We start from the raw sequence: 55,999 nt of genomic DNA on the forward strand, positions 1-55,999 counted from the left end.
AGATGGTCACCGCCGCGGGCTCAGCAGACCGCGCCGAAGAAGGTCACCGATTTGGCCGCCCCCGCGGCGAGCGGCTCGGCGAGCGTCCATTGGACATGGGTGACGTCCTCGCGCGTCGCTGGACGGGGTGCGGTGCCGGGGATCGTCACGCGAAGTTCGTCGAGCGCTCCGAAGCTGGTCCCGCCATCGACCGACACCGCGAAGCCGTCGAGATCGTCGGTGCCGACGAAGCGGATATCGCGCGGGATCGGGTTGACGAAGCTAAGGCTCGCTGCGGGCTCGGCGGTCCTGTTCTCCATCCGGAGGCTATAGCGCAGCCGGTCGCCGGGGATCACGACCTCGGGCTCGGCAAAACTGATATCGCGCTGGCCGCCGGCGCCGATCTCGACCTTTTCCAGATCGACTTTCTGCGAGAATTCCATGCGCTGAAAGGCCTGCGCCGGGCTGGCGAGCGCGAACATCGCCGCGACGCCGAGCCCGAAGCGGGGCAGGCTGAATTTCAGGCGCTTCATCGCTCCTCCCCCAAGGCGCCGGATCAGGCGCCCTGCGGGTTGGGGCCGCCGAAGGGACGCGGCTTGCGCTTGATCTGCGGCAGGCCGCCGGCGTGGCCAGACACGGGGGTGCCGCGCTTGCCGGCATCGTCCTCGCGGCCGATATCCTCGCCCTTGATCGCGCGCTTCGCTTCCTCGCCCGACAGCGTCTCATATTCGAGCAGCGCCGCGGCGAGCAGGTGGAGCTCGTCGAGATTGTCGGTGAGCACCTTGCGCGCGACCTTCTCGCCTTCCTCGACGAGGCGGCGGACTTCGGCGTCGATCAGCTTGGCGGTTTCCTCCGACATATTCTGCGCGCGCGACACGCTGTGGCCGAGGAAGACTTCGTCCTGATTGTCGCGGTAGCGCAGCCAGCCGAGCTTTTCGGACATGCCATATTCCATGACCATGGCGCGCGCCATGTCGGTCGCCTGCTGGATGTCGTTCGACGCGCCCGTGTTGAGCTCGTCCTTGCCATAGATCAACTGCTCGGCGATGCGGCCGCCGAAGCAGAGCGCGAGGCGCGCCTTCATCTGCTTCATATTCTGCGAATAGCGGTCGCGTTCGGGCAGGTTCCACGTCACGCCCAGCGCGCGGCCACGCGGGATGATCGTCACCTTGTGCAGCGGATCGTTATGCTCGACGTGGAGCGAGACGAGCGCATGACCGGCTTCGTGATAGGCGGTCGCCTTCTTCTCGTCCTCGGTCATCACCATTGAGCGGCGCTCGGCGCCCATCAGCACCTTGTCCTTGGCTTCCTCGAACTCGTTCGAGGCGATCAGGCGCTTGCCCTTGCGCGCGGCCAACAAGGCGGCCTCATTGGCGAGGTTCGCAAGGTCGGCGCCCGAGAAGCCCGGGGTGCCGCGCGCGATGCGGCGGAGGTCGACGTCGGGCGCCAGCGGCTTCTTGCGCGTGTGCACCTCGAGGATCTTCTGGCGGCCCTCGATGTCGGGGCGCGGCACGACGACCTGGCGGTCGAAGCGGCCGGGACGGAGCAGCGCGGGGTCGAGCACGTCGGGGCGGTTGGTCGCCGCGACGATGATGATGCCTTCATTGGCCTCGAAGCCGTCCATCTCGACGAGCAACTGGTTGAGCGTCTGTTCGCGCTCGTCGTTGCCGTTGCCGAGCCCGGCGCCGCGATGGCGGCCCACGGCGTCGATTTCGTCGATGAAGACGATGCACGGCGCGTTGCGCTTGGCCTGTTCGAACATGTCGCGGACGCGCGATGCGCCGACGCCGACGAACATCTCGACGAAGTCCGATCCGGAGATGGTGAAGAAGGGCACGCCCGCCTCACCCGCGATCGCGCGGGCGAGCAAGGTCTTGCCGGTGCCGGGCGAGCCGACGAGCAGGGCGCCCTTGGGGATCTGGCCGCCGAGCTTCGAGAATTTGGTCGGGTCCTTCAGGAACTCGACGATTTCCTCGAGTTCCTCGCGCGCCTCGTCGATGCCCGCGACGTCGTCGAAAGTCACGCGGCCCTGCTTTTCGGTGAGCATCTTCGCGCGCGATTTGCCGAAGCCCATCGCGCCCGAGCCATTGTTCTTCTGCACCTGGCGGAAGACGAAGAAGGCGATGCCAAGGATGAGCAGGAAAGGCAGCGACTGGATCAGCAGATAGACCCAGATATTGCCGGTTTCGGTGGGCTTGCCGTCATATTTGACGTTGTTGTCGTTGAGCAGCTTGAGCAGCTCGGGATCGCGGATCAGGTTGGCGCTGAAACGGTCGCCGTTCGACAGTGTGCCGGTTGCGCGTTCCTCGGTCAGCACGACGTCCTTGACGCTGCCGTCCTCGATCTTCTGGCGGAACTCCGAATAGGTGAGGGCATTGCCCGCAGGCTGCGATGCACCGCCGAACATCGAGGCGACGAGGAGCATGGCAAGCAGGATGCCGCTCCAGATCATCACGCTCTTCATCCAGGGGTTGCCCTGCGGTTCCTTGTCGTCCTGCATCGGAATCTTTCCAAAAGCCGCGCGCGTCGCGCTTGTATCCTGCCAAGATAGGATAATCGCGTTAAATGACAATGAGCCTTTCGGCCTTATTTGCGCGCTTTCCGGCGCGGCGCGGCGGAAATGCGCCAGATCGTGCCCTCGAGGCCCGGAACGGCGTCGATCAGCAGCGCGCCGACCATTGCGCGGCGCCCGTCCTTCATCGCCTTGACGACGCCGTCGAGCGAGGCGCCGCGGAGTGGCAGCCCGGCGGCGTTGGCGCGGAGGCGCTGGGTGACGACGCGGCGGAAAATCTCGGGCGGATAGCCTTCGTCGCGGATCACCGCGATGTCCGAGGCGTCGGGCCAGCCCGCGATCAGCCGCTCGACGGCCCAATCGATCGCCTCGTCGGCCTCGGCGAGCCAGTCGGCCGAGCGCGCCGCGGCCTCGACGTCGAGCACCGTCTGCGACGCCAGCGCATGGCGCAGCCGCGCGCGGTCGAAGCGACTGTCGGCGTTCGACGGATCGTCGACGAAGGGCAGATCTTCGTCGAGCGCGAGCCGAACGAGCTCGTCGCGGCGCCAGTGGAGCAGCGGGCGCAGGATGAAGCCGTTCTTCGCGCGGATCGCCGCGAGCCCGCCGACACCGCTGCTGCGATTGAGCCGCATGACGATCGTTTCGAGCTGGTCGTCGGCGTGGTGCGCGGTGAGGATATGTGCCAGCCCATGGTCCTGGCGCCACTCTTCGAGCAGGCGATAGCGCTCGGCACGCGCCGCGGCCTGTAGCGACCCCTTGATCGGCGTCGGCGGTCTTAGCGTCACGTGCGGGATGCGCTCGCGTGCGCAGAAACCCGCGACCATGCGTGCTTCCTCATCGGAACCCTGGCGCAGACCGTGATCGACCGTTGCGGCCTTGACCTGGCCGGGGAGCAGGGTCGCCATCAGCCAGAGCAGCGCCATGCTGTCGGGGCCACCCGACACCGCGACGCCATAGCTGCGTTGCTGCCAGCCCGGCCCGACTAGCACCTCGACCTGGCGCGCGAGCCGGTGCGGCGCGTCGGCCTCAGCAGCCGGCTTTTGTTTTTGCGGCTGCTGCATCGGTGCGGACATCCTGCGGCGCCTTGTCGCCATAGGTCTCTTCGAGTTCGGCGAAGGCCTTGCACGCGGCGTCCTTGCGGCCGAGCTTGTCGAGCGCGACGCCCATGTACATCAGGCTGTGCGGCGCGCGAGCTCCGCCGGGGTTCTGTTTGTAATTGTTATAGAAAGCCACCGCAGCGAGGCTGGGCTTGCCCTCGTCGAGATAGGCGCGGCCGAGCAGGTTCTGCGCGAAGCTGGCGAGCCGGTGGTTCGGCCATTTGGCGACGACGTCCTTCAGCTGCGTCTGCGCCTCGGGGTAGAGTTTCGCCTCCCACAGGCGGTAGCCATAATTATAGCCGTCATCGACCTCGTTTCCCGTGGCGGGAATCTCGACCTTCTTGACCAGCGCGAGCCGCGCGGCGCTGCTGCCCGATGCGGCGGGCGTCGCCGCGGGCTTTTTCGTGGGCGCGGCGGCGGGAGTCGTCGTCGCGGGCTTGGTCGTCGATGCCGTCGTGGTTGCGGGCGGCTTGGCGACGGGCGTCACCGGCAGGCTTGCCGGGGTCACCGTCTCGGTCACCGGCGGCGGGGCAGCGAGGCGCTTTTCCATCTCGGCCTTATAGGCGGTGAACTGCTTTTCGAGTTCGCGCAGCTGGAAAGCGTTCTGCTCGGTCTGGCCGGTCAGCGTCTGGAGCTGGCTTTCGAGCGCGTCGACGCGCGCGGTGAGGTCGATCACCGGCGCATTGGCGCCGGCTCGCGAGCGTTCGCCCGGCGTGTTGTCGGGCGCGATCTCGCCTTCGAAGAAGGTCGGGCTACCGCCCGGGAAGACCGAGCGCTGTACCGCGCGCATTTCCTTTTCGAGCCGGTCGACGCGCTTGCCGATCGTGTCGTCCTGCGCCGTCGCCGCGCCCGGGATCGAAACCGCGAGCGCCATCGCCGCGGTGCCCAGGAGTGTAAAGTGACGCATGTTCATCTGCCTTTCGGCCCCCACCCAGTTAACCATCGCGCGATCCATAACGCGCACGGGGGCATTTGCGCAAATCCAATCGGCGCGGCGACCTTTCGGTCCGTCGAGGGTATCTCCTCTCAGCGCTTGGTCGGAACGGGAGCCAGCGTCTGCGCCGCGCCCGCGCCGTCGGCGCGCGCGACCAAGTCGGCGGGCTTCAGCGAGATATTCTTGACCAAAGTATCGGCGGGGCCGATCGCGCCGATGTCGCGACCGCCGACCGTCACCTTCAGCGCCTGCGGGATGCTGGTGCGCAGCGTGAATTGCTGGACATATTCGGCGGGCACTTCGTAGGTCTCGCCCGCGTCGAGCGTCCGCCAATTCTCGGTCTTGCCCGTGGCATCGTCGAACCCGATCCAGACTTCGGACAGGCCAGTGAGGACCACAGGGGCATCGGCGGGAACCGCGCCAGCCTTCGTCGAGGTCTTGGTGGCGGGAGCGGCGGCCGTGGAGGGGGCTTCGGATTCCTCGGCGGCGCGATTCTGCGCAGCGATCAGCGCCTCGTCGGGCTCGACCGACAGGAAGCGCCACACGCCATAGGCCGACACCAGCACCAGCGCGACGATGACGAGGGTCCAGGTCAGCCGCGCCGTCGGCAGCCGCGCGGGGTCGGTGGGCTCATAGGCCTCGTACGACGGACGGCCATATTCCTCTTCCTCGAGCTCGCGGCGCACCGACGCGCCGATCTCGGCCTCGGGCAGGTCGACCGCCCGGGCATAGGCGCGCGCGAAACCGGTGACATAGGTGCGGCCGGGCAGGGCGGCGAAATCGGACTTCTCGATCGCTTCGAGATGGCGCTGGGTGATCCGCGTGCGCGTCGCGACGTCGGCGAGCGACAGCCCCGCCGCCTCGCGCGCCTGCCGCAGCCGGTCCCCCGTGCGCGTAATCGCCAGTTCGCCCTGTTCCGGGGCCTCCTCATCTGCCATTACTGTCTCCGTGCCGGCCGTTTGCAACCCGGTTCGACCGTGCGCGCCGTTCATCGCACCGTCGGCGCGGCAAAGTCAAATGAAGTTCGGTAAATGAACGGCTGAAAAGGGCCGGAATTAAGTCCGTTCGCGGGACGGCGCGCGGGCGTTGACGGTTAACCGCCGGCGGCCTAGCATCGCCATGGCCGTACAGGCGGCCTTCGGTCGGCGAACAGGGTTGAACCCACCTGCACCGCGTATCGCGCACAGCCCTTCTTTCTGCCCGAGGTCGCCGGCGCCGGGCCCTGGGAAAGAAGGTGTTTCATGTCGTCATCCCTGCCGCCGCGCGCCAGCCTTGCCTGGCTCCGCAAGACCGCCCGCCAAAGCCTGTCTGCGCTTCGCGCGACGAATCCAGGTGCCAAACTCGCCGACGCACAGCTGGCGCTCGCGCGCAGCCATGGTTTTGCGAGTTGGCGTGCGCTGAAGGCGCATGTCGAGGCCCCAGCAACCGAGATCCCGGAGGCCAAGGTCGCAGCTTTCCTGCTCGCGGTCGGCGACGGCGGGATCGAGGCGGTACGCACCGCGCTCGCGGCGAATCCGGAATTGGTCAATGCGATCGGCCCGCACCCCTTCTGGGGCGGGCGGCCACAGCCGCTGCACGTCGCGATCGAAACGAAGCGGCGCGACCTGTTCGACCTGCTGCTCGCCGCTGGCGCCGATGTCGACGGGCGCAACGACGGCTATGATCTCTGGTCGCCGCTGATGCTGACCTTTTCGCGCGACCGTGCCGATATGCGCGAAGCACTATTCGCGCGCGGCGCCAAGGTCGGGCTGGTCGAGGCGCTGCTGCTGCGCGACGATGCACTCGTGCTGAAGCTCTTGAAGCGCGGACTGCCCCGGATCGCGCCCAACCGCGGTTCGATTCTCGCCTTCGCCCGCACGCCCGCGGCAATCGACCGGCTGATCGAGCTCGGCGCCGACGCCGAAGCCAAGGATCGCTGGGGCACCACGCCGATCGAGGCGATGAGCCGCTCGGGCCCCGGAGGCGGCGAGCTGGTACGGCATATGATGCTGCGCGGACTGGCCCCGCAGCCGCAGGAATTTGCGCGGCTCGGCGACCGCGAGGCGCTGGCGATGCTGATCGCTGCCGATCCCGCCATCGCGAGGCGCGACGCCGTGCTGATGGGCGCGGTCGATTTCGGGCATCACGACCTCGCGCGCTGGCTGATCGGCGAGGGCGCCGATCCCAATACGCGCGCCGAAGCGGGCTCGCGCCACAGCGCGCTGCATTCGGCGGCGTGGAACGGCGATCTCGCGATGGTCGAGCTGCTCGTTCAGGCCGGCGCCGACATCGCGATGCGCGACGCTGAACATGATGCAACGCCGCAAGGCTGGGCCGAAACCTCGGTCACCGTCACCAACAACCCGCGCTGCGCCGACGTCGCCGCATGGCTCGCGGCGCGCGCGGGCGGCTAGTCAGAGCACATATTTGCTGAGGTCGGTGTCACCGACGATGTCCGACAGCTGGCGGTCGACGTATGCGGCATCGACGTCGAGCGTGGTGCCGCCGATCTCCTCGGCGGTGAAGCTGACCTCCTCGACCAGCCGCTCCATGATCGTCTGGAGCCGGCGGGCGCCGATATTCTCGACCTTCTCGTTGACCTCCGCGGCGAGCTTCGCGACGCGCGCGATCGCGTCGGGTCGGAAGTTCAGCGTGACGCCCTCGGTGCCGAGCAGCGCGGCATATTGTTCGGGCAGCCCCGCCTTGGTTTCGCTGAGAATCCGTATGAAATCGCCTTCGGTGAGCGCACCGAGCTCGACGCGGATCGGCAGGCGGCCCTGGAGCTCGGGCAGCAGGTCGCTGGGCTTCGCGACGTGGAAGGCGCCCGAGGCGATGAACAGGATATGGTCGGTCTTCATCGGACCATATTTGGTCGCGACGGTGGTGCCCTCGATCAGCGGCAGCAGGTCGCGCTGCACGCCTTCGCGGCTGACCGAGCCGCCGCGCACGTCGCTGACCGCGATCTTGTCGATCTCGTCGAGGAAAACGATGCCATTGGCCTCGGCGTCGGCGAGCGCGACGCGCGCTACATCGTCCTGATCGAGCCTTTTGTCCTGCTCCTCCTCGATCAGCCGCGTCGCGGCGTCGATGACCTTCATCTTGCGGCGCTTCTTGGGCAGCCCGCCCATCGCCTTGCCGAGCATGTCGGAGAGGTTGATCATGTTCATCTGCCCCGGCTGGCCGGGCAGGTCGAAAGGCATCGACGGCGCGTCGGACACCTCGATCTCGACCTCACTGTCGTCGAGATGGCCTTCGCGGATGCGCTGGCGGAAACTCTGGCGCGTCGCCTCGCTCGCGCCCTTGCCGGTGAGCGCGTCGAGCAGCCGCTCCATGGCGGCTTCCTCGGCAGCGGCGCGCACCGCGCCGCGGCGGCGTTCCTTCTCGAGGCGTACGGCTTCCTCGACCAGGTCGCGCGCGATCTGCTCGACGTCGCGGCCGACATAGCCGACCTCGGTGAATTTCGTGGCTTCGACCTTGATGAAGGGCGCGTCGGCGAGCTTGGCGAGGCGGCGGGAAATCTCGGTCTTGCCGCAGCCGGTGGGGCCGATCATCAGGATATTCTTGGGGCTGACCTCGTCGCGAAGCTCAGGCGCGAGCTGCTGGCGACGCCAGCGGTTGCGCAGCGCCACCGCGACCGCGCGCTTGGCGGCGTCCTGGCCGATGATGTGCGTGTCGAGCGCGGCGACGATCGCCTTCGGGGTCAAAGCTTCGTTCATATGGGGGAGGGTTCCGGACAGAAAATCATGAGAGCGCTAGATGGCGGTTCGTTGGCGCGTTTCAAGCGGGGCAGCGAAAGCCGGCGAACAGCGCCTGATGCGATGCGACGATGCGCGCGATGCGTTCGGGCTGGACCTCGGCTTCCCATTTGCCGCGTTCGTAGCTGCCGCCGAGGACGATGCCGTCGGGACGCGGGAACATATAGCCCGCCTCGCCGGTGAAGGCGTAATTTATCTCGGGCTGGGGGATCAGCATCGCGAGCTGGCCGCGGATCGGGGTGAGTTCGGCGTCGCCGAACAGGGTGTGCGAGCCGAGCCCGGTGCAGTTGAAGACCAGTGCCTCGGGCAGGTCGGCGATCTCGGCGGGCGCGGCGAAGCTGCGTATCGCGATGCGGCCGCCCGCGCCGGTGAAATCGCGCATCATCTGGCGGAGGTAGCGGCCCGTCTCGACATAGAGCGTATCGTAGCGCCACAGCCGCTCGACGGGGAAGGGATGTTCGTCCGGGCGAAGCTGGCGCGCGGCGGGCGGAAAATAAGGAAGCTTGGGCTCCTCCTGCGTCCCCTCGGTATAGGTGGTCAGCCAGCGGATGCCATAATCCTCGCCGACCATGATCTGGAACCGCCGCCAGCTGTAATCGAGCGCCTTCACGAACTGACGCTGCCATTCGGGCGTCACCATGTCCTTGCGGTAAAGGCTGAACGGGTGGAACTGCCCGCCGGCGATGTTCGACGTCGTCTCGGGTGGCAGCGCCTTGGCATAGATGGTGACGGCGAAGCCCGCTTCCTGCAGCAGCCGCGCGGTCGATAGCCCCATCACGCCCGCGCCGATCACTGCGGCGGGGCCGCTGTGCCCTGGTAGCCCCATTTCGACCGCGAGCTTCGAGGTGCCCCAGCTCATCGTGATACCGGCGCCGCCATGCCCGTAATTGTGGACAAGCCGCTTGGTACCGAGCGTATCGGCGCGTACGACGAAGCCGCTCGCGCGATAGGGGCGAAGGCCTGCCACGGTGCGGATGACGCGGTCGGGCGAGGCTTTGACCGGCGCGAGGCACGGCGTGGTGCTGATCGGCGTGCGCGCGGTGGTCATCGCGCAGCCGGGGAGGGCGAGCGCGGCCGAGGCGGCGACGAAATGGCGGCGGGGGAGCGTCAGGGTCACCCGCCGACCATAAATCATCAAGCCTTGCTGTCGATGACTTCCTGCGTGAACTGGTCGTTGGTGTAGACGCAGATGTCGGCTGCGACCTCCATCGCCTTGCGCGCGAGGATTTCGGGGTCCTTTTCATAGTCGACGAGCGCGCGCGCCGCCGACAGCGCGAAATTGCCGCCCGACCCGATCGCCGCGATGCCGCCCTTGGGTTCGAGCACGTCGCCGTTGCCGGTGATGACGAGCGTCACCTCCTTGTCGGCGACGATCATCATCGCCTCGAGATTGCGGAGATATTTGTCGGTGCGCCAGTCCTTGGCGAGTTCGACCGCGGCGCGTAGCAGCTGACCGTTGTGGCGTTCGAGCTTGGCTTCGAGGCGTTCGAACAGGGTGAAGGCGTCGGCGGTCGCGCCGGCAAAGCCGCCGATGACGCTGCCATCGTGGAGGCGGCGCACCTTGCGGGCGTTGGGCTTCATCACCGTCTGGCCCATCGACACCTGGCCGTCGCCGATGATGACGACCTTGTCGGGGCTGCGGGCGGAGAGGATGGTGGTTCCGTGCCAGGGCGAGGCACTATGCGCATGGGGATCGGTCATGCGGCGCGATATGGGCCATGGCCCATGCCGCTGCAAGGGGAGGGCGGTTTACGCCACCGCGCGCGGCGCGCTCGGTGCGGTCGGCCAGCCCTGGTCGGGCCACAGCCCGCGTGTGTCATAGACGATCTTGCCGCTGCGTTCCTCGAGCGGGACCGATTTGAACACGTCGTGATCGACGAGCACGATCATCACGTCGCACTCGGCGAGCGCATCGTCGAGCTCGACCAGCTCGGCGCCGCTGCCCGCGAATTCCATCGGCAGGCCGCGCGCGAAGGGTTCGACGATCCGGATGCGCTTGCCGAACTGGCGCGCGAGCGCGGCGGCGACCTCGACCGCCGGGCTTTCGCGGAAATCGTCGATATTGGGTTTGAAGGCGAGGCCGAGCACGCCGACCTTCGCCTGCGGATGGCTCGCGACGAGCGCGGCGGTCGCGACGATGACGTGCGACGTCTTGGCGAGGTTGACCTCGCGCGCGGTGCGGATCAGGCGGCTCTCGTCGGGCGCGCCATGGACAAGGAACCAGGGATCGACCGCGATGCAATGCCCGCCGACGCCGGGGCCCGGCTGCAGAATGTTGACGCGCGGGTGGAGGTTGGCGAGGCGGATTACGTCCCAGACGTCGACCCCCATCTTGTCGGCGATCATCGACAGTTCGTTGGCGAAGGCGATGTTGACGTCGCGGTAGCTGTTCTCGACCAGCTTCACCATTTCGGCGGCGCGCGCCGTGGTGGTGACGCAGGCGCCGCGCACGAACTGCCGGTAGAAGGTCATCGCGCGGCGCGCGCAGCGCGGGGTGATGCCGCCGATGCAGCGATCGTTGTCGACCAGCTCGACGAGGATGCGGCCCGGCAAAACGCGCTCGGGACAATAAGCCAGGAAGATGTCGGGGGTGCCCGCGCAACGGCCCGGGACCTTGAGGTCGGGGCGCTCGGCGGCGAGGAGTTCGGCGACCTTCTCGGTCGTGCCGACCGGCGAGGTCGATTCGAGTATCACGAGATTGCCCGGTTCGAGCACCTTGGCGATCGCGCGCGCAGCGTCGAGGACGTAGCTGATGTCGGGGCGATGCTCGTCGTCGTGCGGGGTCGGCACCGCGATCACGAATGTGTCGGCGGCCACCATCGTCGTCGAAGCAACGAGCGCACCGCGCGATACGACACCCTGGACGAGGCCGTCGAGGTCGACTTCCTCGATATGCACCTTGCCGCTGTTGACGGTCTCGACCACCTTTGCGCTGACGTCGATCCCGGTGACCTTGCAGCCCGAGCGCGCGATCAGTGCGGCGGTCGGCAGGCCGATATAGCCGAGGCCGACGACGGTGACTTTCTGTTCGATATCAACGGGCACGCGCGACAATCTCCGCAATCTGGGTGCCAGCCGTGCCGTCGCCGAACGGATTGTGGGCGCGCGCCATGGCGGCATAAGCCTCTTCATCGTCCAAAAGGCTGAAAATTTCGGAAACGATGCGGTCCCTGTTCGTCCCTACCAGCCGCGCGGTGCCCGCTTCGATGCCTTCGGGGCGCTCGGTCGTCTCGCGCATCACCAGCACCGGCTTGCCGAGCGAGGGCGCTTCCTCCTGCACCCCGCCGCTGTCGGTCAGCACCAGTTCGCTCGACGCGAGCAGGCGTACGAAATGCGGATAGTCGAGCGGGTCGATCAGCGCGACGTTGCCAAGCGATCCGAGGATCGGCTCCATCGCGGCGCGGACATGCGGGTTGGGGTGCACCGGGAAGATCACCGCGACGTCGGGGCGCGCGGCGATCGCGGCAATCGCGTCGGCGATCGCCTTCATGCCGTCGCCGAAATTCTCGCGGCGGTGCGAGGTGACCGCGACGATGCGCTGGCCCGCGAAGCGCTCCACCAGCGGGTCGAGCCCCGCGGCGAGCGACGGTTCCTCGTCGATGCGCGCCTTGGTCGCGAGCAGCGCGTCGATCACGGTGTTCCCGGTGATGTGGATGCGGTCGGCAGGAACATTCTCGGCGCGCAAGGCCGCGGCGGCCGTTTCGGTCGGGGCGAAATGCAGGTCGGCGACCGCGCCGGTGACCTTGCGGTTCACCTCCTCGGGCCAGGGGTGATAGATATTGCCGCTGCGCAGCCCCGCCTCGACATGGCCGACCGGGATCTTGCGGAAATAGGCCGACAGCGTCGCCGCCATCGTGGTCAGCGTGTCGCCATGGACGAGAATGCGGTCGGGTTTTTCGGCGTCGAAGGTCTCGCCCAGCCCGGTGACGAGCCGCGCGAGCAGCCCGTCGAGCGTCTGGTTCGCCTGCATGACGTCAAGGTCGATATCGGGCGTGATGCGCGCGATTTCGAGCACCTGGTCGAGCATCTCGCGGTGCTGCGCGGTGACGCAGACGCGGACGTCGAGCCCGGGTTGCGCCCGCAAGGCGTGCACGACGGGAAACATCTTGATCGCTTCGGGACGCGTCCCGAACACCGTCATCACTTTCATCGCGGGCTCTTGTATCGGCGGGTCATGGACGTGTCTCCTAGCCGATTTTGGTTGTTATCCGCTTAACTTCGTGGCGAAACTGCCGCAGCTGTGATCCTTGTCATTGCGCGCGTTGCCGGTAAATGCTCGGGGAAATGCATCCCGGGGGCGGTTTGTGCGTTGTAGCGGGGCTGCGGCGACAGACCGGCATTGGGGTGGGGTGTCAGTTTCAATCGGTAAGATGATGTTAAAAAGACTTTTCAGCCGCAAGGCGGATCCCGAGCCCGTTGTCGACGACTGGCCGCAGGCACCCGACGGCACGCGCGTCTATGCGATCGGCGACGTCCATGGCCGGCTCGACCTGCTCGACGCGCTGCTCGAGCGTATCGCCGACGAAAGCTTGCGCAATCCCGCCGAAAGCGTGCACTTGGTGATGCTGGGCGACCTGATCGATCGCGGCCCGCAATCGGCACAGGTCGTCGAGCGGCTGTTGACCGTACCGAAGGGCGTCGACGAGATGCACCTGTTGATGGGCAATCACGAAGAGGCGCTGCTCGAAATCCTCGACGGCGCGCATTCGCAGCTGCCGGGGTGGATACGCTATGGCGGGGAACAGGCGCTGCAAAGCTACGGGCTTGAAGACACGTCGATTTTCGGCGATAGAGAGGCATTGGTCGCCAAAATCCACGCCGGCATACCGGCTTCGCATGTCCGTTTGTTCCGCTCGATGGTGGATTATGTGCAGATCGGCGACTATCTTTTTGTCCACGCGGGCATTTTTCCCGGGCGTCCGCTCGAACAGCAACAGGCGCACGACCTGCGCTGGATCCGCGACGAATTTCTCGACGACAACCGGGATCATGGCGTGATGGTCGTCCACGGTCACACCATCACCCCCGACGTCGATTGCCGCGTCAACCGCATCGGCATCGACACCGGCGCCTATCGCAGCGGGATGCTGACCGCGCTGGTGATCGAGGGCAGCTCGCGGCGCTTCCTCAAGACCGGACAGGGCATCGCCGCATGATCCTTGCGCGGGCCTGGGCGGTGGTCGAAGAGCGCATTCTTGCGACATTGGCGTCGCTCGTTGCCCTCGGGCGCAGCGAAAAGCGCGCGATCCTGATCGTCGCCGACGCGATGCTCTGCGTCGCGGCGGTGCTCGTCGCCTTCTCGCTACGGCTCGGACGATGGGGGATCTTCGAGCCGGAGGTCGGGTTGGCCGCGGTGATTGCGCTGTCGAGCTGGCTCCCGATCTTCCTGATTCGCGGCACTTACAGCTCGATCCTGCGGTTCTCCGGTGGCCGCACGATGGTCGGCCTCGGCTATTCGGTCGCGCTCTATGCGATCCCGATCGTCGTCATCTTCGGGCTGATCGGCATGGACGGCGTGCCGCGGACGCTGTCGGTGATCCAGCCGATCGTCTTCCTCCTGTTCCTGGCGATGGTCCGCATCGTCGCGCGCTATGCGGTCGTCGACCTTCTCAAGCGGCGCGATATCCAGCAGGCGTCGATCGTGCTGATCTATGGCGCGGGCGAGGCGGGGCAGCGGCTGGCGATGGCGCTGCGCAGCGACCCCTCGATGCGCCTCGTCGGTTTCATCGACGACGACCGCAAGATCGAGGGCGAGATCATCGACGGCGTGCCGATCTATTCGCGCCCCAAATTGCCCTGGTTGGTCGACACCTATGGCGTCACCGACGTGCTGCTCGCGCTGCCGCACGTCACGCGCTCGAAACGCCGGCGCGTGATGAAATCGCTCGAGGACTGGCCGATCCGCGTGCGCATGCTGCCCGACATGCGCCAGATCATCGACGAGCAAGTGTCGGTCAGCGATCTGCGCGACGTCCAGATCGAGGATCTGCTCGGCCGCGACCCGGTGCCGCCGAACCAGCTGTTGCTGGGCCGCACGATCGTCGGCAAGACGGTGATGGTCAGCGGCGCCGGCGGCTCGATCGGCAGCGAGCTCACGCGCCAGATCGTGACGATGCGGCCGCATAAGTTAATCCTCGTCGAATCGTCCGAATATGGCCTCTATGCGATCGGGCAGGAATTGCAGGCGGTGATCGCCACACTGCCCGAGGGACAGCAGCCCGAGCTGATCGAGGAACTGGGCAATGTCACCGACCAGCCGACCGTGCGCCGCCTGCTCGCGCGCTGGCGCCCCGATACCATCTTCCACGCAGCGGCGTACAAGCATGTGCCGCTGGTCGAGGCGAACCCGATAGCGGGCATCGGCAACAATGTCTGCGGCACGCTGTTCATGGCGAGCGAGGCCGACCGCGTCGGCGTCACCAACTTCGTGCTGGTCAGCACCGACAAGGCGGTGCGCCCGACCAACGTCATGGGCGCGTCGAAGCGCGTGTGCGAACTGGTGCTGCAGGGCCTCGCGGGCCGCGGTAGCAAGACGATCTTCGCGATGGTGCGCTTCGGCAACGTGCTGGGGTCGAGCGGCTCGGTGGTCCCACTCTTCCGCGAGCAGATCAAGAATGGCGGGCCTGTGACGGTCACCCACCGCGACGTCACGCGCTTCTTCATGACCATCCCCGAGGCCGCGCAGCTCGTCATCCAGGCGGGCGCGATGGCGAAGGGCGGCGAGGTGTTCGTGCTCGACATGGGCAAGCCGGTGCGGATCATCGAACTCGCGCGCACGATGATCAACCTGTCGGGGCTCACCGTGCGCGACGAGGATCATCCTGACGGCGACATCGAAATCGCCGAGGTGGGCCTGCGCCAGGGCGAGAAGCTCTACGAAGAGCTTCTGATCGGCGACGATCCCAAGCCGACGGGGCACAGCCGCATCATGCAGGCGCGCGAGGCGATGCTCGAATGGGGCGAATTGTCGGGCAAGCTCAATGCGCTGCGCGACGCGATGGACCATGGCCGCGCCGACGAATGCCTGACGATCCTGCACGAACTGGTTCCCGAATTCCGCCCGCCCGAAGAGGTGAACCAGGAAAGCACGCCTGCGCAGGCGCCGCTCGCGGGCTGAGCTTTGCCGACTTTTAGTGGCGCCGCGGTTGCGCGGCCCCGATGGCTGCGATAGCGCCGCTTCACCCGATCACCCCAGCATGGAGCGCGCCTTGGCCGCCGCATTCGAAGCTCTCGACCTTTATCTTGCCCGCCAGATCGAGGCGGTGCCCGGCTATTTCGGACAAGTCGAGGCGGCGGCGATCGATGCGGTCGGCCGCTGGCAGGTCGAGCAGGGGATCAAGGGCAACCTCGCCGAGATCGGCGTACATCACGGCAAGCTCTTCTTCATCCTCGCGCTGCTGCGGCAGGCGGGCGAGCGTGCGCTGGCGATCGACCTGTTTGAGGACGATGGGCTCAACACCGACATCCACGCCGGGCGCGACCGCGCCTTTTTCGACAACCAAGCGAAGCTGGGCATCGCGCTCGACGAGAGCGAGGTGTGGAAGATCGATTCGACGACGGTCACGCCCGAGGCGATGCGTGAGCGGATCGGGACGCTGCGGTTGATCAGCGTCGACGGCGGGCACGACTATGCGACGGTGAGCAGCGACCTGCGGCTCGCCGACGCGGTGCTCGCCGACGACGGGGTGATGGTGATCCACGATTTCTTCGGAATAGGCTGGCCCGATGTGTCGGTCGCGGCGATCCATGTCCTGACCGAGGCGCGCGAGCGGCTGCAGCCCTTCCTGATCACGCCGTATAAATTGTTCGTCGCGCGGCCCGCCGCCGCGGCGCGCTATCGCGCGATGCTGCCGGGCAACCCGCGGCTCGGCAAGGCAGCGCTTGCCGAACGCACGATGTTCGATGCGCCGATCACGGTGATGACGCTCGGCCGCCGCGAGGTGCTGAAGCGGAGCCTGCGGCGGAAACTGGGGTTGCTACCGAAGCGGCTCTAGCCCGCAGTCAGTTCGGCGGCGCGCTCGGCGGGGCACATGACATATTCGCAGAGCGCGAGGTCGCCGTGGATGCCGATCGTCCCGAGCGGTTCGAAGGCGAAAGCGCCGCCCTGTCCGGCGTGGAGCACCCGCAGGATGCGGTAATCGGCCGCCGCGAGCCGCGCCTCGATCCGGGCCTGCCGCGCGATACGGTCGGTGCGCTCGGCCGAATAGCAGGGCAGGATCTCCATCGTGATCAGCGGACGGTCGCGCACAATCACCGGCGCCAGCGCGTCGATGACGTCGGCCTCGGCGCCCTCGACGTCGATCTTGATGACGCCCACCGGCGGCGCGAGCAGGTCGTCGGGCAGGTCGGTGGCGCCGAGGATCGCGACAGTCTTGCGAAAGCTCACCGCCTCGCCCGGACGGAAACCCTCGACGATCGACGCCGAGCTGTCGCCGCTGCGGCCGTTGTAGAGTTCGAGCGTCACGATCCCGCTGCTCGCGCCGAGCCCAGCGGGGACGACGCGGCAGTTCGGCCAGCCGTTGGCGGCGAGCAGTTCCTCGACATAATGGACGCACACGGGGTTGGGTTCGAACCCGACATAACGGCGCGCGGGGTCGATCGCCTTCGCCTTGATCAACGTCTGCCCCAGATTGACCCCGACATCGACGAAGGTTCCGGGACCGAGCGCCATCAGCCGGCGGAGCAGCGCGAGCATCCAGGGCTCGGTGAGTTCGGCCATCAGCCCCGCCGACACCGGCACCGCGACGCGTGTGCCGCCGACGTCGGCGGCGACATTGCGGTTGATCCGCGCGAACTGGCCGAGCCGGCGCAGGATGCGGTTGGCGAGCCGGCTGTTCGCGCTGATTTCCATGCTCATGTGCTGCTGTCCTTCAGATGCGCGGCGATGCGGTCTAGATTGGCGCGATAGCTGTTCGCGAGCGCGAGCTCGGTCCGTGCGCGCCAGCCGGTATCGCGGCCTTCGCGCACCGCCGCAATCGCGGCGTCGAGCTTTTCGGTCAGTTCGTCGGGCGCCCCCGGCGCGGCCATGAAGATACCCGGCGCATCGGCTTGCGCGGCGATCGCGCTGCTCACGACCTCGCCGCCGAGCGCGAAATATTCGAGCAATTTATGCGAATTGACCCCGCGATTGCGATCACGCGCGACGTCATAGGGCAGCAGCCAGATATCGACGTCGACGGTCGCGGCGATCAGCGCATCGCCGGTGAGCAGACCGGCCATTTCGACATTGGGCTGCGCCGCGAGCCCGTCGACCCAGGCGCGGATTTCCGCCGTCTCGCCCTGTACGGGGCCGATGAAGCGGAAGATGCAGTCGGGATGCGCGACAACGAGCGCGGCGACGCGGTCGCGGTCCATCGCGGGCTGCGCGAGATTGCCAATGAAGCCGATCGTCACGGGCGCATCGGCGGTGCGGATGCGCGGGGCCGCGAGGCGCACGCGCGCGGCTTCGGCGAACAGCGGCGACAGGCCGTGGCCGACGACATGGCTCGGCCGCCCTTCGGGCGCGATATCGCCGACGATCGAGGCGTCGATGCCGAGGATCAGGTCGGCGTGGCGATGCATATCGTCGCCGGGATCGAGCCGGTCGACGACGTGCAGGATCGATGCGGGTGCGCGGAACGGCCGATGGTCGGCGAACTGCCGCGCATTGTCGAAATCCCAGAGCAGGTCGACCGCGCCCACGAGCTTCCGGATCGCGCGCGCGCGGAAGCGCGCGGCGGCGACGAACAGCGGCGTGGCGCGATATTTGGCGCGCGCGAGCGGCATGCGCGGATGGTCGAGCAGTATGATGTTCGCGGTGTCACTCGGCGTCAGGCGGATCGCGCCGTCGCCGGTCGGCGGGTTGGCGAAGATGACGTCATGGCCGAGCGCCGCGAGTTCGCGTGCATAATGATGCTTCGACACCTGCAGCCCGGTCCACGGCTGCGGCGACAGCATCAAAATCCGCAGCGGAGCGCCGAGTAGGTCGGGGGCAGGCATCGGCCTAGCGTTTCAGGCCAACGGCGCGCATCGCCTTGCCGAGCGCGCCGACGACGCGGAAATAGCGCTCGCGCTGCGCCTTGTCGGTGCCGTAGATCTCGTGCCGCTGGTTGGGCAAGTTCAGCACCGCCTCGAACTCGCTCTCGGTGAAACCGAGCTTCTTGCGCACATAGGCCTTGTCGCGTTCCTGCAGCGCCTCGTCATAGGTCGGCTGCTGCAGCTCGCGCAGCGCCTCGTCGCGTGTCATCTGGCCCGACAGGATCAGGTTCGACAGATGCGCCTTGCGCTTGTCGACCCCGAATTTCCGCGGGAGGATGTAACCTTGGTAGAAACGCGTGAAGAGCGATTCATAATGTTTGCCGCCATAGTCGACCCAGTCGAGCTCGCGAATCAGCAGCGCCTTAGCCTCGGCCTTGTTGTAGTCGATCAGGTCGAGCACGGCTTCAGAATGGATGCCGCGGATCAGCTGGTACCAGGCCTTTTGCCACACGCCGAGCGCCGGGAGCTTCTTGAGCGGCTTCGTGCCGAATTTTTTGTGAATGTTGCGAATGTTTTCGAGGTCGAACTTCGCATAGTTCCACGACGGCGGCATCACCGATTCGGTCGCGAAATTGAGCCCCGAGAGCATATATTTGAGCTTGTGCCGCGCCGCGAGCCGATAGAGCGCGCCCGAGATCATATGATCGGTGGGAACCTCGAGATCGACGACCGAGGCCTTGAAATAGGCGCGCTGGAGGTCGCGGAACTCTTCCCAGTCCATCACGAAGGTGTGGAGCTCGAAGCCCAGCTTCTTGCAGATATTCTCGATATTGCGGACCGCGAGCTCGTTATTCCAGCCATTGTCGAAATGGACGATCAGCGGGCGCAAATCCCATTGCTTCGCGAGCCAGGTCACATAGCTGCTGTCGACCCCGCCCGAAAGGCCGATGACGCAGTCATAATCCTTGCCCGCGCCGTCGGCCTTGATGTCGGCGAGCAATTTCTCGAGCCGCGCCTTCTTCTGCCCGGCATCCGGCTGCGTCGCCATCAGCGCCTGATATTCGTGCCAATGGTTCGACACGCCGTCGGCGTCGAAGACGATGTCGGGATCGCTGCCGTCCATGACGGTGCGCGTGCAGACGCGCGTCGAGGAGGTGGGCAGGGGAGAGGTCGCCTGGGTCACTGGGTCTCGTTCAGTCAAGCTTCTGGAAGAGCTGTTGCTTGAGGTCGGCCTCGTCGGGATAGGAGATGAGGACGCCTTGATTCGGTGCGCGATAGACGAACAGGCTCGACGCCGCCACCGCCGACGCGCCCCCTTGCACCGCAGGCAGGAAATCGCCGAGCCCCGCCGCGCCGCCGCACGCGACCACGGGCACGTCGACCGCCTCGGCCACCGCGGTCGCCGTCGCGAGGTCGTAGCCCGACCATTTGCCGTCGCGGTCGATGCTGTAGACGATGATCTCGCCCGCGCCCGCCGCGACCATCGCCTTCGCCGCCTCGACGGGCGCCTGGCCGGTCTTGCTCTTGCCGCTGCGGGTGAGAACCTGCTGCCCGCCGAGCAATTTCTTGGCATAGGGCAGCGACACCGCGACCGCCTGCGCGCCGAAGCGCTCGGCGATGGCGGTCACCAGCCCCGGATTGGCGAGCGCTTCGCTCGACAGCACGACCTTTTCGAGCCCGAGCTGGAACAACTGCGCGGCGTCGTCGACGCTGCGGATGCCGCCGCCATAACCCATTGGCAAGAAAGCCTCCTCGACGATATCGCCGATCGCCTCGAAGCTGGGCCCGCGGCCGTCGACGCTCGCGTCGATGTCGAGCAGCAATATCTCGTCGACCATCTTGGTGTTGAAAATGCGCACCGCGTTGATCGGGTCGCCGATATAGGTGCGCTTGCCGAACGCGACGGTCTTCACCAGCCGCCGCTCGCGGTCGATGGTCAGCACGGGGATCACGCGGATGCGGCGCATGCGGCTCAAACCTGCCATTTCGCGAAGGCTTGGCCCGTCAGCGCGCGTAGTTGCGCGACCTCGGGGGCGTAGCGGTTGCGCAGGTCGTCGACCTGCTCGTCGGTCAGTTCGGGCTTTTCGAGGCCCGGAAACAGCACCTTGGCCACCGCAGGCCGGCTGAGCTGCGCGTCGAGGTCGAAGGGCGCAAGCTTGCGCGCGGCGCGATAGGGCAAAGCCATCCGCCAGCGGTTGGGGACGCCGTTCGTCGCATTGGTGTTCGACTTGAAGGCGAAGGCCTGTTCATCCTCGACCCGATCGAGCCCGAGGAAGGCGAATATGCTGTTCATCGTCGCGTGCCGCGCGCGGTTGAGCTCGTCGCTGTCGACCACCAGCACCTGCTCGATCGGGAAATGCTCGAGGAAGAAGCGCAGCTGCCAGGCATATTTGCCGGTCTGGAACTGATGATCGTTGGCGAGGTTCCAGGCGATATCCTCCTGCACCGTCTCGCCGACGTAATTTTCGACGATGTGCGAGCGATAGCGCTCGATCGGGTCGCGGACGAGGTAGATGAGCTTCGCCTCGGGAATGATCGCCGCCATCTTCTCGGGCGCGCCCTTGTAGAAGGGGTGGTGGCTCTTGGTGTAATTCTGTGACGCCTCGCCGCGCACCGCCTTCGATCCGTCGAACTGCGCCGTATACCAGTCGAGCGAGCGGTGGGCGTTCTCGCCCGAGAAGAAGTTGATCTCCTTGTCGGCCGCCATATGCACGTCGGGATGCAGGTCGAGATAGTCGTTGAGACTGGTCGTGCCGCATTTCATCGCACCGATGACGACGAGGTTGGGGAGCGCGGGGGTCATCGCTCAGAGCCCCGCATAGCGGCTGAGTACCGCCATGCCGAAGGAGAGGCTCTTTTCGGGATGGAACTGCACCCCGAAGACATTGTCTCGCTCGACCCCGGCGGTGAAGCGATAGCCGTGGACCGTATGGCACAGCTCGGTCCGCGGATCGTCGCACGCGATATGAAAGCTGTGGACGTAATAATAGCGCGCCTCGGGCGTATCGACCGCCATTCGGTGCCCGGCGTTCCAGCCGGTGTCGGCCCAGCCGATATGCGGCACCTTGAGCCGCGTATCGAGGCGGCTGCGGTCGAAGGCGACCGTCGTCGCGGGAACCCAGCCAAAGCCGGGGAGCGCGCCCTCCTCGCTGCCACGCGTCAGCAATTGCGCGCCGAGGCAGATGCCGAGCATCGGCACCCCGCGCTTTACCGCCTCGTCGAGCGGCGCCGACAGGCCCTTGTCGTGCAATCGCTGCATGCCCCAGTCGAACTTGCCGACCCCGGGCAGGATCAGCCGCTCGGCCTTGGCCACCTTGTCGGGATCGCCGGTCAGCTCGGCACGATGCCCCAGATATTGGAGCATGTTGATGATCGAGCGCGGGTTGCCCGCATCATAGTCGACGATGGTGATCATGGTTTCACCGCTGCCGCTTCCGCGGACTGCCCCCGTCTGCTTCGGTGATCGCGCTCGACGATCAGGATGCTGCTGCCAAGATAAACGAGGTATAACAATATCTGCGCGCCCGCAAACACGTCGATGGCGATTTCGGGCGCAAAACCCAGAAAGGCGACCGACGCGACCGCCACGGTGGTCACCACCGCGAACAGGATCGACAGGAAGAAGTCGAGCCGCTGGCGGTGATAGAGCCACAGCACCTTCGAGGCGGGCATGACGATCAGCTGCAGCGCCATCACCGGTGCCAGGATGCGCGCGATATGCCCCGCCTCACTCCACTGCGGCCCGAGGACGAAGACGAACAATTGTGGCGCGATCAGCGCGAGCAGGAGGAAGGTCGGCGCGCTGATCGCGGTCATCCCGGCGACAAGCTTCCAGAACAAGGGGCGGCAATGGCCGGCGCGCGCCATATCCTGCGCGCCGCGGCGGAAGAAGACCTGGCCGATCGCGCCGCCCAGGATGCCGACGGGCAGCATCAGCAGCCCGCGCGCTCGATTATAATGGCCGACGATCGCCAGCATATTGCCCCACAGCGACAGCACGAGCACGGGCGAGGCCGACGAGACCTGCTCGATCATCGAGGTAGGGGTGGTCCACAGCGCGTAATTGCGGTGCGCATGGCCCGCCGCACGCATTCGCGCCCAGCTCAGGCCGCGCAGCCCGGCGATCGCGTCGCGATTGCCGATCCACACCCACAGGAAAGCGGCCAGCTGGCCGAGGAAATAGCCGGTCATCAACCCGCGCGCGCCATAGCCGCCCCAGGCGAGGAGCAGCGCGCCGCCCGACGAGACGAGGACGTTGAGGATCTGGTAGCCGCTCATCAGCCGGTAGCGGTGGTGGCGGTTCGCCCAGCCGAGCAGCGCCGCGCCGGTGCCCGAGGCAAGCACGGTGGCGGGGAGCAGCAGGAGCCAGACACCGAGATCGTCGAGCCCCTGGATCCCACCAGCGCGTAGCAGCAGCACCCCCGCGAGGGTCAGCGCGGAAAAGCCGAAGGCGAGCAGCAGGCTGAGCCCGAGTAGCGCATGCGCCTGTTCCTCGTCGGCCTCGGCGACCAGCGCGCGCGCCATCTGGAGATTGGCGAGCGCCGACAGGATGACCGCGATCGACATATAGGTCGCGAGCACGCCATAATCCTGCGGCGCATAGAGGCGGCTGAGGATCGGCGCGAAGCCGAAGCTGATCGCCGTCGCGACGAACTGCCCGCCCGACAGGGTCGCGGCGCTGCGCAGGAAGGACGAACGTCGCAGGTGGAACAGTCGGGCCAGCAAATTCGCGCCAATCATCATCTTCGGCGGCGGCCGCGGCGGCCGCCCGGGGGTTACAGCGAAACCGCGAACCGCCTGACCCACGCCGCAAGGCTGATCAAGCGAAATATCGCCGGGTCGTAGCGCTTGGGCTCGAGCCGGTAACGGCCCAGCCGCGCGCCGAGTTCGGCGGTATCGAGCAGCGGCGCGAGCGTCGCGGTGGCATCGCCCAGCATCGCGGCGAGGCGCTCGGGATATTGCACCCCGAACTCGGCGTCGGGCGACGAAAAGCCGATCTTGCCGCGGCGCCAGCGGATCGCGTCGGGCAATTCGCCCATCGCGTCGCGGAAAATGCGCTTCTGCCAGCCGCGCCCGACCAGATAGTCGGTGGGCAGGCCGCAGACGAACTCGACCAGCCGGTGATCGAGGAAGGGCACGCGCGATTCGATACCGAACTGCATCGCGTTGCGGTCCTGCGAATGGAGCTGATAGGGGATGCTCGACCGCACCAGTTCGTCGAACGACAGGGCGCGGAAATCCTTGGGCAAGGCATAGGCGTGGCGCGCGGCGCCCTTGCCGCGCCACAGCCCGGCCATCAGCGGCGAGATGTCGCTCTCGCGCCGGAGCAGCGCCGCAACCATCTTGCGCGTGGTGAGCGTCAGCGATTCGGCGTTGGTCAGCCCGCGGCCGCGCAGGTTGCGGCCGACCTCGGCGATGTCGCCGCTCCTGAGCGCCGCGCGCTGCGCCGCGAGCCAGAATTCGCCATAACCGCCGAAATATTCGTCGGCGCCCTGGCCGTCGAGCATCACCGTGACGCCCGCTTCGTGCGCGGCCTTGAACAGCGCGTGCTCGTTGAAATGGCTGCCGCCGGGGAGCGGCTGGTCCTGCGACCATGCGAAGCTTTCGAGCCATTCGGGGGTGTAATAGTCGAGCAGCGAGACCGGCACTTCGACGTGGCGGAAGCCGAAGCGCTGCGCGACCTGCGTCGCATAGCCGCGCTCGTCGTGGCGCTCGTCGGCATGATAGATGGTGAAGAGCGGGAAATCGCCCGGATCGCCGACGACGGGCGCGCTCGCCGCGGCGATCGACGAGCTGTCGATCCCGCCCGACAGGCTGGCGCCCACCGGAACGTTCGCGACATGGTGCGAACGCACCGCGTCGTCGAACAGCGCGTGCAACCGCTCGCACGCCTCGCCATAGCCGATGTCCTGCGGCTCGACATGGATCGCGAGGTCGTACCAGCGCATTTTGAGGAACTGGCCGCCGGCGAGGTCGTGGATCGCGAACTCGCCGGGCGCCAGCGTCTTGATGTCGGCGAAGAAGCTGCGCTCGTCGAGGTTGAGCCGGCCATATTCGAGGAAGGTGCGCAGCACGCTGTGATCGGGCGTCGAGCCGACGAGACCGGTGGCGAGCAATTGCTTTGCTTCAGAGCCCGCGATGAACACACGGTCCGAGAGATGATAGCAGAGCGGCTTGATCCCAAAGCGGTCGCGTGCGAGCAGCAGCTTCTTCCGCCGTCCGTCGTAGAAGCAGAAGGAGAACATCCCCTGCAGCCGCGGCAGCGCGTCGACCCACCATTGGTCGAGCGCGTGGAGCAGCACCTCGGTATCGGATTTGGTGTGGAATGTGTGGCCGAGCGCCTCGAGTTCGGTACGCAGTTCGCGGAAATTATAGATGGCGCCGTTGAACTGCAGCCAATTGTCGCCGCTGCGCATCGGCTGGTTCGAGCGGTCGTTGACGTCGATCACTGCGAGGCGGCGATGCGCAAGGCCGACGGCACCGAGCTCGACGATCCCCTCGGCATCGGGGCCGCGATGCGCGACGGCGTTCGCCATCGCCTGTAGCATGGCGCGCTCGACGGGCCGCCCGTCGCGATTGACCAGGATTCCCCACCCGCACATTGGTTTCAGCTAGCTCCCGGCGCAGGCGCGGTAAAGGCGGCGCGGAAGCGGCCGAGATATTGATGGCGCAGGTTGCGGCGCGCGAAAGCATCGAAATCGGCCGCGGGGACATAGCCGTGTCCGGCGTCCGCGGGGATCGAAGGGGCAGGGCGATCGTGCGTGCCGACGACCTTGGCGGGATTGCCCGACAGCACCGCGCGCGGCTGAAGGCAGGATTTGGTCACCACGCTGCCGCGCGTGACGATACAGAAATCGGCCAGTTCGACGCCGGGCAAGATCGTGCAGCCTTCTTCGATGATGCAATGATTGCCAATGACTTGCGGGTCGACCTGTACATAGCTGGTAAGCCGCGTCGGGTCATGGTCGCCCGAGATCAGTCCGACTTCGCGCCCGATTCGCACCCCGTCGCCGATCACGATTCCCATGTTCGCGCTCACATAGCAGAGCGGCTCGATCCCCGGCCAGCTGTCGCGGCCGAGCAGGACGCGGTTGGGGTAGGCGAGCTGGCTGTCGGGGTGCATCGGCCAATAGGCGGCGCCGTTGATGCCGACCAGATGCTGGGCCAGGCGAATGCGCCAGGGGACGGACCGGCTCATGCGGCACCCCAAATGCGGTCGAAGAGCACAGGATCGATATATTTCCCGCGCAGCGTCGCGATCTCGGCAAGCGGCGTATAGCCGACATAGGGGACGGCGCGCTGCCAATGCTCGCACGCCGCGGGATCGAGCCGCTTGATCAGCCGCGCCGGATTGCCTGCGATGACGCAGTGCCCTTCGGGAAAGCTGTCGGTGACGACGCTGTTCGCGCCGACGATCGTGAAATCGCCGAGCCTCACGCCGGCCTCGACCGTCACGTTCATCGTCAGCAGGCTGTATTTCCCGATCGAGATCGAGAAATCCCCAGGCGCCCCGGTCGGCGCCTGCCCCTCGGCGACCGAGCGCATGCGCACCGTCGGCGCGATCTGCGTATAATCGCCGATGTAGATGCCGCCGCGCCCGTCGATGTCGCAGCCGACGCTCCAGCCCGGCGAGGTCTCGGGCCCGATCACCACGAAGCGCGCACCGCGCACGCGCGTCGAAGGGTGCACCGGCCAATAGGCGTCGGCGTTGCGGCGCATGATGCGCTGCCAGAACCACATGCGGAAATGCACATCGACCTGCGTCTGCGCGGTGTCGACGAAGAAGCGTTTCCCGGTCAGCCGGTGGAAGCGCGCCTCGAACAGCCGGCGCAGCCGGTCGACCGCCGTGGCGGGCCAGCTCATCTGCATGTTGAGGAGACGGCTCATGCCAGGGGCAATCAGGCCGCGCCGGCCCCCGCCAGCACCGCGGCGATGATGCGGTCCTGCGCTTCGTCGGTCAGGTAAGCGTGCATCGGCAAGCTGAAGACCTGGTCGGACCAGCGGTCGGTCTCGGCCATGCTGCCCGCGACGCGGCACTTGTCCTTATACGCCGGTTGGACGTGCATCGGTTCGGGATAATGCACCCCGCTCGGCACGCCCACCGCCTTCAACGCCTCGAGGATCGCTGCGCGGTTGGGCGATTTCAGCGCGAAATAGCCCCAGACGCTCGTGCGGTCGTCGGCGATCATCGGCAGCTCGAGCGCGTTGTGTCCCGCGAAGGCCGCGAGATAGCGCGCGCCGAGCGCCTGCCGCCGCGCGATCTCTTCGTCGAAAATCTCGAGCTTGGCGAGCAGCACGGCAGCCTGGATGGTGTCGAGCCGCCCGCCGACCCCGACGCGCGTGTGGTGGAAGCGGCGCGACTGGCCGTGGATGCGAATTTCGCGGCAGGCTTGTGCGAGATCGTCGTCGTCGCAAAAGATCGCGCCGCCGTCGCCGTAGCAGCCGAGCGGCTTGGCGGGGAAGAAGCTGGTGCAGCCGATCGCCGAGGTGCTGCCGCTGCGGCGGCCCTTGTAGGTCGAACCGAAGCTCTGCGCGCCATCCTCGATCACCGCGATGTCCTGCGGCGCGGCGATCGTGTTGATTGCGTCCATGTCGGCGCATTGGCCATAGAGCGAGACGGGGATGATCGCGCGCGTCTTGTCCGAAATCGCCGCCTTCACCGCCTGTGGGTCGATCGTCGAGGTCGCGGGATCGATGTCGACGAACACCGGGGTCGCGCCGACCAGCGCGATCACCTCGACCGTCGCCACAAAAGTCGCCGAGGTCGTGATCACCTCGTCGCCCGGGCCGATGTCGAGCGCCATCAGCGCGATCAGCAGCGCCTCGGTGCCCGACGCGACGCCGATGCAATGCTTCGCGCCCGTGTAGGCGACGAGCTTCTCTTCGAGCTCGGCGACCTCGGGTCCCATGATATATTGGCCATGGTCGAGCACTGCCTGGATGCGCGCGTCGACCGAGGTCTTCACCGCGCGATATTGCGCCTTGAGGTCGTTGAATTCGATCACGTCGCTCATCGGGGAGAACATTCCTCGTCTGTTATCTGATATTCGGTGCTGCACGCGGTGCAGGTAACGGCGCCCGCTCCCTCGAGCCGGACGCCGCATTCGCACATCCAGCCGATCTGGCGGGCCGGCACCCCGACCATCAGCGCATAGGGCTTCACGTCGCGGTTGATCACCGATCCCGCACCGACGAAGCCATAAGCGCCGATCGTCACCCCGCACACGATCGTGCAATTCGCGCCCAGCGTCGCGCCCTTGCGCACGATCGTCTCGCGATATTCGTCTTTGCGCGGCACGGCCGAGCGTGGGTTATAGACATTGGTGAAGACCATGGCGGGGCCGCAGAAGACATCGTCCTCCAGCGTCACCGCGTCATAGACCGACACGCCGTTCTGAATGCGGACATTGTTGCCGATGGTGACGTCGTTGCCGACATAGACATTCTGCCCGAGCGAGCAGCGCTCACCGATGCGCGCGGTGCCGCACACATGCACCCAGTGCCAGATCGCGGTGCCGTCGCCGATCTCGGCGCCGGCATCGACGATCGCGGTCGTGTGAATCTTCGCCGCCATCAATAGTCCAGCGGCAGCGACACGCGCTTGCCGTCGCGCGCTGAGAGGTAGGAGGCGATCAGCACCTCGAGGCTGCGCAGCCCCTCGCGCCCGTCGGTCGCGGCGCCGCATTCGCCCGCGAGCGTGCCGATGACATTGTCGTAATAGAGCTGATGCCCGAAGCCATAGACCGACCCGGTGTCGTAGGACGCCGAGGCGACCATCTCGTCGTCGGCGTGCGGCGTCTCGAACTCCCAATTCTCAATCTTGTTGAGCGCAACGCCGCCGACCTTCACGCTACCCTTTTCGCCGAGGATCGTGATCGAGCCTTCGAGATTCTTGGGATAGGTCAGCATCGTGACGTTCATCGACCCGAGCGCGCCCGAGCGCCAGCGGACGTTAATCACGGCAGTATCCTCGACCTCGATATTGCGCGCGAGCGTCGCGGTATAGGCATGCAGGCTCTCGATCGGGCCGCCGAGCCAGTCGAGCAGGTCGACATAATGGCTCGCCTGGTTCATCAGCGCGCCGCCATCGAACTCCCAGGTGCCGCGCCAGGCGGCGCTGTCGTAATAATCCTGTGGCCGCGTCCAGAAGACGTTGACCGCGACCATATAGATCCGCCCGAAACGCCCGCTGCTGACGGCATTCTTGAGCAGTTGCAGCGTCGCGTTGCGGCGGTTCTGCTTGACGATGAACAGCTGGACGCCCGCCTTGTCGCAAGCCTCGACCATGCGAAGACCATCGCGCCAGCGCGTCGCCATCGGCTTTTCCGAAATGACGTGGCGGCCCGATTCGGCGATCTCGATCACCTGCGCGGGGTGCAGTCCGCTCGGCGTGGTGACGATCACCGCGTCGGCGTCGGTGCTCTTCAGCATCTCGGTCAGCGAGCTATGGCCGCGTGCGCCCGTCCGCTCGGTCGCCTTAACGAGTGCGGCGGGATCGATGTCGCAGACATCGACGATCTCGACCTGGTTGCCATGCGCTTCGAGCGCCGCGAAATGATTGGCCGAGATACGGCCGCACCCGACCAGCGCGTACCGCTGGCGGCGGCCCGTAATCGGCTGAATTGCAACGCTCATAAGGTCTTCATCATCCTGGTTCGGACGCCCCCCGGGCGAAGGCTGCGTCTATGGACAAGCTTCCGGCAAAGATCAATCGGTGCGCGCGGTCCCGGCGCGGAAGAGGAGGGCGGCGAGACCGAGCAGCGCGAAGTCGACCGTCGCAGCCCAGAAGGGCAGGTGATTATGCGCTACGGCGTAGGCAACCGGGACCTGCACCAGCGCGGTAACCGCGAACAGCGCATAGCTGACCCGCGCATGCCCCCAGCGGCGCTTGGCGTGCTGATAGGCGTGCTCGCTATGCGCCTGTGTCACATTCTGGCGGCGCAGGAAGCGGCGGAGCAGGGTGACCGCGCTGTCCGAGAGGAACACCCCCTGCAGCAGCAGCAAGGCGAGCCCGTAGCGCCAGTTCGCCGCCGCGACCGCGAGCGTCACCGCCGCGACGAACAGCCCCAGCGGCGCGCTGCCGCTGTCGCCCATGAACAATTTTGCCGGCGGGCGGTTGAACAGGAAGAAGGCGAGCACCGCGGCGCCGATCAGCATGACCGGCAGGATTAGCGCATTCACCGGCAGGGTCAGTAGCGCGCCGGCGACGAAGCCGAGCATCTGGAGCGCGACGATGCCGTCGATCCCGTCCATGAAATTGGTGATGTTCGCCGAATAGACGAGATAGAGCAGCGCGACGATGACCAGCGGCACTGTCCAGCCCTCGGGCAGTGCCGGCCAAGGCCAGAGCAGCAGGAACAGTCCCCCGCAGCCGAACTGTACCGCGAACCGGATGCTCGTCGGGAGCGGGGTCCGGTCGTCGAGCCAGCCGAGCCACATCAGGCAGACGACAGCGGGTCCGAGCGCCAGCGCGCCGCTTGCCTGACCGGGAATGATCAGCGCCGCGGCCGCAAGGGTTGCCGCCCATACCGACAGGAAGACGATCCCGCCGCCCGTCGGCGTCGCCTCGACATGCGCGCTGCGCTCGTTCGGCGTGTCGACCATGCGCTGCTTCGCCCAGCCGATATAGAGGCTGAGCAGCATGATCGTCGCGATCAGGCAGATCGCAGTGAGCGCAAGGCCCGTGTCGATCATCGCGCCGCTGCCATGGCTGCAAGCGTCTCGGCCATCGTAACCGGCGGGTGCCATCCGAGCAGGCGGCGCGCAGGTTCGCCGTCGACGACCAGCGGATCGCAGAGGCGGTCGATCGCGGCGCGCTGGCCGGTCAGGCTGCCCGCGAGCCGCAGCAAGGCGGGCGGAAGGGGCAGGAGCCGCGCGGGGCGGCCGAAGGCCGTGCCGATCTGCGAAAGGAGGTCGCGCACGCTCACCGTTTCGCCGTCGCTGGCGAGCAGGGTCGCTCCCACAGCCCCTGGATGCCTGTTCGCAGCTATCGCCAGCGAGGCGAGGTTAGTGACCGAGACGAGGCTACGCTGATTGCGGCAGAGCCCGAAGGGCAGCGGACGCCCGCGCGCCACCCACGACACCATGCGCGCAAAATTGGCGCGCACGCCGGGGCCGTAGACCAAGGGCGGGCGGATGATCGCGACTTCGAGACCCGTTTCGGCAGCGATGGCGTGGAGCGCCTGCTCGGCCTCCCATTTGGACACGCCATAGGGGTCCTGCGGGTTGGGCGCATCCTCGACGGTGAAGGGCCCGCGGCCTTTGGTGGTCTCGCCATTGACCTTGATGGAGCTCAGGAAGATGAGGCGTTTGACGCCCGCTCTCGCCGCCTGCCGCGCCAGCGCCGTACTGCCGTCGCGGTTGACCGCACAGAACGCTGCGAGCGGGTCGGCGGCGCGATCGTCCATCTGGTGCACGCGCGCCGCACAATGGATCACGCGGTCGACGTCGGCCAAGGCCGTCGACCAATCGGTTTCGGCGCCGATGTCGCCGACCGCGACCTCATCCGCCGCGCCGGTCAACGTACGCACGGCGAGCCGCACTGCGGCGCCCTGCGCGCGCAGCTGGCGGACGATCTCGGCCCCGACAAAGCCGTTCGCCCCGGTGACGAGGGTGATCTCGGCCATCAGCCCGCCCGGCGCGGCATATATTGGAAGATCTTGGTCAGATATTTCGACCAGATCATCAGCGGATTGGTCTTCACGCCGTTGCGCTTGCACGCGACGCCGATTTCGCGGTTGATGATCTTGCGGCTCTGCAGCCCCTGGTTCGACACGCCGCCGGTCGCCATGGTGACCACCGGTGCCGCGACATGCACCGCGCTCCGCCCGCCGGTGCAAAAGAAGCGCAGCATCAGGTCGTAATCGGCGGCGATGCGATAATCGGTCGCGAAACCGCCCATCTCGCGGAACAATTCGGTGCGCATGTAGAAGCCCGGATGCGGCGGCATCTGGCCCCAGCTGAGCCGCCGCCGCCAATTGCCGGCGCCCGAATAATAGCGCTGGCGCTTGGGCTTGGCGGGATCGACGATCACGACGTCACCCTGCACCGCGTCGGCGCCCAAATTCTCGGTAGCCGCTTCGGCGAGGCGCGCGATCGCATCGGGGTCGGCCAGCCAGTCGTCGGCGTTCAGGAAACCGACATAGTCGCCGGTCGCGCGCGCGACGCCCTTGTTCATCGCGTCGTAGATGCCCTTGTCGGGCTCGGAGACGAGGATGCCCTTGAACCATTCGAGCTTGCCGATGCGCTCGGCGGTACCGTCGGGCGAGGCGCCGTCGATCACGATATGCTCGATATGCGGATAGCCCTGATCGGCGACCGAGCGGAGGCAGGCTTCGATCGTCTCGCCGGGGTTGAAGCAGACGGTGACGATCGAAAAACGCACGTTCGGACCAACCACCGGATATTCCCCGCTTAAGCCGGCAACGGGCTGGCTATCGCGTCCGCATAAGCATCGGCAAACTGCTTGGCAATGGCGGGCCAGTGCAGATTGTCGGCAACCCATGCTCGCCCCGTCGCACCCATGGCGACCAGCCGGGCGTCCGGGAGGGTGGTTGCTTCGGCGAGCGCGCGCCCGATCGCTTCGGTTTCGGGCGCCACCCACCAGCCGCAGCCCTCGGTTTCGAGCACCTGCCACGGCGTTCCCGTCGTCGTGATCACCGGCAGCCCGTGTGCGAGCGCCTCGGCGGCCGAAATGCCGAAATTCTCGGTATAGCTTGGCAGCAGGAACAGCGAGGCGGCGTCATAGAAGGCGCGCTTGGCGTCGCCGCTCGCGGGTCCGGCAATGGCGATGCTGTCTTCGAGCCCAGCTGCCGCGATCTGCGCCTCGAGCTGCGCGCGGAAGCCTTCCTCGTCGGGACCGACGAGTTGCAGCCGCCAGCCCGCGAGGCGCAGCTGTGCCCAGGCATCGACGAGCATGGTGAGGCCCTTCACCGGGTGGATGCGGCCGAGGAACAGGGCCGTGCGCGTCTCGCCCTCCGCTTTGGGCGTGCGCGGCACCATGTCGGGGATATCGATCCCGTTGGCGATCAGCAGCGGTCGCCGCGCGGGATAGCGCTCGCGGATCTTGCCGACCTCGTCCTCGGCTGTCGCGTGCAGCCGCGCCGCGCTCTCGATCCCGCGCTTCTGATAGAGGGCCCAGGCGATGCGCTTTTTCCAGCGACGATGGTTCCACGCCCAGGGTTGCATCATGCCCCTGACGCTCAGCAGGCGCGGGATGGCCTCGGCGCGGCAATGGCGCGTGAGCGCGGCGCCATAGGGCAGCCACAGCCCATTGTCGTGGACGACGTCCCAGCGCCCGCCCGCCAGCAGGTCGCCGATCGCGCCGGTTGCGATCTTGACCGATCCGCTGGGGTCCATCGCGCGCACGCGCTCGGCGCTGCCGTCGGCCGCCCAGACGGAGACGTCGTGCCCGAGCGCGCTGAGCGCCCCCGCGAGGCGTCCCACCGAATAGGCCGGGCCGCCATGTTCGAGCTGGAAACTGGGGTTCGTCAGGAGCAGCCGGGTCATGCTTTCTGCGACCGGCGCTTGTCCTCGGTAAACAGCTGGATGTCCAGGTAACGCTCCATGAACTTCACCATGATGAAGCCGACGATCAGCGACGCGTAGAAGGTCGAAAAGAGGCTGCTGGCGTTGGCCAGCGGCTGGATCAGCGCGACGAGCCCCGACATCAGCGGGATCGCCTCGCTCATGCGCCCGTCGGCCAACGCGCGAAAGGCGCGGAGGTCGAGATAGCGGATGAACATGCCCATCAGAAAAGAGAAGAAGATCACGCCGAACATCGCGAAATTGGCGTAATATTCGAAGAAGGGCCCGATGCCGAAGGTCGTTTCCTCGCTCGCCTGATAGCCCGTATGTTCGCGCACGAACGCCGAGCCGCCGCGCACCGGCTTGTTCGTCCAGATCGCGCGCGGCACGAAAGCGAAGAGCCCGGCGAGCAGTGTCCCGCCATCCTCATAGGTGTCGGGCTGCGCCTCGAACTTCTCGATCGCCATGCCGGTGAAGATGCTCTGGTCGAGGCGCGAATCGAGCACATAGAGCTGTTTCTGATCGTCGCTCGACAGCGGGCCGAACTGGCTGATCGCGTTGACGAGCCCATCGACGCGCTCCGAGAAGGTCGAGGTCGGTTCCCACACCACGTCGCGGAACTGGCCGCGGACGAGCAGGTAATTGGTCGAAAGGAACAGGAAGACATAGCCCGAAAGTACGATCGCCCCGACGATCCGGCCGATACCGAAGCGCCGTCCGACGATCGCCAGCCAGAAACAGGCGATGATGATGATCGCCGACAGCGCGTCGGCGAGGATCGCGTTGCCGAGCAGGTTGGCGACGGGGATGGTGATCGCGATGGTGGCGATCTGCCACATCTGCATCCCTTCCTTCAGCCACACGCGCCGCAGGATCGACAGGCACAGCCCGATGACCAGCAGATTCTTGCCGCTGACGATCACCGCGCCGACGGTCGGGATCTGCGCGATCGACGGGACGAAGGTGATGCCGAAAAAGAAGACGAGCCCGATCAGCAGCACGATCTTCTGGGCAAGCCGGAGAAATTCGACCGGCACGCGCTGCATGTCGAACTCGACCTTGCGATAATCGCTCAAATAGCTGGTTAGCCATATGCCCAGCGCCATCATGACGAAGCCTATGGTCGATGCCTGCAGCCCCTTCGCCACCGAATCGCGCGTATAGCCGATAGCGTTGAGATAGGGGTCGTACTGGTGGAAATAGCCGGGGATCAGGTGGACCCCCGCGGCGATATGCATGACCGCGAGCGCGAACATCATCGCCATCGGAAAGCCGAGCGTGCCCTTCGGCGAGCGGATTGTGTGCACCAGCACGGCGACCATGGCGAGGGCGCCGACCACCAGCCAGAACAAGATCGTGGATTCTGCGGTTTCGAAAAGCATGCGCGGTCCTATTGCCCTGCCAAACGCGGGCTGTCGAGCGCCGCGTCCGGTATCGCGCGTCGCTGTGCGGCGCTGGCCGGAAATCGCGCGCCGTTCATCGCGCCACGCCTTCGCTGCGCGTGCCGAGGAAGATACGTCGCGTGGGCGCGAACTGCTCGAAAAGCCGGTGCAGCGCGAACCCCGCCACGACCGCGACTACCACGATCACCGGCCAGCTCGTCACCGATTGGAGCAGGGTGAAGAGCAGGAGATGCGTGTACATGATCGTCAGCGACGCGCGCCCGATTGCGGCGACGCCGGGCACCCGCAGCGCCGACACGCAGCAGGTGACGAAGATCGCCGCAGCGGCGGCGATGATCGACGCCGGGAACGGCCCGTAACGTAGATATTTATACTCGACCCGCCCGATATGCGGTGCCAGCAGGAAAAAGGCTGCGGCCGCCAGCGCTATCAGGAAGGCCGTCTTCCAGTTCGCGCCCAGCGAACGGTGGAGGCCGACATGATAGCCCGCCGCGGCGAAGGGCAGGGCCATGGCGACGGTCAGCAGGCCATAGGGGTTGTAGGCGACGGCATCGCCGAACAGGAACGCGCCGCCGACCATGGCAGCCAGCGCGACCGCCTGCCATGGGGCCGGCATCCGGACGAGGAGATTGAGCAGCAGCAGCGCGGCGAGCAGCGCGGTCGGGAACCAGAAGGTCCCGAACGCCCCGACGAGCAGATTGCCGCCGAGCAGGAAATGCAGCGGGCCTGGGATGACGAGACCCATGCCGAAAGCCAGATTCGCCATAAAGAGGCACGAGGTCACGAACAGGCCGAAGGCCACGTAGGGGAGCAGCATCGACCGCGCCTTGGCCAGTGCGCGTTCGCGCCCCGCGAAGGGTTTGAAAGTGACGCCCGACAGGAAGAAGAAGAGCGGCATGTGAAAGATCAGGATATCGAGGACGAGCCGGTCGACGATGCTGACATGGCCGATGACGACGAGAATGATGCCATAGCCCTTGGCGCGGTCGACCCACGCGGCGCGCGGCGGCGCTGGTGTGTTTTCCCCTGTCGCCGCGCCTTCCGTCATCGTCGCCCCAAACCCGCGCCCGCGATCACCGCCCGCATTGCGCGTTCGATCTCCTTAGCAAAAAAACCATATTCATAGATATCGAGCGCATCGCGCGGCGGCGCAGTGGCGGCCAGCGTCGCTTCGACCCCCGCGGCGACGGCGGCGCGGTCGCCGGGATCGACGAGTAGGCCCAGCTTCCCGTCGAGCAGCGCGTCGCGCCCGCCGTCCAGCGTGCTGCCCATCACGGGAACCCCGCACGCCAGCGATTCGAGGAAGACGATGCCGAAACCCTCGCCGCGACTGGGCATCGCGAAGGCGTCGGCGAGGCGATAATGGTCGAGCTTTTCGGCGCGGTCGATGAAGCCTGCAAAAATCACGGTGTCGGCGACCCCCAGCTGCCTGGCGAGGTCGATCAGCCGCTGTTTGTCGGGGCCCTCGCCGGCCACGAGATAGCGCAGGTCGGGCTGGCTTTGCTTGAGATCGGCCATCGCCTGGATCATCTCGTCTACGCCCTTGTGGCGATCCCAGCCCGGCAGGCGCGCGAGCGTCATCACCGTCCGCTTGCCCGCCAGCCCATAGCGCTCGACCAGATAGTCGGGTTTGGGTCCGGGCGTGAAATCCGCCAGCTCGACGCAATTGTGGACGATGTGCATCGGCACGTCGGCCAGCCAGCTGCGCATCCGGTCCTGTGTCGTCCGGCTGACGGGCCAGATCTCGGTCACCCGCTCGGCGGCCTCGAGGCGCGAAGCATTGGGCTTGTCCCACACCTCGATCCCGTGCGCGGGCAGGACCACCGGGATCGACAGCCGCTGCGCGATGCCGATGACCAGCGGCACGAGGTTGATGTGCCCGACGAAGATCAGGTCGGGGCGCCAGACCAGGCAATGGGCCAGTGCCTTGGTCCCGAACACCGCCTTGTCCATCGCCGCAACGCCGACCTGTCCGCGGCAGACGATCCGCATATCGGCGCCGATCCCGCGCAAGGCATCGGCGACGTTGCGGTTATACTGCGCGATCCCGCTCGCGGCCTGAAAATCCTCGTTGAGAAGCAGGAGGATTTTCATCGCCCGGCCAGCTTCCCGATCTCGGCGAGCAAGCTCACCGCGCGATCGTCGAAATGGGCGTGGATGTCGAGGACTCGCTGCCGCGCCGCGATGCGGACGCCATCGGCTTCGGCCACCGGCATCGCCAGCAGCGCCTGCGCCTTCACGAGCATTTCGTCGGGGTCGGCGAAGTAGAAGGCGTCGCGGCCTTCGACGAAGAATTCGCGATGCTCGGGGCTGTCGGGGGCGAGCGATATGCCGCCGACCGCGGGCACCTCGAAGGTGCGCAGGTTGTGCGAGCCTTCGTTGTGCGGACGGAACATGTTGAGCTGGAAACGGTAGCGCCGCAGGATGCGCAGCATGGCGATGTCGCGCTCGACCGGATAGATGCCGAGCATGGGGCCCTGCTTCACGAATTTCTCCCACCCCCAGCCATAGACGTCCATCGCGACGCCGTTTTCGGTCAGCAGGCGGATCGCGGCGGCGCGTTCCTCGTCGGGATTGGCGTTGAAACAGCCGCGCAGCACCTCGGCCTCGGTTGCGAGCTCGGTGTAGAGATCGTCCTCGACCGCATGGCCGAAGGGGATCACGGCGACGCCCAGGCCCGGATAGGCCTCGGCCAGTTCGCGCGCGATCGGGCCGCTGTAGGTCGCATAGAGGTCATAGGCCGAAATGCTGTCGCGCACATTGGCATTGCCGGCGCCCGCGAGGAAAAAGCGGAAGGGGTGGTCGGAGCAATAATTGACCAGCTTCACCCCGCGCGCCGCGATCTGGCGGAGCAGGGCAGGGGTGTAATCGACCCCCTTGAAGACGATCAGCACGTCGGGCCTGGCCGCGTCGACCGCTGCCAGCAGCTGCTGCGCAGCCTCCGAACCCAGCGCGCGCCGGATGCGCCGCACGATGCGGCCGACCAGCGACACCGGCGCCTCGCCGACATCATAGGTGACGACGTCGGCGCCAGCCTTGACCATCCCGCGATAATAGCAATCAGGGACGGCCCAGTAATTGCCGCTGACGGGGGTCAATATCTTCATCGCCCGTGCCCGGCGCTTGCCGTCATGCGCTGCAGGACCGGGCGGAACTGTTCCTCATAGGCCCAGTCGGCGAGCATGCGCTGGCGTGCGCTCTCGCCCATCGCGCGCACCGCGTCGCGGTCGGCGCCCAGACGGCGGAAAGCCTCGGCGATCGACGCGGCGTCGGTGGGGTCGCAGGCGACCGCGAAGCCCGGCTCGACGAACATCTGGTGCCAGTCCGGTCCGGGACCGACGATCAGCGCCTGCCCCTGGCCGATCGCATCGAAGGTCTTGTTCGACGCCCCCGCCATATGGCGCAGGTTCACGTCTCTCGCGTCCTGCGGCAGTGCGGCGAAGGTCGCGTCATAGTCGCGCAGCGCCAGCAGCAGGTCGTGATAGGCCATCGCGTCGCGGATTTTCAGCCGCTTTGCACAGCCTCGATCGGCGGCATGCGCCCGGAGCCGGTCGTTGTGGCCGCGCGACGACACCGTCTCGTATCCGATCAGCGTCAACTCGATATTGGGTACGGCAGCGAGCGCGTCGATCAGCGCCAGCGGGACGCGCTGGATATTGATCGATCCGGCATAGACCACGCGTACCGGACCATCCGCGACGGCGGTGCGTGGCGGGCCGACTTCGTCACGGCACGGCGTGTTCCAGGCGGTGATCGGCGCCTCGGCCAGCCCGGCCTCGGACGCAAGCAGCGCGGCGCGGTCGCTGTTCGGCAGCACCGCCGCCGCGGCACGGCGCGCCATTGCGTTGCGCGCCTTCCACTCCATCCGCGTGCGCAGCGATGTGCCGCGATCGGGCGAATCATGCTCGTGATAGACGATGCCGCCGCGGTGCAGCGCGCGCAGGGGCGCGCAGGTGAGCGCCGCCGTCGCGTCGGCGATATAGAGCCAGTCGGGTTTCGATTCGCGGACCAGCGCGAGTGCGCGCGCCGCGAAGCGCACCGGCGTCAGCCTGCCGAACGGGACCCAGTCGCAGCTGCCCGCCAGGTCGCCCGCGACCGCCAGCGGATCGCCGCCGCCGAACGCCACCCCCAGGTAACGCACCTCGTGCCCCGCGGCGCGCCACAAGCGCCCCGCGCGCATCGCGGCGGGAAAGCCTCCCGGATTGGCATATTGAATATAGAGGATCTTCATGACCCTAGACGGCGATCCCGTAGACATCGACGGGGGCCGCGCCTTTGAGGCGATCCGCGACGAAGGCCTCGTCGCGGATATAGAGGCTGTTGTTCGCCGAATGCACCGGCGCCTGCGCCAGGCGCCGCGTGAAGGGGTCGTAGTGCCGCTGCACGAAACCATGGCCCGCCAGCATGTCGGCGATATCCTGCGTTACCGTCTCGACCTCGACCGCCTTGAGCTCGGGTGATGCAAGCGTCTTCTGCGCGCCGGCGACGACCGCGGGCTCGTGCCCCTCGACGTCGATCTTGATCAACAGCGGCACGCGCCCCGCCAGCACCGTGTCGAGCGTCGTGCCATGGACGCGCACCGCGCCCGGCGTGTCGGCGTCGGCGACATGGTTGATCGTGTCCATGCCGCTGGTGAACCACAATTCCTGCTCGCGGTCGCCGAGCGCGCTGGTGTGCACCGCGACGCGCGGCGCCACATCGTTCGCCGCGATATTGCGCTCGAGCGTCGCGACGGTGTTCGTATCGGGCTCGAAAGCGATCACCTCGGCCCCCGCGACCTTCGCCGCCAGGATGGTGAAGCTGCCGATATTGGCGCCGATGTCGACGAACAGGTCGCCCGCGCGCAGCATGTGCAGCACGAAACCCATGTCGGCGAACTCGTGCAGCCCGAAATAGACATTGCCCGTTGCGCCGGTCATTCCGCGCTCGACCACCAGCCGGCTGCCGCCGACCCAGTCATGGACACGGGCGCCGCCGACCAGCCGTGCGCTCAGCTGCCAGCGTGCGATCCGCGCCAGCGTGCGCAGCCGCTGCCGCTCGCCGATCGGGTGCGCCATCGCATAGCGGACGAGCCGCGCCGGCGAGAAGCCGCCCATCAGGCGACCGGCTGCAGAAGGACTTGCCGGAACTCGGCCTGGAACGACGTCGAGCCGAAGCCCGCGGCGGCGGTCAGGCTGACCCAATAGTTGCGGCACGGTCCGGCGATCGTGAAATCGGCGGCCGAGGGCGCGGCGTCGCGCGCGAATTTTACGCTCGCGAGGACGCCGGTGCCGCCCTTTTCGGCGCAGGCGATCGTCCATACCGCCGACGCGTCGTCGTTGCTGGTGACGAGCCGACCCTGCGCGCTCAGCCGGTAGGTGCCGGGCGTCAGCTGGATGAGCTGGCGCGCGACGACGTTCGGGCGTTCCTCGTCCGACACGACGATCAGGCGATTGCCCTTCGCGCCCTTTTCGATGTCCGAGCCGTAGGCCGATTCGCGGATCAGGTGCCAGTCGATCGGGGGGAAGGGGCCTTCCTCCTCGAAACGGGCGTTGTGCATCAGCTGGCGGTCGCCATCGGCCTTGCTGTCGATCGCGCGGGCATAGTTACGCGCGGCATCAAAGTCCTGCTGGTTCACCATCATCCCGATCAGCGTCTGGTCGAGTTCGGCATAGCTCGGCGGCAAATCCTTGCGGATCGGCAGGATAACCTGCGCCAGCGGCGCCGCCTTCTGCTTCGATCCGATATAATAGCCGAGGAAATTGGGCAGCCAGTCGGGGTTGGCGCGGAAGAGGCGGATGAACTGCGGGCGCATGTCGGGCTCGGACATCGCTTGGCCCAGGATCGGGAACAGCAGGGCCTGGCTGCGCCGCGAGCTGCGCAGCGACGCGTCGACGTCGGTCATCGCCAGGTCGATCCGCCCGCGCTTCACCGCATCCTCGATCAGCCACAGATTGGCGACATGGTCGCGGCGCGTCAGATAGGTCGCGGCCATGATAGCGGGCTTCACCGGCTTGCCGCGGCGCGCATTGTCGAGCCCGATCATGCGATAGGCCGACGCGATCGTCGCATTGCCATCCAGCGCCTCGCGCGCCAGCACCGCCGCCGCGCCGATCTGGCGCTTGTCGCCGGTCACATAGACCAGATCGTTCGCGACCTGCGCCTTGGCGCTGGCGTTGAAGGGGTTCAGCGACACCGCGCGCGCGGGATTGTACACTGCCATGACCGTCGACGCCGAGAAGAGCGTGACGAGCAGCCACAACAGGAACATCGCGGCGGCGTAGATCAGGAGCCCGCGGGCCGGGAGCCGCGGCCCTTGCCGCGTCCCCGCCCTGCCGATCGTCCTGCCTCCGACTGCGGCCTTACTCGCCCGGCTGCGCGTCGGCATAGCCATAGCCATATTCATATCCATAGCCGTAATAGGCGCGCTTCTCGTCGAACTTGGTCAGCACGACGCCGAGCAATGTCGCCCCGGCGCCGCGCAGGCGCGCGAGCGAGTAGCGGATCGCGTTGGTGCGCGCACCCTCGGCCTCGACGCAATAAACGACGCCTTCGACCTTGCTCGCGAGCAGCGGCGAGTCGGCGAGACCGAGCACCGGCGGCGCGTCGAGCACGACGTGCTGGAAATGCTGCGACAGCGCGGCGATCAGGTCGACGATGCGGTCGCTCGACAGCAGTTCGGCAGCGTTCGGCGGCATCGGGCCCGCGGTGATGAAGGGCAGCTGGTCCGACTCGTCGCGGCGGATCATCGACATGATGTCGTTGTTGCCCGACAGGAAGTTGCTGGTCCCCGCGCCGTTGGCGACGCCCGCCAGGCGGTGCACCGAAGGCGAGCGAAGGTCGCAATCGACGACGATCGCGGTGCGCCCGATGCGGTGGAGCGACAGCGCCAGCGCATAGGAGGAGGTCGACTTGCCTTCGCCCTTGCGCGTCGAGGTGCACATGAGCGAGCGCGGGACGCCCTGGGTGGTCGAGAAGCGCAGCGCGGTCTGGACCGACAGATAGGCTTCGGACTGCGACGACTTGCGGTCGCGCACCTCCTCGATCGCCAGTTCGTTGTCGGTGTCGGGAATGACGCCGAGCAGCGGCAGGTCGGTGACCTCCTGCGCCTCCGCCGGGTCGCGGACCGTGGTGTCGATCTGCGCCAGGATGACGGTGAGCAAGGCGGCGAGCGCCAGGCCGATCAAGAGGGCGGTGAACATATTGTTCATCAGCTTCGGACTCGACGGGCCGCCGGGGCGCAGCGCGCGATCGACGATCGCGACGTTGTTGGTGCCGACGCCGCCGGCGATGCCGACTTCCTTGTAGCGCTGGAGCAGGCCGTCATAGAGTTCGCGGTTGGTATCGACCTCGCGCTGCAGGATGCCGTACTGGACGCTGCGGCGGCGTTCGTCGACCAGGTTGGTCCGGGTGCCGCCGACGCGCGACCGCAGTTCCTGCTCGCGCGACAGCGCGGCGTTATAGGCGGCACGCGCGGCGGCGACGCTCGACCCGCCGACCTGGTTCTGCTCGGTGGCGATCGCGCGGTCGATTTCCTTGATCTGGCGATCGAGCGCCTGCGCCGGCGGATAGTCGGGCTGGAAGATGACCATCAGCTTGGCATATTCGGCCTGTAGGTCCGACTTGCGCTGGCGCAGGTTGGACACGCTCGGGCTGCCGCTGGCGGTGGCCGATGCCTGGCCGGTGGCGGCACCCAGCGCGCTCTCGGCTGCGATGCGTTCGATGGTCGCCTTGTTGAGCGCGTCATTGAGCGCGACGAGGTCGGTCGCGGTGATCGAACGTTCGACGCTCGGTGCCTTGGGATCGCTGCTGTCCGACTGCGCGATGGTGAGGATGCCCTGCCGTTCGGCATAGCTCATCATGTCGCGTTCGGCCTCTTCCATCTTGGCCTTGGTCGAGGCGAGCTGCTCTTCGAGGAAGCGGCGGGCGTAGGACGCCGAATCATAGCGGCGCTCGAGGTTGGCCGAGATGAAATTCTCCGCCCAGCTGTTCGCGATCTTCGCTGAAAGCTCGGGATCGGGGGTCGACACCGAGATATCGACCAGCGCCGACCCGACGACCGGCTTGATCTGGACCGCGCCGCTGAGGCGGCCCGCGACGCTGCGGGTCGCGGCATCGAGTTCGGCCTTCGACATCACGCGCAGCGAGGACGGCGGCGCCTTGCCGCCGAAAGCGGCGAGATAGGCGGGGTCGCGCGCGAGGTTCAGGCTCTTCGCGACGCGCTCGGCCTGCGAACGCGCGCGCAGCAGGTTATATTGGGTCTGGTAGAATTCCTGCTCGACGCGGCCGCCGCGCTCGGGCTCGACGCCGCTCATGTTGCCGAGGACCTTGGACTCGGTGCGCGAAATCTCGATCCGCGCGGTCGCGGTGTAGATACGCTCGGCGAGCATCGTATAGATGGCGCCGGCGACCAGGCAGGCGATGATCGTGCCGATGATCACCCACTTCCAGCGCAGCGCGACGCGCCAATACTGCAGGATCCACGGCATCGCCGTCGCGAAACCGCCGGCCTGCCGACCGGAATCGGCGTCGGCGGTCTGGCTCGCCGGAACGGCCAACATCGGGGACTGTTGAGTTGCGTCGGTCATGGGGCGCGTTCGAACTTCCTGAAAATCTATCGGATGAGAGCGACGAGGGGCGACACCAGCAGCGGGGTCGTCGCCAGAATGTCCTTGAACAGGCGGCGCGCGGGCGAATCGCCGACCACGACGACGTCGTTGGCGAAGACCTCGGGATCGTCGTACACGCCCGTGCGGATCTGTTTCAGATTATAGAGCGCCGCCATCCGCTGGCCGTTGACCGTACGGAAGATCACGACATCGTCGAGCTTCGCGAATTCGGTCGTGCCCTTGGCGAGCGCGACCGCGCGCATCAGCGACATCTTGCCGACCACGGGATAGAGGCCGGGCTGCATCACCTGGCCGTCGACGGTCAGCACCTGGCTGACCGATTCGGTCACATTGACGCTGACGTCGGGGCGGCGGACGAAACGGGTAAGACGAGCTTCGATCGCTTCGGCGAGCTGCGCGGTGGTCTGGTTCGATGCCTGGATCTCGCCGACCAGCGGCAGCTGGATCTTGCCCGAGGCATCGGCCTGCACCTGCTTGCTGAGGTCCGGCACGCCATAGACGTCGACGCTTAGCCGGTCGAACGGGCCGATCAGATAGGGACGCGTCTCCCCGACCAGGTCCGCGCCCGACGGCGCGGGGAGTGCATTGCCTTCGGTGACCTGGAGCGTCGGCGTGCTCGTGAGTTGCGGGGCGCGGCCGCCGCAGCCGGCCAGCAGGCAGGCAGCGGTCAGGCTGGCGATAGCCAAACGAAAGTTCACCGAAACATCTTCCCTTTTTTATGCCCGCTGCCTGCGAGGGACTAGCCCGCCCGCCCGGCAAAGGAAACCGCAAAATCAATCCCGTCGCCCCGTGGCGCTGCCCTAGCGAAACCCCGCGGCACTGCGCTGGCCCTTGCGGCGAGCCGTGGGAATGTCGGGCCGGCGATAGAGCAGCACCGTCGCCAGCGTGGCCATCGCCGCGAGCGCGGGCGTACGCAGCGGATAGTCGGCGAGGCTGGCCGCCGCGAAGATCGCGAGCATCATCAGCGACGCGACGATTCCGACACGGTCGGTCGCCGCCGCCTGCTCGTGCCGCCAGCCGTTTGCCGCGGCCTTCCAGACGATGAAGCCCCAACCGATCAGCAGACCGAGGGCGGGGAGTCCGCCGTCGATCAGCAGTTCGAGATAGTCGTTATGCGCATGGTTCAGATATTGCAGCGACAGGAGGTTCACCGGCTCGGCGATCTTGTACGCCGCCTCGAAACTGCCGAAGCCGCCGCCGAAGGGCGCATAGTGCCAGATCATCGCATTGAGCGTCGGCAGCACCGCCAAACGCAGATCCGCCATCACATCGCCCTGGTCGAGCCGGTCCATGAAACCCGCGCCGAAGACCAGCATCGCGATCGCCCCGGTTATGGTGCCGACGATCGACGCGAGCAGGGTCAAGCGGACGATATTGCCCGCCGAATCGGTGCCGACCGCGGCGCCGCGCATGCGGTAGAGCAACGCGCTGGTCGCGAGGAAGCTCGCGCCGCCGATCGCGAGACCCGCGCGCGAGCCGGTCGCCATGTTCGCCAGCATCACCGCGACGCCGCCGAGCACCCCGAGCAGCGTTGCAGCATGGCTGCCCGCGCGGTCGTTGCGGCCGTGGAGGAACCACAGGAACAGTGGCCAGTAGAGCGCGAGGAACACCGCGTGATGGTTACGGTTGGCGAAGAAACCGACCGCCGCACCGACATTGGTGATGCGGTGGAAATAGGGCGCGCCCTCGCCGCCGAGCAGCTGCAGCACGCCGAACACCGCCGCGACCGCGAGGAAGGCGAGGAGGCGCAGCGGCAGCTGGCGCAGGCTCGAATCCGAGGTGCGGCCGACAAGCAGCACGACCGCCAGCGGCACCAGCATGTCGAGCAGGCTATGGATCGCGCGGCCCGGCGACAGCGCGAGCGGTCGCCAGCCGATCTCGACCCCCGCGGCGGTCATCCGCGTCGCGAGGTCGCCGTGGCCGGGCAGCGCGGACCACAGCCCGGCGGGAAGGGGGATGAGCTGGATGAGCATCCACGCCGCGGTCGCGCCGAGCAGGAGCAGCAGCGGGCGATAGCGGTTATACAGGCGGTCGCGCCGGCTTTCGTCCCACCAGCCGGGCAGGGTGATCGCGATCGCGATGATTGCGAGCGTGCGCACGATCACCAGCCCGACGCCATCGACCCGCGCCGAGCCGCCGAACAACAGGATTGCGATCAGGAAAACCGCCAGAAACCAGCGATCGAACAGAGACTCCCGGGAACGCGACATTCAGACTTCCATTATTATCGTTGCTTGCGGCTTTAGGCAGGAAATGCGGCGAATGCCACCCCCCGGGGGTCAAATCGACCAGTAACGCGGCGCTGTAACGGCTACGTCGCGGCCCGTGTTCCACATGCGCTTGAGGTCGGCAACGAGCCCGCCGGGGCGCAGCATCGCGCCAAGCCCTGCGGAATCGAGCGCGCGGAAGCTGTCGTGGCGCACCGCCCCGACGATGCAGTCATATTCGCCGGCCGCCGGCATCGGTGCCAGATCGAGCCCATATTCGTGGCGCGCTTCGGCGGGATCGGCGTGCGGATCGTGCACCGCGACACGGTGACCGCGGCGGCGGAGCGCCTCGACCAGGTCGATCACCTTGCTGTTGCGCAGGTCGGGGACATTCTCCTTGAAGGTCAGCCCCAGCACCAGGATATCGGCCCCGGCCTTGCCCAGCGCGCGGTCGACTTCGCCCGCCATCCATTCGGCCATGCCGTCGTTGATCGCGCGGCCCGACAGCACGACCTGCGGATCGATGCCCAGTTCCTGCGCGCGGTGGCTGAGATAATAGGGATCGACCCCGATGCAGTGGCCGCCGACCAGGCCCGGCTCGAAGGGCAGGAAATTCCACTTCGTCCGCGCCGCGTCGAGCACGTCCCACACCGAAATGTCGAGCGCCGAGAAGATCTTGGTGACCTCGTTCATGAAGGCGATGTTGATGTCGCGCTGGGCGTTCTCGATCACCTTCGCCGCCTCGGCGGCGCGGATCGAGCGGGCGCGGAACACCCCGCCGCTGGTCACCTTGCCATAGACGGTCGCGAGCAATTCGGTGATGTCGGCATTCTCGCCCGCCAGCACCTTCATGATCTTGTCGACCGTATGCTCGCGGTCGCCCGGGTTGATGCGCTCGGGCGAATAGCCGAGGAAGAAGTCGGTGCCGCGCTTGAGGCCCGACAATTCCTCGATCATCGGCCCGCAGATATCCTCGGTCACGCCGGGATAGACGGTGCTTTCATAGACGATCGTCGGCGTCCTTGCGGGATCGATCAGCGCCGCGACGGTGCGCGTCGCGCTGCGCACGGGCGTCAGGTCCGGGCGGTTGCCGGCGTCGATCGGCGTCGGCACGGTGACGATATAGAGGTCCGCGCCGCGGCACTCGTCGGCGTTGCTGGTCAGCGCCAGCGTCGAGGCCGCGAGCGCCGCGCCATCGACCTCGCCGGTGCGATCGTGGCCGTCCTTCAGCTCGGCGATGCGCGCGGCATTGCTGTCGAGCCCCACGGTCTCGAAATGTTTCGCGAGCTGGACCGCGAGCGGCAGTCCGACATAGCCCAGCCCGACGACGACGATCTTCATATTATGAGATTTCCTTGGGGGAGAGGGCAGGGCTCAGAGCCCATGATAGTCGCGGTACCAAGCAACGAAATTGGGGATGCCGACGTCGATCGGCGTGGTTGGCTCGTAACCGAGGTCGCCCGATATCGCGCTGATGTCGGCATAGGTTTCGGGCACGTCGCCCGGCTGCAGCGGCGCCATTTCCTTGACCGCTTCGCGCCCGCAGGCCTCCTCGATCAGCGAAATCATCCGCGTCAGTTCTTCGGAGCGGTTATTGCCGATATTGTAGAGCCGGTGCGGCGCGACGCTGCCGCCGGCCTTCACTTCGCCATCGTCGGGCGGCGGATTGGCGATGCACGCCGCGACGCCCGACACGATATCGTCGATATAGGTGAAGTCGCGGCGCATCGCCCCGGCGTTGAACACCTGGATCGGCGTGCCGTCGAAAATCGCCTTGGTGAAGATCCACATCGCCATGTCGGGGCGGCCCCACGGGCCATAGACCGTGAAGAAGCGGAGGCCCGTCAGCGGGATGCGATAGAGATGGGCGTAGGTTTCGCTCATCAGCTCGTCGGACTTCTTGGTCGCGGCATAGAGCGACATCGGATGGTCGACGCGGTCCTCCACCCGGAAGGGCAGGGTCTTGTTGCCGCCATAGACCGACGAGGAGGAGGCATAGACCATCGGCACGCCGCGCTCGCGCGCGACTTCGAGCAGGTTGAGATGCCCGACGAGGTTCGACTGGACATAGGCGCGCGGGTTGTCGATCGAATAGCGCACCCCCGCCTGCGCGCCGAGATGCGCGATATCGGCGAATTTCAGATCGGCGAGCGTTTCGTCGAGCGCCTTGGCGTCGGCGAAATCGACCTGGCGGAAGGTGAAGAGGTCGCCGAACTCGTCCGACAGCTTGGCCAGCCGCGCGCGCTTGAGCGCCGGGTCGTAATAATCGTTGACGATATCGATGCCGATCACCGGCCGGCCTTCGCCCATCAGGCGACGGGCGAGGTGGAAACCGATGAAGCCGGCGGCGCCGGTGATGAGCACGGTCAAACCCTGTCTCCTGTTGCCGAGCGCCGCGATAGCCATGCTGGTGCATTGCAACAAGGGCGAAGTTTCATGGGGCTGGGCGAACAGCCGGTTGACTTCGGACGCGCGGCGCGGAAAGGGGAGGCCGCCCCGAAACGACGCGCGGACCGCCTTTCGGCGCCGCTTTCAATATGAGGACCAACTCCTTGTCCGGACAAGAAAAGATCGCCCTCATCACCGGGATTACCGGGCAGGATGGCTCCTATCTGGCGCGCCTGCTGCTCGAAAAGGGCTATGTCGTCCACGGGCTGAAGCGCCGTTCCTCCTCGTTCAACACCGGGCGGATCGAGGATATCTACCAAGACCCGCATGTCGAAAATGCGCGGCTGCACCTTCATTATGGCGACCTCACCGACAGCACCAACCTGATCCGCATCGTGCAGGAAACGCGCCCGACCGAAATCTACAACCTCGCGGCGCAGAGCCATGTGCAGGTGAGCTTCGAGACCCCCGAATATACCGCGAACAGCGACGCGATCGGCACGCTGCGCCTGTTGGAAGCCATCCGCATCCTCGGCATGGAGAAGACGTGCCGCTTCTATCAGGCCTCGACGTCGGAGCTCTACGGCCTCGTGCAGGAAGTGCCGCAGCGCGAGAGCACGCCCTTCTATCCGCGCAGCCCGTACGCGGCAGCGAAGCTCTATGCCTATTGGATCGTGGTCAATTACCGCGAAGCCTATGGCATGCACGCCTCGAACGGCATCCTCTTCAACCATGAGAGCCCGCTGCGCGGCGAGACGTTCGTGACGCGCAAGATCACCCGCGCCGCCGCCGCGATCAGCCTGGGGCAGCAGGACCGGCTCTATCTCGGCAACCTCGACGCCAAGCGCGACTGGGGCCACGCCGCCGAATATGTCCGCGGCATGTGGATGATGATGCAGCAGGACGAGCCCGACGATTATGTCCTCGCGACCGGCGAAACCACGCCGGTGCGCGACTTCGTCGAATGGGCGTTCGAAGATGTCGGCATCGCGCTCGAGTGGAAGGGCGAGGGCGTCGACGAGAAGGGCTATTGCAAGGCGTCGGGCAAATGCCTCGTCGAGGTCGACCCGCGCTATTTCCGTCCGACCGAGGTCGACCTGTTGATCGGCGACGCTTCGAAGGCGCATCAGAAGCTCGGCTGGCGCCACGAGACGCCGGTGCGCGAGCTCTGCCGCGAAATGGTCGCCGCCGACCTCGCCGCCTACAAGGCCGGCACGACCCCCGCGCATGGCTGAGGCTTTTTCGCTCGCGGGCAAGCGCGTCTGGGTCGCGGGACACCGCGGGATGGTCGGCAGCGCGCTCGTGCGCCGGCTCGCCGACGAGAATTGCGAGGTGCTGACCGCGGGACGCGACACGCTCGACCTGCTCGACCAGGCGGCGGTGCGCGAATGGACCGCGCGCGAAAAGCCCGATGCGGTGTTCCTCGCCGCGGCCAAGGTCGGTGGCATCCTCGCCAACGACAGTTTTCCGGCCGATTTCCTCTACCAGAATCTCGCGATCGAGACGAATATCGTCGATGCCGCGCACCGGGCCGACGTGGCGAAACTCTGCTTTCTCGGCTCGTCGTGCATCTATCCCAAGTTCGCCGAGCAGCCGATCGTCGAAGAGGCGTTGCTCACCGGCCCGCTCGAGCCCACCAACGAATGGTATGCGATCGCCAAGATCGCGGGGATCAAGCTCGCGCAAAGCTATCGCCGCCAATATGGCGCCGACTATATCTCGGCAATGCCGACCAACCTCTACGGCCCCGGCGACAATTTCGATCTCAATTCGAGCCATGTCCTCCCCGCGCTGATCCGCAAGGCGCACGAAGCCAAGGCCTCCGGCGCGAAGACGATGATGCTCTGGGGCAGCGGTACGCCGATGCGCGAATTTCTCCACGTCGACGACTGCGCCGACGCCTGTGTTTTCCTGATGAAGGCCTATTCGGACGCGGGTCATGTCAACGTCGGGTCGGGCAGCGACATTGCGATCGCCGATCTCGCACGGATGGTGATCGACGTGGTCGGCGCCGATGTCGCGATCGAGCTCGACACCAGCAAACCCGACGGCACCCCGCGCAAGCTAATGTCGAACGCCAAGCTCGCCGCGATGGGCTGGGCGCCGAAGATCGATCTGCGCGAAGGCGTCGCCGCGACGTACGACTGGTTCCTCGCGCACCACGCCTGACGCGCGCTTGCAATCGCCCGAAGCAGGATCGACAAAGGCGCTTATGGATATCGCCTTCGACAACAGCTTCCACCGCGACATGGAGGGCTTCTACGCGCCCGCCGAAGCCGCGACGCCCTCGGCGCCGAAGCTGCTCGCCTTCAACCACAAGCTCGCCGCGAAGCTCGGCCTCGACACTGCGGGCACCGACGACGCAACGCTGGCCCGGCTCTTCTCGGGCGAAGCGCTGCCGACCGGCGCAAACCCGCTCGCCTTCGCTTACGCGGGGCACCAGTTCGGCCATTTCTCGTCGCAGCTCGGCGACGGCCGTGCGCTGCTGCTCGGCGAGATCGTCGCGCCCGATGGCAAGCGCTTCGACGTCCAGCTCAAGGGATCGGGCCCGACGCCCTTCTCGCGCAATGGCGACGGCAAGGCTGCGATCGGCCCGGTGCTCCGCGAATATCTGGTCTCCGAAGCGATGGCGGCGATGGGCGTGCCGACGACGCGCTCGCTCGCCGCGGTCGCGACCGGCGACCGTGTCCAGCGCGAACGCGCGCATCCCGGCGCAGTGCTCACGCGCATCGCGGCGAGCCATATCCGCGTCGGCACCTTCCAGTTTTTCGCCGCGCATTTCGGCGTCGAGCATGTGATCCAGCTGTCGGACTATACCATTCGGCGTCATTTCCCCGACTTCGCCGCCGCCTCGAACCCGCATCTCGCGCTGCTCGACCGCGTGATCGGGCTGCAATGCGACCTCGTCGCGCACTGGCTCGGCGTGGGGTTCATCCACGGGGTGATGAACACCGACAATGTCGCGATCAGCGGCGAGACGATCGATTACGGCCCCTGCGCCTTTATGGACCGCTTCTCGGCGTCGACCGTGTTCAGCTCGATCGACGCCAACGGCCGCTATGCCTATGGCCGCCAGCCGCAAATCCTGCACTGGAACATGGCGCGCTTCGCCGAGGCCCTGCTTCCCGCGATCCACGCGGTCGACCCGGCCGACGTCGAAGCCGCCAAGGCGCTCGTCGACGCGATCCCCGACCGTTTCCGCAGCCACTGGTTCGCGCGGATGCGCGCCAAGCTCGGCCTCGCGAGCGCGCATGAGAGCGACGCGGCGCTGATCGACACCTTGTTCGGCGAACTCGAAACGCATGGTGTCGATTTCACCGGCTTCTTCCGCGCGCTCGCGCAGTTGCTCCGCGGCGAAGCCGATGCGCTGCAGGCGCTGCTCGCCGAGCCCGAGGCGCTGTCGCCGTGGATCGCGAACTGGTGGGCACAGCTGGAACGCGAGGACATCCATCCCGTCGAACGCGCAGCGACGATGGACCGCGTCAACCCGCGCTACATCCCGCGCAATCACATGGTCGAGGCGGCGCTCGCTGCCGCCGAGGCGGGCGACCTCGCGCCATTCGAGGCGCTGCTCGAGGTCGTCCGCAATCCCTATGTCGAGCGTGCCGAATGGGCGGATTATTCAGGCCCCGACCCCGACGCCGCGGCGCCCTATGTCACTTATTGCGGCACTTGAGGCGCGTTACGGGCTTAAGCGCGTTGCAGCGTCTTGGCTTTGCGGCTACCGAGCGGGCACCGAATGATCCGACCGATTCCGCCGCATCCTGACCATCAGAACGGAATGAGCTCACCCCTATGAAAGCCTTGATTCTCTGCGGCGGTCGCGGGACCCGCCTCCGCGAAGTGTCCGAAACCTTGCCCAAGCCGATGGTGCCGATCGGCGGCAAGCCGATCGTCTGGCACATCATGAAAATCTATGCCGCGCACGGCATCACCGACTTCGTCCTGCTGCTGGGTTACAAGGGCGATATCATCCGCGACTTCTTCCTCAACTATGCGAACCAGTCGTCGGACGTCACCGTCGACCTGTCGAAGCGCGGCGAGGACCGGCTGCAGTTCCACAAGCACCAGACCGAGGATTGGAAGGTCACGCTCGCCGAAACCGGCGAGGATGCGATGACCGGCGCGCGCATCCGCCGGGGCGCGCGCTATCTCGACGGGGTCGAGCATTTCTGCGCGACCTATGGCGACGGCGTCGGCGATGTCGACATCACCGCGCTCGTCGATTTCCACAAGGGCCATGGCAAGACCGCGACGCTCACCGGCGTCTATCCCCCGGGGCGCTTCGGCGAACTCGGCACCGAGGGCGGCGTCGTCGCCAGTTTCAACGAAAAGCCGCAGGTGTCGGGCGGGCATATCAACGGCGGCTTCTTCGTCTTCAACCGCAATTTCGTCGACGACTATCTCGACGACCGCGAGGAACTGATCCTCGAACGCGAGCCGATGGAACGCCTGGCCGCGAACCGCGACCTGATGATGTTCGAGCACAACGGCTTCTGGCAGCCGATGGACACGCCGCGCGAATATTCGCTGCTCAACGAGCTGTGGGCCGAAGGGCAGGCGCCCTGGAAGAAGTGGTAAAAGGCGCGATGTTCGGCGACGCCTATCGCGGCAAGACCGTGCTGCTTACCGGCCACACCGGCTTCAAGGGATCGTGGCTGGCCGAATGGCTGCTCACGCTCGGCGCCAATGTCGTCGGTTTTTCGCACAAGGTCGACGACGGCGCGACGCATTTCGCCAGCATTGGCCTCGCCGACCGGCTGACGCATATCGTGGGCGACGTGCGCGACGCCGATGCGGTGAACGACGTCGTGGCAGCTCACAAGCCCGACTATGTCCTGCACCTCGCGGCGCAGGCGCTCGTCCGCTACAGCTACGACAATCCGGTCGAGACGATGGCAACCAACGTCATGGGCACCGTCCATGTCCTCGACGCGCTACGCCGCGCCGGACGGCCCGCGGTCGCCGTCTGCGTCACCTCGGACAAATGCTACGAGAATCGCGAGATCCTGTCGGGGTACCGCGAGGACGACCCGATGGGCGGCCACGACACGTACAGCGCGTCGAAGGGCGCGGCCGAGATCGCGGCGCACAGCTATCGCCGCAGCTTCTTCTCGGCGCCCGACAGCCCGGTCAAGATGGCGACGGTGCGCGCGGGTAACGTCATCGGCGGCGGCGACTGGTCGGTCGATCGCATCGTTCCCGACTGCGTGCGCAGCTTGTCGCAGGGCGAGGCGATCCGCATCCGCAACCCGCGCGCGACGCGCCCTTGGCAGCATGTGCTCGAATCGCTGAGCGGCTATCTCTGGCTCGGCGCCTTGCTCGGCGGCGCGGCGACGACCGCGCGCGTGAAGTCGCCGGCCGACGTGACCGAGGCCTTCAACTTCGGCCCCTGGGTCGAGGCCAATGGATCGGTCGAACGGCTGGTCACCGAATTTCTCAAGCACTGGCCCGGCGAATGGGTCAACGCCGCCGAGGCGGGCGCGGTGCACGAGGCGGGGCTGCTCGGCCTGTCGATCGACAAGGCGTATCACAAGCTCGACTGGGCGCCGACGCTCGACTTCGCGGGCGGGGTCGCGCTGACCGCGGGCTGGTACAAGGCGGTGGTTGCCGATGGCGCCGACCCGCTGGCGCAGACGCGTCACGATATCGCAACCTATGTGGCCGAGGCGCGGGCGAAATCGCTTGCCTGGGCGGCCTGAACCAGACCCAAAGGGGGATATAGATGATCGACGGCGTCCTGATTACACCGCTGCGGCAGATTCCGGACGAGCGCGGCAAGATCATGCACATGCTGCGCGCCGATGCGCCGCATTTCGAGAAATTCGGCGAAATCTATTTCTCCTGCGTCCAGCCCGGCGCGATCAAGGCGTGGCACATCCACAGCGAAATGACGCTGAACTATGCCGTCGTCCACGGCCGCATCAAATTCGTGCTCTACGACGACCGCGAAGGCTCGCCGACGCGCGGCGAACTGCAGGAAATCTTCATGGGCGAGGACAATTACTGCCTCGTCACCGTGCCGCCCTTCGTGTGGAACGGGTTCAAGGGTTATGGCCAGTATCCGGCGATCGTCGCGAATTGCACGACGATCGCGCACCGCGCCGACGAGATCGACCGCATGGACCCGTTCACCGACAAGATCCCGTACAACTGGGACGTGAAGCATGGCTGAAGGCCGCCTGCTGCTCGTCGGCGGCAGCGGATATTTCGGGGCACGGCTGGCGGAGGCGCTGGCGGATGAGAGGGACGTCGCGGTCACGGTGCGGTCGGACACGCCAGCGCGCGCGGCGTGGCTCGCCGAACGCGGCATTGCGTCTTTTGCCTATGACAGCAGCGTCGATGCAGCGCTCCCCGGCGGAGACTTTACGGCCATCGTCAACCTCGCGATGCCCGGCGCGCGCGCTGCAGGACAGGACGCCGACGGTGCCATGGCGCAGGGCCTGACCACAGCCGGTGCGTGCCTCGCCGCGCTTGGCGAGGGCAGGGCGCAGCGGCTGGTCCATTTCTCGACCTTCCACGTCTATGGCGGCAAGGTCGGCTCGCTTTATTCGGAGGATATGGTTCCGGCGCCGCACCATCCCTATGGCCAGGCGCACCGCGCGGTCGAGGAACGGCTGCTCGCCAGCGACGACGCCGACCGCATCGCGATCCTCCGCCCGACCAACATGGTCGGCGCCCCCGCGCACAAGGATCTCGGCGAACAGGCGGGGCTGATCTTCATCGACCTCTGCCGCCAGGTCGCCGAGAAGGGTGCGATGGAACTGCGCAACGACGGGCAGAGCTATCGCGACATATTGCCCTTCGGCGACGCGATCGCGGCGGTCGAGCTGCTGCTGCGCGCCGACAAGGGCTGGGCAAAGCTCTTCAACCTCGGCGCCGGGCACGCGATCACGATGCAGGCGCTCGCCGAGAGCATCGCCGCCGCCGCGCCGCAGCCCGTGCCGATTGCTTACGGCGACGGCACCGACGCCTTCCGCGAGCCGTTCACCGTCGACATCTCGCGCCTCGCCGCGCTCGGCTGGGAGCCCAGCGCCGGAATCGCCGACGAAGCGCGCCGCACCATCGCCGCCTTCTCATGACGGGCCCGCGGCTCCTCGGCATCTCGCTCTCGTGCCATGAACCGGTCAATCGCGCCTTGTTCCGCGAGATCGGGGCGCTCGGCGTTCCCGTCCATCTCGTCGTCCCGCGCCGCCATTTCGTTGGCGGCCAATGGCGCGACACCCCCGACTTCGCGCCCGAGAATTACGAGCTGAGTTTGCTGGAGCTCAACGGCACGAACCAGCGCACCCACACGCTGCAGGGCCTGCAAGCGGTCGTCGACGCCTTCGAGCCCACACATATCTATTGCGACAGCGACCCGGCGAGCCTGATGGTGCAGCAGGCCAAGAAGGTCGCGCCTAATGCCAAGCTCTGGTCACTGACCGCCGAGAATATGCCGCAGAGCTTGGGGGGCGACCTCAAGAAAGCGTTCGAGACGCGCAACCCCGCCGGCGTCGCCTCGGCGCTGGTCAAGGCTTGGCTCCGCCGCGGCGCCAAGCGCAAGGTCGACCGCGTCTTTACACTCAGCGCCGACGGTACCGCCCTCATCCAGGGCATGGGGCTCACCGCGACGCAAGTCCCGCTCGGTTTCGACGCGCGGCTGTTCCAGCCTCTGTCAGCGGACGATCGCGCCGCAGTCCGTGCCGAGCTCGGCCTGACACGTCCGACGATCGCCTATTTCGGCCGCCAGACCCCCGAAAAGGGGATTCACCTGCTCATCGAGGCGCTGGATCGGATTCGCGATAAGGACTGGCAGTTCCTGATCGACGACTTCATCGGCGCCTCGGGCTATACCGCGCAGCTTCAGGCCCAGATCGAACGGCTCGGCCTCGCCGATCGCGTGATCGTCTTCGAATCGAAGCACGAGGACATGGCGCGCTACATGAATGCCGCCGACATCGTCGTGCTGCCGTCGCTCAGCACCCCCAAGTGGAAGGAGCAATATGGCCGTGTCATCCAGGAAGTGATGGCCTGCGGCCGCACGATGGTCGGCAGCCGCTCGGGGGCAATTCCCGAAGTGATGGGCGGGCAGGGGCATCTCTTTAACGAAGGCGACGTCGCGGGCCTCGCGACGCTCCTCGCCGACCTGCTCGACCGAGGCGACTTTGCCGACCCCGCGGCGCGCGCCTATGCGCTCGCCAACCTGTCGGTCGATCGTCAGGCGGCCATCATGGTCGACCTCCTCCGCCGCGAAAGCTGAGCCTGCGGAACCACTTGCCACGGCGCGACGTTGCTTGGCGCAACGGCAGGGGGAAAATTCATTTCAAGCGGACCGCCATCCATCCGTCGCATCGGGGCAGAAACAGGTTGCGCCGCCCGCCGCCGCGGGTCAGAAGCCCTTCATTGGCGGCCACCAGATGCAAGATTCTGAAAACCTTCGCATATTGATCCGCCAGACCGCGGCGGCCGCGCCGTTGCGCCCGATGCTCGCGCTCTCCGCTTCGCTGCTCGGCCTCGCCGCCACGACCGCGCAGGCCCAGGACGCCCCCGCGCCGCCGCCGGTCACCGAAACCGTTGCCGATACCGAGATGGCGAAGCCGACCCCGCCGCCGCCCGACGCCGTCTTTCCCCCGGTCGAACCGATCATCGAGGACGACGAGTTCGATAAGGC

Annotated in this window: 52 protein-coding genes and 1 pseudogene (1 of these 53 cut by a window edge); 13 read left to right on the plus strand and 40 right to left on the minus strand. The window is 66.7% G+C overall.

What is annotated here, in order from left to right; all coding sequences use genetic code 11:
- From ATE62_RS06165 to ATE62_RS06190, 6 genes are all read right to left on the minus strand, one after another.
- A protein-coding gene (locus tag ATE62_RS06165; protein ID WP_058808279.1) for a DUF3800 domain-containing protein crosses the window boundary here: on the minus strand, window positions 1-10 show its beginning. 596 nt of this gene lie to the left of the window's left edge; only the first 10 of its 606 coding nucleotides appear in the window; its start codon is at window positions 8-10; the stop codon falls past the left edge of the window.
- A gap of 10 nt (window positions 11-20) precedes the next feature.
- On the minus strand, window positions 21-512 hold the full coding sequence (locus ATE62_RS06170; protein WP_058808278.1) for a hypothetical protein: 492 nt from the start codon (window positions 510-512) through the stop codon (window positions 21-23).
- 23 nt (window positions 513-535) lie between these two features.
- Window positions 536-2,479: an ATP-dependent zinc metalloprotease FtsH gene (ftsH, locus tag ATE62_RS06175; RefSeq protein WP_058808277.1), complete on the minus strand. Its 1,944-nt coding sequence runs from the start codon at window positions 2,477-2,479 to the stop codon at window positions 536-538.
- A gap of 86 nt (window positions 2,480-2,565) precedes the next feature.
- Window positions 2,566-3,564, minus strand: a complete 999-nt coding sequence (tilS, locus tag ATE62_RS06180) for a tRNA lysidine(34) synthetase TilS (protein WP_082662637.1) — start codon at window positions 3,562-3,564, stop codon at window positions 2,566-2,568.
- Window positions 3,518-4,501 (minus strand): tetratricopeptide repeat protein, encoded by a 984-nt coding sequence (locus ATE62_RS06185; protein ID WP_058818466.1) that lies wholly within the window; start codon window positions 4,499-4,501, stop codon window positions 3,518-3,520. Before ATE62_RS06185 ends, tilS begins: the two co-directional genes overlap by 47 nt.
- 113 nt (window positions 4,502-4,614) lie before the next feature.
- On the minus strand, window positions 4,615-5,460 hold the full coding sequence (locus ATE62_RS06190; protein WP_058808643.1) for a helix-turn-helix domain-containing protein: 846 nt from the start codon (window positions 5,458-5,460) through the stop codon (window positions 4,615-4,617).
- A 303-nt stretch (window positions 5,461-5,763) separates the two neighbouring features.
- On the opposite strand from ATE62_RS06190, the gene ATE62_RS06195 reads away from it, so the two are divergent.
- Window positions 5,764-6,915, plus strand: a complete 1,152-nt coding sequence (locus ATE62_RS06195; protein WP_058808644.1) for an ankyrin repeat domain-containing protein — start codon at window positions 5,764-5,766, stop codon at window positions 6,913-6,915.
- Here ATE62_RS06195 and hslU read toward each other — a convergent pair whose 3' ends face one another.
- The 5 genes from hslU to wecB all read right to left on the minus strand — a co-directional run bounded on the left by hslU (window position 6,916) and on the right by wecB (window position 12,406).
- Window positions 6,916-8,217: an ATP-dependent protease ATPase subunit HslU gene (hslU, locus tag ATE62_RS06200; protein ID WP_058808645.1), complete on the minus strand. Its 1,302-nt coding sequence runs from the start codon at window positions 8,215-8,217 to the stop codon at window positions 6,916-6,918.
- Between the two features lie 61 nt (window positions 8,218-8,278).
- Window positions 8,279-9,373, minus strand: a complete 1,095-nt coding sequence (locus ATE62_RS06205) for an FAD-dependent oxidoreductase (RefSeq protein WP_231736154.1) — start codon at window positions 9,371-9,373, stop codon at window positions 8,279-8,281.
- A gap of 17 nt (window positions 9,374-9,390) precedes the next feature.
- Window positions 9,391-9,957: an ATP-dependent protease subunit HslV gene (gene hslV / locus ATE62_RS06210; RefSeq protein WP_058808647.1), complete on the minus strand. Its 567-nt coding sequence runs from the start codon at window positions 9,955-9,957 to the stop codon at window positions 9,391-9,393.
- Between the two features lie 48 nt (window positions 9,958-10,005).
- Entirely contained in the window at window positions 10,006-11,301 is a 1,296-nt protein-coding gene (gene wecC / locus ATE62_RS06215) for a UDP-N-acetyl-D-mannosamine dehydrogenase (protein ID WP_058808688.1), read from the minus strand.
- Window positions 11,291-12,406 carry a non-hydrolyzing UDP-N-acetylglucosamine 2-epimerase gene (gene wecB, locus ATE62_RS06220; RefSeq protein ID WP_058808648.1) on the minus strand — a complete coding sequence of 372 codons (1,116 nt, stop codon included), beginning with the start codon at window positions 12,404-12,406 and terminating at the stop codon, window positions 11,291-11,293. The genes wecC and wecB overlap by 11 nt, the downstream gene beginning before the upstream one ends.
- A 220-nt stretch (window positions 12,407-12,626) precedes the next feature.
- Here wecB and ATE62_RS06225 point away from each other — a divergent pair, with 220 nt between their 5' ends.
- From ATE62_RS06225 to ATE62_RS06235, 3 genes are all read left to right on the plus strand, one after another.
- Window positions 12,627-13,412, plus strand: coding sequence for a metallophosphoesterase family protein (locus ATE62_RS06225; RefSeq protein ID WP_058808649.1), 786 nt, complete (start codon window positions 12,627-12,629; stop codon window positions 13,410-13,412).
- Window positions 13,409-15,373 carry a polysaccharide biosynthesis protein gene (locus tag ATE62_RS06230; protein WP_058808650.1) on the plus strand — a complete coding sequence of 655 codons (1,965 nt, stop codon included), beginning with the start codon at window positions 13,409-13,411 and terminating at the stop codon, window positions 15,371-15,373. Before ATE62_RS06225 ends, ATE62_RS06230 begins: the two co-directional genes overlap by 4 nt.
- A 91-nt stretch (window positions 15,374-15,464) precedes the next feature.
- On the plus strand, window positions 15,465-16,250 hold the full coding sequence (locus tag ATE62_RS06235) for a class I SAM-dependent methyltransferase (RefSeq protein WP_197411693.1): 786 nt from the start codon (window positions 15,465-15,467) through the stop codon (window positions 16,248-16,250).
- On the opposite strand, the gene ATE62_RS06240 is transcribed toward ATE62_RS06235, so the two are convergent.
- The 29 genes from ATE62_RS06240 to ATE62_RS06380 all read right to left on the minus strand — a co-directional run bounded on the left by ATE62_RS06240 (window position 16,247) and on the right by ATE62_RS06380 (window position 47,328).
- A complete protein-coding gene (locus ATE62_RS06240) occupies window positions 16,247-17,113 on the minus strand; it encodes an FkbM family methyltransferase (RefSeq protein ID WP_082662638.1) in 867 nt (288 codons plus the stop codon). The two genes, ATE62_RS06235 and ATE62_RS06240, sit on opposite strands and share 4 nt — an antisense overlap.
- Complete coding sequence (locus tag ATE62_RS06245) at window positions 17,110-18,234, minus strand: hypothetical protein (protein WP_058818467.1); 1,125 nt, start codon at window positions 18,232-18,234, stop codon at window positions 17,110-17,112. Before ATE62_RS06245 ends, ATE62_RS06240 begins: the two co-directional genes overlap by 4 nt.
- Before the next feature lie 4 nt (window positions 18,235-18,238).
- Window positions 18,239-19,396 carry an N-acetyl sugar amidotransferase gene (locus ATE62_RS06250; RefSeq protein WP_197411694.1) on the minus strand — a complete coding sequence of 386 codons (1,158 nt, stop codon included), beginning with the start codon at window positions 19,394-19,396 and terminating at the stop codon, window positions 18,239-18,241.
- 10 nt (window positions 19,397-19,406) lie between these two features.
- The gene (locus ATE62_RS06255; RefSeq protein WP_197412014.1) at window positions 19,407-20,198 is read right to left on the minus strand and encodes a HisA/HisF-related TIM barrel protein; all 792 of its coding nucleotides are present in this window, start codon (window positions 20,196-20,198) and stop codon (window positions 19,407-19,409) included.
- Complete coding sequence (locus tag ATE62_RS06260) at window positions 20,186-21,016, minus strand: sulfotransferase family protein (protein WP_058808656.1); 831 nt, start codon at window positions 21,014-21,016, stop codon at window positions 20,186-20,188. Before ATE62_RS06260 ends, ATE62_RS06255 begins: the two co-directional genes overlap by 13 nt.
- Window positions 21,017-21,019: 3 nt before the next feature.
- Complete coding sequence (gene hisH, locus ATE62_RS06265; protein ID WP_058808657.1) at window positions 21,020-21,628, minus strand: imidazole glycerol phosphate synthase subunit HisH; 609 nt, start codon at window positions 21,626-21,628, stop codon at window positions 21,020-21,022.
- Window positions 21,625-22,956 carry an oligosaccharide flippase family protein gene (locus ATE62_RS06270; RefSeq protein ID WP_058818468.1) on the minus strand — a complete coding sequence of 444 codons (1,332 nt, stop codon included), beginning with the start codon at window positions 22,954-22,956 and terminating at the stop codon, window positions 21,625-21,627. The genes hisH and ATE62_RS06270 overlap by 4 nt, the downstream gene beginning before the upstream one ends.
- Window positions 22,957-22,988: 32 nt before the next feature.
- Window positions 22,989-24,815 (minus strand): asparagine synthase (glutamine-hydrolyzing), encoded by a 1,827-nt coding sequence (gene asnB, locus ATE62_RS06275; RefSeq protein ID WP_058808659.1) that lies wholly within the window; start codon window positions 24,813-24,815, stop codon window positions 22,989-22,991.
- 5 nt (window positions 24,816-24,820) lie between these two features.
- Window positions 24,821-25,411, minus strand: a complete 591-nt coding sequence (locus ATE62_RS06280; protein WP_058808660.1) for an acyltransferase — start codon at window positions 25,409-25,411, stop codon at window positions 24,821-24,823.
- Complete coding sequence (locus ATE62_RS06285; RefSeq protein WP_058808661.1) at window positions 25,408-26,100, minus strand: acyltransferase; 693 nt, start codon at window positions 26,098-26,100, stop codon at window positions 25,408-25,410. The genes ATE62_RS06280 and ATE62_RS06285 overlap by 4 nt, the downstream gene beginning before the upstream one ends.
- Before the next feature lie 11 nt (window positions 26,101-26,111).
- The gene (locus ATE62_RS06290) at window positions 26,112-27,227 is read right to left on the minus strand and encodes a DegT/DnrJ/EryC1/StrS family aminotransferase (protein WP_058808662.1); all 1,116 of its coding nucleotides are present in this window, start codon (window positions 27,225-27,227) and stop codon (window positions 26,112-26,114) included.
- Entirely contained in the window at window positions 27,224-27,787 is a 564-nt protein-coding gene (locus ATE62_RS06295; protein ID WP_058808663.1) for an acyltransferase, read from the minus strand. The genes ATE62_RS06290 and ATE62_RS06295 overlap by 4 nt, the downstream gene beginning before the upstream one ends.
- Entirely contained in the window at window positions 27,787-28,848 is a 1,062-nt protein-coding gene (locus ATE62_RS06300; RefSeq protein ID WP_058808664.1) for a Gfo/Idh/MocA family protein, read from the minus strand. Before ATE62_RS06300 ends, ATE62_RS06295 begins: the two co-directional genes overlap by 1 nt.
- 72 nt (window positions 28,849-28,920) lie before the next feature.
- Window positions 28,921-29,907 carry a hypothetical protein gene (locus tag ATE62_RS06305; protein ID WP_058808665.1) on the minus strand — a complete coding sequence of 329 codons (987 nt, stop codon included), beginning with the start codon at window positions 29,905-29,907 and terminating at the stop codon, window positions 28,921-28,923.
- Window positions 29,904-30,839, minus strand: coding sequence for an NAD-dependent epimerase/dehydratase family protein (locus tag ATE62_RS06310; protein ID WP_058808666.1), 936 nt, complete (start codon window positions 30,837-30,839; stop codon window positions 29,904-29,906). Before ATE62_RS06310 ends, ATE62_RS06305 begins: the two co-directional genes overlap by 4 nt.
- Window positions 30,839-31,612 carry a glycosyltransferase family 2 protein gene (locus ATE62_RS06315; RefSeq protein ID WP_197411696.1) on the minus strand — a complete coding sequence of 258 codons (774 nt, stop codon included), beginning with the start codon at window positions 31,610-31,612 and terminating at the stop codon, window positions 30,839-30,841. The genes ATE62_RS06310 and ATE62_RS06315 overlap by 1 nt, the downstream gene beginning before the upstream one ends.
- Window positions 31,613-31,626: 14 nt before the next feature.
- Window positions 31,627-32,721, minus strand: coding sequence for a glycosyltransferase (locus ATE62_RS06320; protein WP_058808668.1), 1,095 nt, complete (start codon window positions 32,719-32,721; stop codon window positions 31,627-31,629).
- Window positions 32,718-34,121 carry a hypothetical protein gene (locus tag ATE62_RS06325; protein WP_058808669.1) on the minus strand — a complete coding sequence of 468 codons (1,404 nt, stop codon included), beginning with the start codon at window positions 34,119-34,121 and terminating at the stop codon, window positions 32,718-32,720. The genes ATE62_RS06320 and ATE62_RS06325 overlap by 4 nt, the downstream gene beginning before the upstream one ends.
- Before the next feature lie 94 nt (window positions 34,122-34,215).
- Entirely contained in the window at window positions 34,216-35,190 is a 975-nt protein-coding gene (locus tag ATE62_RS06330; protein ID WP_058808670.1) for an acyltransferase family protein, read from the minus strand.
- A complete protein-coding gene (locus ATE62_RS06335) occupies window positions 35,187-36,236 on the minus strand; it encodes a glycosyltransferase family 4 protein (protein ID WP_058808671.1) in 1,050 nt (349 codons plus the stop codon). Before ATE62_RS06335 ends, ATE62_RS06330 begins: the two co-directional genes overlap by 4 nt.
- On the minus strand, window positions 36,233-37,249 hold the full coding sequence (locus ATE62_RS06340) for a CgeB family protein (protein ID WP_058808672.1): 1,017 nt from the start codon (window positions 37,247-37,249) through the stop codon (window positions 36,233-36,235). Before ATE62_RS06340 ends, ATE62_RS06335 begins: the two co-directional genes overlap by 4 nt.
- Window positions 37,246-38,373 carry a glycosyltransferase gene (locus ATE62_RS06345; RefSeq protein ID WP_058808673.1) on the minus strand — a complete coding sequence of 376 codons (1,128 nt, stop codon included), beginning with the start codon at window positions 38,371-38,373 and terminating at the stop codon, window positions 37,246-37,248. The genes ATE62_RS06340 and ATE62_RS06345 overlap by 4 nt, the downstream gene beginning before the upstream one ends.
- Before the next feature lie 4 nt (window positions 38,374-38,377).
- The gene (locus tag ATE62_RS06350; RefSeq protein WP_058808674.1) at window positions 38,378-39,238 is read right to left on the minus strand and encodes an FkbM family methyltransferase; all 861 of its coding nucleotides are present in this window, start codon (window positions 39,236-39,238) and stop codon (window positions 38,378-38,380) included.
- Window positions 39,238-40,521 carry a hypothetical protein gene (locus tag ATE62_RS23560; RefSeq protein WP_197412015.1) on the minus strand — a complete coding sequence of 428 codons (1,284 nt, stop codon included), beginning with the start codon at window positions 40,519-40,521 and terminating at the stop codon, window positions 39,238-39,240. Before ATE62_RS23560 ends, ATE62_RS06350 begins: the two co-directional genes overlap by 1 nt.
- Window positions 40,484-42,709 carry a GumC family protein gene (locus ATE62_RS06360; protein WP_058808676.1) on the minus strand — a complete coding sequence of 742 codons (2,226 nt, stop codon included), beginning with the start codon at window positions 42,707-42,709 and terminating at the stop codon, window positions 40,484-40,486. Before ATE62_RS06360 ends, ATE62_RS23560 begins: the two co-directional genes overlap by 38 nt.
- Before the next feature lie 26 nt (window positions 42,710-42,735).
- On the minus strand, window positions 42,736-43,449 hold the full coding sequence (locus tag ATE62_RS06365; protein ID WP_058808677.1) for a polysaccharide biosynthesis/export family protein: 714 nt from the start codon (window positions 43,447-43,449) through the stop codon (window positions 42,736-42,738).
- A 102-nt stretch (window positions 43,450-43,551) separates the two neighbouring features.
- Window positions 43,552-44,961 (minus strand): O-antigen ligase family protein, encoded by a 1,410-nt coding sequence (locus ATE62_RS06370; RefSeq protein WP_058808678.1) that lies wholly within the window; start codon window positions 44,959-44,961, stop codon window positions 43,552-43,554.
- Between the two features lie 69 nt (window positions 44,962-45,030).
- On the minus strand, window positions 45,031-46,299 hold the full coding sequence (locus ATE62_RS06375; RefSeq protein ID WP_058808679.1) for a nucleotide sugar dehydrogenase: 1,269 nt from the start codon (window positions 46,297-46,299) through the stop codon (window positions 45,031-45,033).
- 33 nt (window positions 46,300-46,332) lie between these two features.
- Window positions 46,333-47,328 (minus strand): GDP-mannose 4,6-dehydratase, encoded by a 996-nt coding sequence (locus tag ATE62_RS06380; protein ID WP_058808689.1) that lies wholly within the window; start codon window positions 47,326-47,328, stop codon window positions 46,333-46,335.
- Window positions 47,329-47,495: 167 nt separating this feature from the next.
- On the opposite strand from ATE62_RS06380, the gene gmd reads away from it, so the two are divergent.
- The 9 genes and pseudogenes from gmd to ATE62_RS06425 form a co-directional block, all read left to right on the plus strand.
- The gene (gmd, locus tag ATE62_RS06385; protein ID WP_058808680.1) at window positions 47,496-48,581 is read left to right on the plus strand and encodes a GDP-mannose 4,6-dehydratase; all 1,086 of its coding nucleotides are present in this window, start codon (window positions 47,496-47,498) and stop codon (window positions 48,579-48,581) included.
- Complete coding sequence (fcl, locus tag ATE62_RS06390; RefSeq protein WP_058808681.1) at window positions 48,574-49,515, plus strand: GDP-L-fucose synthase; 942 nt, start codon at window positions 48,574-48,576, stop codon at window positions 49,513-49,515. Before gmd ends, fcl begins: the two co-directional genes overlap by 8 nt.
- 43 nt (window positions 49,516-49,558) lie before the next feature.
- On the plus strand, window positions 49,559-51,022 hold the full coding sequence (locus tag ATE62_RS06395; RefSeq protein ID WP_058808682.1) for a protein adenylyltransferase SelO: 1,464 nt from the start codon (window positions 49,559-49,561) through the stop codon (window positions 51,020-51,022).
- Between the two features lie 119 nt (window positions 51,023-51,141).
- Entirely contained in the window at window positions 51,142-51,927 is a 786-nt protein-coding gene (gene rfbF, locus ATE62_RS06400; RefSeq protein ID WP_058808683.1) for a glucose-1-phosphate cytidylyltransferase, read from the plus strand.
- An 8-nt stretch (window positions 51,928-51,935) separates the two neighbouring features.
- Window positions 51,936-53,048: a CDP-glucose 4,6-dehydratase gene (rfbG, locus tag ATE62_RS06405; RefSeq protein ID WP_058808684.1), complete on the plus strand. Its 1,113-nt coding sequence runs from the start codon at window positions 51,936-51,938 to the stop codon at window positions 53,046-53,048.
- 23 nt (window positions 53,049-53,071) lie between these two features.
- Window positions 53,072-53,521, plus strand: coding sequence for a dTDP-4-dehydrorhamnose 3,5-epimerase family protein (locus ATE62_RS06410; RefSeq protein WP_058808685.1), 450 nt, complete (start codon window positions 53,072-53,074; stop codon window positions 53,519-53,521).
- The gene (locus ATE62_RS06415; RefSeq protein WP_058808686.1) at window positions 53,514-54,428 is read left to right on the plus strand and encodes an NAD-dependent epimerase/dehydratase family protein; all 915 of its coding nucleotides are present in this window, start codon (window positions 53,514-53,516) and stop codon (window positions 54,426-54,428) included. The genes ATE62_RS06410 and ATE62_RS06415 overlap by 8 nt, the downstream gene beginning before the upstream one ends.
- Window positions 54,425-55,588 carry a glycosyltransferase gene (locus tag ATE62_RS06420; RefSeq protein ID WP_058808687.1) on the plus strand — a complete coding sequence of 388 codons (1,164 nt, stop codon included), beginning with the start codon at window positions 54,425-54,427 and terminating at the stop codon, window positions 55,586-55,588. The genes ATE62_RS06415 and ATE62_RS06420 overlap by 4 nt, the downstream gene beginning before the upstream one ends.
- 157 nt (window positions 55,589-55,745) lie before the next feature.
- Window positions 55,746-55,999 (plus strand): annotated as a pseudogene (locus tag ATE62_RS06425) (hypothetical protein); the annotation flags it as partial.

The sequence above is a fragment of the Sphingopyxis sp. HIX genome, assembly GCF_001468285.1.
In the GTDB taxonomy this organism is placed as follows: Bacteria; Pseudomonadota; Alphaproteobacteria; order Sphingomonadales; family Sphingomonadaceae; genus Sphingopyxis.

Coding starts and splice junctions, on each gene's coding strand:
- ATE62_RS06375 (WP_058808679.1), bottom strand. CDS start 46,299: ATGAAGATCGTCGTCGTCGGGCTGGGCTATGTCGGACTGCCGCTCGCG.
- ATE62_RS06225 (WP_058808649.1), top strand. CDS start 12,627: ATGATGTTAAAAAGACTTTTCAGCCGCAAGGCGGATCCCGAGCCCGTT.
- ATE62_RS06395 (WP_058808682.1), top strand. CDS start 49,559: ATGGATATCGCCTTCGACAACAGCTTCCACCGCGACATGGAGGGCTTC.
- ATE62_RS06345 (WP_058808673.1), bottom strand. CDS start 38,373: ATGAAGATCCTCTATATTCAATATGCCAATCCGGGAGGCTTTCCCGCC.
- hisH (WP_058808657.1), bottom strand. CDS start 21,628: ATGATCACCATCGTCGACTATGATGCGGGCAACCCGCGCTCGATCATC.
- ATE62_RS06285 (WP_058808661.1), bottom strand. CDS start 26,100: ATGAGCCGTCTCCTCAACATGCAGATGAGCTGGCCCGCCACGGCGGTC.
- rfbG (WP_058808684.1), top strand. CDS start 51,936: ATGTTCGGCGACGCCTATCGCGGCAAGACCGTGCTGCTTACCGGCCAC.
- fcl (WP_058808681.1), top strand. CDS start 48,574: ATGGCTGAGGCTTTTTCGCTCGCGGGCAAGCGCGTCTGGGTCGCGGGA.
- ATE62_RS06300 (WP_058808664.1), bottom strand. CDS start 28,848: ATGAGCGTTGCAATTCAGCCGATTACGGGCCGCCGCCAGCGGTACGCG.
- tilS (WP_082662637.1), bottom strand. CDS start 3,564: ATGTCCGCACCGATGCAGCAGCCGCAAAAACAAAAGCCGGCTGCTGAG.
- ATE62_RS06335 (WP_058808671.1), bottom strand. CDS start 36,236: ATGAAAATCCTCCTGCTTCTCAACGAGGATTTTCAGGCCGCGAGCGGG.
- ATE62_RS06330 (WP_058808670.1), bottom strand. CDS start 35,190: ATGACGGAAGGCGCGGCGACAGGGGAAAACACACCAGCGCCGCCGCGC.
- ATE62_RS06195 (WP_058808644.1), top strand. CDS start 5,764: ATGTCGTCATCCCTGCCGCCGCGCGCCAGCCTTGCCTGGCTCCGCAAG.
- ATE62_RS06295 (WP_058808663.1), bottom strand. CDS start 27,787: ATGGCGGCGAAGATTCACACGACCGCGATCGTCGATGCCGGCGCCGAG.
- ATE62_RS06185 (WP_058818466.1), bottom strand. CDS start 4,501: ATGAACATGCGTCACTTTACACTCCTGGGCACCGCGGCGATGGCGCTC.
- ATE62_RS06310 (WP_058808666.1), bottom strand. CDS start 30,839: ATGGCCGAGATCACCCTCGTCACCGGGGCGAACGGCTTTGTCGGGGCC.
- ATE62_RS06280 (WP_058808660.1), bottom strand. CDS start 25,411: ATGAGCCGGTCCGTCCCCTGGCGCATTCGCCTGGCCCAGCATCTGGTC.
- ATE62_RS06190 (WP_058808643.1), bottom strand. CDS start 5,460: ATGGCAGATGAGGAGGCCCCGGAACAGGGCGAACTGGCGATTACGCGC.
- ATE62_RS06240 (WP_082662638.1), bottom strand. CDS start 17,113: ATGAGCATGGAAATCAGCGCGAACAGCCGGCTCGCCAACCGCATCCTG.
- ATE62_RS06360 (WP_058808676.1), bottom strand. CDS start 42,709: ATGACCGACGCAACTCAACAGTCCCCGATGTTGGCCGTTCCGGCGAGC.
- ATE62_RS06260 (WP_058808656.1), bottom strand. CDS start 21,016: ATGACCCCCGCGCTCCCCAACCTCGTCGTCATCGGTGCGATGAAATGC.
- ATE62_RS06325 (WP_058808669.1), bottom strand. CDS start 34,121: ATGCTTTTCGAAACCGCAGAATCCACGATCTTGTTCTGGCTGGTGGTC.
- ftsH (WP_058808277.1), bottom strand. CDS start 2,479: ATGCAGGACGACAAGGAACCGCAGGGCAACCCCTGGATGAAGAGCGTG.
- ATE62_RS06170 (WP_058808278.1), bottom strand. CDS start 512: ATGAAGCGCCTGAAATTCAGCCTGCCCCGCTTCGGGCTCGGCGTCGCG.
- ATE62_RS06415 (WP_058808686.1), top strand. CDS start 53,514: ATGGCTGAAGGCCGCCTGCTGCTCGTCGGCGGCAGCGGATATTTCGGG.
- ATE62_RS06370 (WP_058808678.1), bottom strand. CDS start 44,961: ATGTCGCGTTCCCGGGAGTCTCTGTTCGATCGCTGGTTTCTGGCGGTT.
- ATE62_RS06255 (WP_197412014.1), bottom strand. CDS start 20,198: ATGGCAGGTTTGAGCCGCATGCGCCGCATCCGCGTGATCCCCGTGCTG.
- ATE62_RS23560 (WP_197412015.1), bottom strand. CDS start 40,521: ATGGCTATGGCTATGCCGACGCGCAGCCGGGCGAGTAAGGCCGCAGTC.
- ATE62_RS06340 (WP_058808672.1), bottom strand. CDS start 37,249: ATGAAGATATTGACCCCCGTCAGCGGCAATTACTGGGCCGTCCCTGAT.
- hslV (WP_058808647.1), bottom strand. CDS start 9,957: ATGACCGATCCCCATGCGCATAGTGCCTCGCCCTGGCACGGAACCACC.
- ATE62_RS06350 (WP_058808674.1), bottom strand. CDS start 39,238: ATGGGCGGCTTCTCGCCGGCGCGGCTCGTCCGCTATGCGATGGCGCAC.
- ATE62_RS06245 (WP_058818467.1), bottom strand. CDS start 18,234: ATGCCTGCCCCCGACCTACTCGGCGCTCCGCTGCGGATTTTGATGCTG.
- ATE62_RS06305 (WP_058808665.1), bottom strand. CDS start 29,907: ATGATCGACACGGGCCTTGCGCTCACTGCGATCTGCCTGATCGCGACG.
- ATE62_RS06270 (WP_058818468.1), bottom strand. CDS start 22,956: ATGATGATTGGCGCGAATTTGCTGGCCCGACTGTTCCACCTGCGACGT.
- hslU (WP_058808645.1), bottom strand. CDS start 8,217: ATGAACGAAGCTTTGACCCCGAAGGCGATCGTCGCCGCGCTCGACACG.
- asnB (WP_058808659.1), bottom strand. CDS start 24,815: ATGTGCGGGTGGGGAATCCTGGTCAATCGCGACGGGCGGCCCGTCGAG.
- ATE62_RS06420 (WP_058808687.1), top strand. CDS start 54,425: ATGACGGGCCCGCGGCTCCTCGGCATCTCGCTCTCGTGCCATGAACCG.
- gmd (WP_058808680.1), top strand. CDS start 47,496: ATGAGGACCAACTCCTTGTCCGGACAAGAAAAGATCGCCCTCATCACC.
- ATE62_RS06410 (WP_058808685.1), top strand. CDS start 53,072: ATGATCGACGGCGTCCTGATTACACCGCTGCGGCAGATTCCGGACGAG.
- wecB (WP_058808648.1), bottom strand. CDS start 12,406: ATGAAAGTGATGACGGTGTTCGGGACGCGTCCCGAAGCGATCAAGATG.
- rfbF (WP_058808683.1), top strand. CDS start 51,142: ATGAAAGCCTTGATTCTCTGCGGCGGTCGCGGGACCCGCCTCCGCGAA.
- ATE62_RS06290 (WP_058808662.1), bottom strand. CDS start 27,227: ATGAGCGACGTGATCGAATTCAACGACCTCAAGGCGCAATATCGCGCG.
- ATE62_RS06230 (WP_058808650.1), top strand. CDS start 13,409: ATGATCCTTGCGCGGGCCTGGGCGGTGGTCGAAGAGCGCATTCTTGCG.
- ATE62_RS06320 (WP_058808668.1), bottom strand. CDS start 32,721: ATGACCCGGCTGCTCCTGACGAACCCCAGTTTCCAGCTCGAACATGGC.